The sequence below is a fragment of the Actinomyces sp. oral taxon 897 genome (genome assembly GCF_002999235.1).
Lineage (GTDB): Bacteria > Actinomycetota > Actinomycetes > Actinomycetales > Actinomycetaceae > Actinomyces.
Genome location: NZ_CP027236.1, coordinates 2478897 through 2536567, shown reverse-complemented (window position 1 = coordinate 2536567; position 57671 = coordinate 2478897). Strand labels below are relative to the sequence as shown.

Sequence of the window (57671 nt, the reverse complement as noted above, 5' to 3'; positions counted from 1 at the left end):
GCGCGGGACCAGGCGGCACCAGGCAAGGGCCCGGGGGAAGCGCCACGGGCGGCACCGCAGGAAGCGGCACAGGTGGTGCCGCAGGTGACGCCGCCCCCGCCTTTGAGCGCATTGACGCCCTGCCCGCCTCGGCCTTGTTCGACACGGTGGCCGAGTTCCGGCGCATCCCCAACCTCTTTGAGATCCTCTCCTTCGACTACTGGCACACCAACCACGGCTACGAGGTGCCCGACACCGCCCGCGAGCGCATGGAGGCCTACCTGGCCGACCCGGCCGGGGCGGCGCACGTGGCGGCGGTCGCCCGCGCCAAGCTGCGCGCCAGCGGGCAGGACCCGGCCCGCTGGGAGGCCATGGACGACGCCGCGCGCCGCGTCTACCTGGCGCCCTTCTTCGCGGGCGGGCACGACGTCATCGTCGCCCGGCGGCACTTCACCGACGCGGCCACCGACACCTCGGGCCGGGCGGGGTCGGGGACCCTGAGCGTGGCCGAGCACCGGGTGTACACGCACCTGGCCGTGGCCTCCATGCACGACCTCTACCGGGCGAACCGGTGGGTGCGCTACGTGGCGGTCTTCCAGAACTGGCTGCGGCCCGCCGGGGCGAGCTTCGACCACCTGCACAAGCAGCTGGTGGGGATTGACGAGCGCGGGGTGACCAGTGAGCTGGAGCTGCAGAAGGTGCGGGCCAACCCCAACCTGTACAACGAGATGGGGGTGGACTACGCCGCCTACCAGGGGCTGCTGGTGGCCAGCAACGAGCACGCGGTGGCCTTCGCCGGGTTCGGGCACCGCTACCCCACGCTGGAGGTCTACTCCACCTCGGCCACGCCCGAGCCCTGGCTCATGGGCCGTGAGGAGGTCGACGCCGTCTCCGACCTCATCCACGCCCTGCACGCGGCCACGGGGGCGGACGTGCCCAGCAACGAGGAGTGGCACCACCGTCCCCTGGGCGTGGACCAGCCCATGCCCTGGCACGTGACGCTCAAGTGGCGGGTCTCCACCCTGGCCGGGTTCGAGGGGGGTACCAAGATCTACCTCAACACGATCGACCCCTGGGTCCTGCGGGACCGGGTGGTGGGGCGGCTGGAGGACCTGCGGGCGGACCGGCTGGTGGCGCCCATGGCCGTGGGCGAGGAGTGCCCGACGACGCCCAACCGCCTCCGCTACAACCCGGTGCTGGGACGGTGAGGATGTGCCAGTGGCGCAAGCCCGCACCAGGGCAGGGCACCTGGCAGAAGCCACGTAGTAGAGTCCACCCGTGTCACGTACTGTCATTATCGGCGGCCACGGCAAGGTCGCCCTCCTGACCGCCCCGTTGCTCGTGGCTGCCGGCCACGACGTCGTCTCCGTCATCCGCGACCCCGCCCAGGCCGACGACGTCGCCGCCACCGGCGCCACTCCCCTGGTCCTGTCCGTGGAGGACGCCGGCGTGGGGGAGCTCGCCCGGGCCCTGGCCGGGGCCGACGCCGTCGTCTGGTCCGCCGGGGCTGGCGGCAAGGGCGGCCCGCAGCGCACCGACGCCGTGGACCGGGCGGCCGCGATCCGCTCCATGGAGGCGGCGGCCGCGGCCGGGGTGCGCCGCTACGTCATGGTCTCCTTCCTCACCGCCTACGGTGAGGTGGCCGACGACCACCCGCTGCGCGCCTACGCCATCGCCAAGATCGCCGCGGACCGTCACCTGCAGTCCACCGGCCTGGACTGGACGATCCTGGGCCCCGGCTGGCTCACACTGGATGCGCCCACCGGCGCCATTACCGTGGGACGCCTCGAGGCCGGGGCACCCACCTCCGAGGCCCCGACCTCCCGCGGCAACGTCGCCCGCGTCATCGCGGCCGTGCTCGCCGAGCCCGCCAGTATCGGCAGGGTCATCCCCTTCCGCGACGGCGACACCCCCATCGCCCAGGCGGTCGCCGACGTGCCGCTGGCCTACGCCGACCTGTCCTGAGCGCCGCCCGCCCGCGGACGAACGGGCGGCGGGTGAGGGGGACGGACAAGACCGGGTACGGCACCCCTCCCCAGCTGGCACGCGGCCGGAAGGCGGGTCAGACTACTAGGGTGAATGGAGCCGTCTGCCGTCAGTCCCGCCCTCACGTGCACACCCCTGGCGTCGACCCGAGCACGGTACCGCGGCCGGGAGCGCGCCGTCCGGCTGCCCCGCGCACCCACGCCACCCAGCGCACCCCTGGCCCCGCCTCTTCGTCCGTGAGGAGCACACCATGACCTTCACCTACACCACCACCTACACCCTGGACGCCATGGCCCTGCCGCCTGTGACCGGCAGCCAGGAGCAGCGCGCCTACTGGGTGGCCCCCACCCTGCTGGCCTGGCCGCTGTCCCTGCTGCCCAAGGGGATGAACCGTGAGAGCGTCGTGTCCGGCTCGGGTGAGCCCGTGGCCGGCACCGGCCTGTCCCTGCACCTGGTCACCGCCCCCCGGGGCGGCGCCGCAGCCGTCCACGGCCGGATCCTGGGCGCCGACTCCCTGCCCGCCCCCACCATTACGCCACTGCGCGTGGTCGGCAACCTGCCCCAGGACGTGCGGGCCGCCCACCCCCACCTGGAGGGGTACATCGCCCTGAGCGCCACCGGCGCCGACGGCACCCCCCTGCTCGACGTCGACGCTGTCAAGGCGGCCCTGACCGGCCAGGTCACCATTGTCCAGTACACGGACACCGAGGCCGAGGGCACCGGGGGGAACCTGGACGCCTTCACCGGGGTGCAGACCGCCATCGTCCTGGACCACCTCTACGCCCGGTCCGCCGCCGAGGCCGAGCTGGGCGTCGTCTTCCACCACGTCCGCGACGCCAACGTCACCACCGACGGGACCACCACCAACGGAGCCGCCACCGGCAGTACGGGTACCGGTGCCACCACTCTTGCCACCGCCAGCACGGGTATCGGTACCAGCGAGACCACCACCGACGGCACCACCGGCACCACCGACCCCGCCACCAGCGAGACCACCACCAGCGAGACCACCACCAATGGCACAGCTCCTACCAGTACCGGTGCCCGCCCCTCCTTCGCCCTGTGGGCACCCACCGCCCGGACCGTCACCCTGCTGACCTGGGAGACCGGGGACCCGCTGGGGTCCGTGCCCGAGGTGCCCGGCCCGCCCGTACGCACGCCCGCCGTGCGCGGCGAGGACGGGCGCTGGTGCGTGCCCAACGCGGAGGGGGCCATTGGCGTCGGCTGCCAGTACCTGTGGGAGGTGGAGGTCTACGTGCCCTCCACCCGGACGGTGGAGACCAACCTCGTCACCGACCCCTACTCGGTGGCGCTGACCCTGGACTCCACCCGCTCGGTCGCCGTGGACCTGGCCGACGGGCGCCTGGCGCCCCCCCAGTGGGCCACCACCCCCGCCCCGAGGCTGCGCAATGACTCGGCCCGCAGCATCTACGAGCTGCACGTGCGGGACTTCTCCGCCGCCGACCCCACCGTCCCGCCCGACCTGCGCGGCACCTACCTGGCCTTCACGGTGGAGGACTCGGCCGGGGTCCGTCACCTGGCGGACCTGGCCGAGGCCGGCATGAACACCGTCCACCTGCTGCCCACCTTCGACATCGCCACCATCCCCGAGGACCGCTCCGCCCAGCGGGCCCCCAGCATCCCCGCGGGCGCTGGCCCGGCCTCCACCGAGCAGCAGGCGGCCATCGCGGCCGTGGCGGACAACGACGCCTACAACTGGGGCTACGACCCCTACCACTGGGGGGTACCGGAGGGCTCCTACGCCACCGAGGGCCACCAGGACGGCGGGGCGCGGGTGGTGGAGTTCCGCCAGATGGTCGGCGCCCTGCACGCCCTGGGCTACCAGGTGGTGCTCGACCAGGTCTACAACCACATGGCGGCCTGCGGGCAGGACCCGTTCAGCGTCCTGGACAAGGTGGTACCCGGCTACTACCACCGCCTGGACGCCGTGGGGACCGTGACGGCCTCGGCCTGCTGCGCCAACACCGCTACCGAGAACGCCATGTGCGAGCGCCTCATGATCGACTCGGTGGTGCGCTGGGCCCGGTGGTACCGGGTGGACGGGTTCCGCTTCGACCTCATGGGTCACCACCCGCGCGCCACTATGGAGCGCCTGCGCGCCGCCCTGGACCGTCTCACCCCACAGGCCGACGGCGTGGACGGGGCCGGGCTGTACCTGTACGGGGAGGGCTGGAACTTCGGGGAGGTGGCCAACAACGCCCTGTTCACCCAGGCCACCCAGGGCCAGCTGGACGGCACCGGGATCGGCACGTTCAACGACCGCCTGCGCGACGCCGTCCACGGCGGGAGCCCCTTCGACCCCGACCACCGCACCTACCAGGGCTTCGGCACGGGCCTGCTGACCCAGTCCAACGGGCTCGACCCGCGCGGCTGGAACGATCAGGCCGCGGACCTGGGCCACCGCACCGACCTGGTGAGGCTGGGGCTGGCGGGCAACCTGAGGGACTACGTCATGACGCTCTCGGACGGCTCGGTGCGACGGGGCGCGGACCTCCTCCACAACGGCTCCCCGGCCGCCTACGCCTCCGCCCCGCAGGAGAACGTCAACTACGTGGACGCCCACGACAACGAGACCCTCTACGACCTGCTGGCCTACAAGCTGCCGCGGGGTATGACGCCGGCGGAGCGGGTGCGGATGAACACCGTGTGCCTGGCCACGGTGGCGCTGGGGCAGTCGCCGGCCTTCTGGTGCGCGGGCACCGAGCTGCTGCGCAGCAAGTCCCTGGACCGGGACTCCTTCAACTCCGGGGACTGGTTCAACGCCATCGACTTCTCGGGGCAGTCCAACGGGTTCGGCCGGGGGCTGCCGCCGGCGTCGCGCAACGAGGGCGCCTGGCCCATCCAGGGGCCGCTGCTGGCGGACGCCTGGCTGCGGCCCACGTCCGAGCAGATCGCGGCGGCCCGCGCCCAGGCCCTGGACCTGCTGCGGCTGCGCTCCTCCACGCCCTTGTTCGCCCTGGGTGACGCAGCCCTCATCCGGGACAAGCTGCGTTTCCCGGGCGCGGGATTCGGGGCGCCGCCGGGGGCCATCGCCATGCTCATTGACGACACCGTCGGGCGGGACGTGGACCCGGGGCTCGACGCCGTGCTGGTGGTCTTCAACGCCTCCGGTCACACGCTCACCTGGCCCCTGGGCGAGCTGGTGGGCCGGGGCCTCCACCTGTCCCCCGTCCAGGCAGGGGGGGCCGACGACGTCGTGCGCCGCACCGGCTTTGACCGGTCCACCGGGACGGTGAGCGTGCCAGCGCGCACGGTCTCGGTCCTGGTCCAGGACCAGTAGGGCGGGGGTCGGGGAGACATCGGGCATTACGCGCCCGGCGGCCCCGCGACTCCCCGGCCGCCACGCGACCCTCCGGCAACCGCCCCCCGGCTCCGGCCGCCACGCCGCGACCCCGCGGGCCCGGGTCGAGGCCCTAGACCGCCCTCTTGGCGCCCCTGGTGCCGAGCGCCATGACGGCGGCCACCAGGGCGCCCCCGCCGCAGATCGCGAAGATCCACCGGTAGGCGGCGAGCGCGGGCAGGGTCGCGGAGCCCACCGTGGTCACCAGGGTGGCCAGGATCGAGCCGCACAGCGCCGTCACCACCGAGATCCCCAGGGAGCGGGCCAGGGCGTTGAGGCCGTTGGCCGCCGCGTTCTGCTCGCGCGGCGCGTTCGCGTTGATCACGGCCGGCAGGGCGGCGAAGCACAGGCCGACGCCGGCACCCACCACGGTCGTGCCCGCCGTGACCCAGGCGAGCGTGGAGGTGAGCACAATGCGCATCCCCCAGCCGAGGGCGGTGACCAGCGAGCCCACGGCGAGCGTGCCGCCGGCACCAATGCGGGCGATCATCCGCGCCGCGACGGGGGCGCAGACCAGCATGGCCAGGCCGGCGGGGAGCAGGGTCAGCCCGGCGAGGGCCACCGAGCCCCCGAACCCGTAGCCCGTGGCGGCGGGGGCCTGGACGTAGGAGGACGTGCCCAGGATCGAGCCGAACATGGAGAAGCCGATGAGCACGGAGGCCAGGTCGGCCAGCAGGATCGGGCGGCGCACCAGGGTCGTGACGTCCACCAGCGGCTCATCGGTGCGCAGCTGCGCCCACCCGAACGCGGCCCCCAGCACGACCGACAGCACCAGGAGCCCCAGCGTGAACGGGCTGCTCCACCCCCACACGCCGGCCTCCGACAGCGGGACGAGCAGGGCCAGGAGCGTCAGGGAGAGCAGGACCGCGCCGCGCACGTCCAGGTGCCCGGACGCCTGGGCCGGCGCCTCCCGGACCCCGGCCAGGATGCCGAGGAAGGCCGTCAGGGCCACCACGAAGGTGATCCAGAACAGCACGTGGTAGTCCACGTACTGGCAGATGACACCGGCCATGGGCAGGCCCAGCGCCCCGCCGACGCCGAGCATGCCGCTAATGAGCGCGACACCCGAGGCCTGCCGCTCGGCCGGGACGACGGCGGCGACGAGCGAGATCCCCAGGGGCACCGTACCCGCGGCCAGTCCCTGGACGGTCCGCCCGACAATGAGCCAGCCGATGCTGCTGCTCATCGCGGTAATGAGGGAGCCGACCACCATGGTCGCCAGACTCACGAGCAGCATGCGCCGCTTGCCGTACAGGTCCCCCAGCCGGCCGAACAGCGGCACGGCGACGGCCCCGGCGAGCACGGTGGAGGTGACGAGCCACTGCGTCGTACTGGCACTGGTGCCCAGCAGGGCCGGGAGCGTGGGCAGCACGGGCACGAACAACGACTGGGCCAGCGCCGAGACCAGGGCCCCGGCGGCCACCAGCCCCACGACGCGCCCGGGGTGACGGTCCGGGGGCGCACCCGCGCTCCCGTGCGTGCCTCGTCCTGACTCCTTGAGCATCTGTCTCGACAACATGTTTACAAATGTAAAGTACTTGACGAACGTAAATCAACGTGCCAGTCTGTGGCAGTGGACACGACCGAGCGCGTCGCGCAATCCAGACGAGCCCTGACCAGTGCCGTCATCGACCTGCTGCGTACCAGCCCGGACGGGCGCATCACCATTACCGAGGTGTGTAGACGGGCCAATGTGACTAGGCCCACCTTCTACCAGCACTACGCCTCCCTGGACGACCTCGTCGGCCGGGCCGTCGCCGAACGGCTGCGGGAGCACCAGCAGGCGGCCCTCGCCCTTGACGCCGACGCCCCCGACGCCGACCTCCAGGTCTCGTTCGGCCGGTTCCTCGACCGCATCTGGGGCGACCGCAACCTCGTGCGCGCCCTGCGCAACACGGGCGCCGCCCCGGCGATCACGCACCATGCGTCCGTCGACGTGCTGGCGGAGCGGATCCTCGCCCGGCTGCCCGGACCTCATGCGGCGCAGACCCGGCTGCGCGCCCGCTTCGCCGCCGCGGGCATTACCGAGCTGCTCGCCGACTGGCTGGACTCCGAGGACCCCGCCCGGGTGCGCGACACCTACGCCCGGCTCCTGCGCGACCTCACGGCCGCGGTCGTGAGCCCGGCCGAGTAGCCCGGCAGCAGCCCGACTGGGTAGCCCGGCAGCAGCCCGACTGGGTAGCCCAGCAGTAGCCCGACCGGTACAGCACGCGAGCACCACAGCTCCCGACTGGCAGCGCATGACGACAGACCCCGCCCGGGCCGGGTCGCCTGAGGCGCGTAGGGGCCAACCCGTCCCGGCCTGCCGGTCGCAGCAGGGTCACGCGGGTTCCCGTCCCGGCCTGCGCGCCGACCCGCCTCTCGCGCCCACGGCCTGACGGACAGACCGACAGAGGATATCGACCTGTTCGTGGACTCGCTGATCGGTATAGTGCAAGTGGAGTGAGACTGATTGCGGGAGCAGGAGGTCCCCTGGTGCTCGGTCCCCTGGCCTGGGCGTCGAACAGACTGGTTGCAGGAAGCCAGGTGACCGCGGTGCCCGCAGGCCCGGGTGGCACCCGATATCGATACCCGGAAAGGGTGTCTGTGGTGTCTTCTGGCGTGGATCCAGGTGGTGGGGGCGTCTGTCGTGGCCTCTCGACACGCACCCGAATAGTTTTATCCAGTTTTCTGGATAGTCTGCCGCCTGTCCGCTAACCCGTTTCCGTGTGCGTGTCGCAATCTGAGGATCAGAACGATGGGCACTCTCTGCCGCGTTGAGACCTAGGCCTCTGACCTGCGCAGACATTGGGTGTACAAAGGTGAGAACGGGGTGGGGTCGGCTCTGATCCTCAGATTGCGACAGAATCGGACGCCCGACCCCACCAGGCCCGTGCATAGTCTCCGGAGGTCCGGGTGGACCGGTTCGTGAATTCATATCGGCCTACCTGGGCGCCGGTGCCGCTGGCCCGAGGCTCTTATTTATGACGGCACACCTTCACTGCATTTTAAATTTCGATCTGGACTGCAGACACGGGGATCTCAAGCTGCGTCGCGATCGGGGTATACAGGTCCACATCCTGTGCACGAGTCCTCAGGGAGATCAGGAGTGCATACCTCACGGGCAGGTCCCGTCTGTCCTGACGACGATTGTTTTTCCACCATCCTCCAACGGGATAGACCGCCACGTGGTCACACGTAGCAAGCTCAGCCCCCGCGCCTGTCCACTGGTCCTGATGGAGGGAGCCACAGTTCCGCGCCTCCTCGCCAAGGAGCCAGCGCCGCGAGCAATGCGGCCTCACAAAATCCGCTCCGCCCTTCTCGTTTTGTGCTTGTCGATTAATTCTTGCAAGAAACTCTTCTGAATTCTCAGTAGGCCCTTGAAGATCAAAACGCAACCCGTGAGATCGGTAGGTGTACCTTCCCTTCCAGCCGCGCCGCGTGGCAGAGGGTTCGATGAAGTAGGAGAGCGTGATACGCAGGCACACATCATTTGCCCCGAGATCTTGAAGCACCTCTCGTGGCCAGGGAAGGGCATGCAGGCGAAGCTCTCGCATCGTCCAGTCCTCATCGAAGGGGTTGAACTCGCCCTGAACTATCATGGTGACCGCATCAGAGGAAGAGTGGAGTACAGAATCTTCAGTGGGAACGCCCCAGCCGTACCGACGGAGCAGTTGCACCACTTTCCGCTTCTTTCGGCCGCAAGCATCAATTCGATCCTGCATCGCCTTGGTCCACTGAGCCTCGTGAACAAGAAGACCTCGAACTGTCTCGGGCCAGTATGAGGGGTATCGGTCCATGACGAGAGCAGCAAGACGAGCCGCCTGGGCAGTCGCAGCGCTCGTTGCATTGGCAGAGGTAAGCGCGACATCACTATTAATGCCTGTTGAGCGCAGAGACAGAAGAGGGTGACTGTCCTCGATTGGACCCTTGCCGTCAGTGAGTGCGTTACCTCCCTCCATGCAGATCTCCGGCTTTATCGGCCAGGAGCTGGTCCCAAAGAGCATGGAGGTACGGCTATGCGGGGAGAGGTCACCGCGGACAGCAAGAGGTCGGTAGCCTCGGTATGTAGGATCAGCTGGCGACCAATCCATATCAGTATAGGCGCCAACTGTCAAGGCGTTCCAAGACTGACCAGGGTCTTCGATACACGAAATGTCTGAGTTGGCTAGATAGTCATCCACGTAGTTACCGACGTTCGCAGCAGAAATGACAATGAGACGGGAGACGTCAGCATCTGGTTCTGAGATAAGACTTACTGTGTCGTCATCGACGACGATATCTGTGCCCGCAGCAAGGGCATCTATGGCGGCCGACCACAGTGTCGGCTGACCCGGATCCGCATCAGACTCAGCGCTGACCGGCATGCAGTACACACGTTGTCGTAGCATCACAGTCTCCGGCAAAGATACTGCCTGGATGGTAGTGCTTGCGTTATCTCGAGGAGTGCTCGGCTGAGAAGTCGACCGTTTTCTCCCGTCCAGAATTCGCACCGATTCCAAACGATGTCGTAGATCTACCTGTTGGGTTCCTGTCAGGAGTGCATCCAAGTGGTCGCCGTAGAGCGCAATACCAGCCATAGACGTACCATGGCCTGCACGATCGATCCCGTCAGAGAAATTTCCAAGACTGTATAGATCAGAGCTCGCCACCGAACCGGAAAGGAGCCGATGCTCGCGAAATATACCGGTGTCAAGGTGGCAGACTACAGGCGCATCCGCAAGGGCTGGGCGCACTCGGCTCGCTAGATCGAGAACGTACTCCATTTTTTCGTCGTCACTGAGATCCTCAATAGTGTCAAGCATAAACGACGGCTTGCGGATCTCGGTGAGCGGCAGATCCGTAACCAATAGCGATTCGAGCTGCTTCCACGTGGCACGGACATAGGTAATACGAGAGGTACCGATCTGCGTTTGCCTATCGAGCCTCTCCAGGCGATAGGCTTTCAAAACCTTGTCAAGAAGATCTGGCTTCCCTCTTCCGATGTCGAGCCAGAGCTCCCACCAAGTGGACTTGTCACGTTCAGGGTCACCCCCGGAGGTCCACAGATCCTTCAAAAAAACATCTCGGATTCGTGAAATATTAGCGACAAGGGCATTGTTGCACGGTTTACCTGTTTTCGCTCGCTCTTTATTGAGATAGTCTTCAAAGAGCTTGAGAAATCTTGACCGAAATTTATCAGCCACCCAGATGGTGGCGGTCTCTGGATGCTCGTCTGTCGCGGGACGGGCAGACAGAAGAAGCCACTGAGGCACCCTCAGGGCATGCCTACCTCTTGCCGTTCTTGTTAAAGAATTAAGTCGGAGGTTGAAACCAGCACCCCAACCTTCAAGGACCAGGATTACGCCATTAGCGCGTAGAGACTCATCCAAGCATGCCTGACTGCGGACGGTATCTGCGGCCGCAAAGACTGTTTTTGCTTCTCCTAAAAGACGATTGCCATGCGGGTACCGGCACACTGGTCTGACGCTTTGAGTTCCTCCTCCGTGTCTGGCAAAGCCCTTTCGATCAACACGGTTCTGTACGTAAAGATGTTCAAGGTCGTCGTGCCTCAGCATACTGCTCACCTTACCTTAGGCTCGCCAATCGACGTGCCGAAAGAGCTGTTTCAATGTCCTTGCGGGTCACAGCAGTATCTCCGCGCATGAGTGCGCTCTTGGCAGCGGACTCCGCCGCCTTGACAAGGTCGGCATGGCTAAGCCCCTCGGTGAACGATACCAGCCCACCCAGCCTTACTCCCTTCACCAGGGAACCTAGACGCTTACGAATGACCGACTGCGCCTGCTGAGCGTCCGGCAAGGAGTAGGTGAGAACCGCATCGAACCGCCTGAACAACGCTCGGTCCAAAATGGAACGATGGTTGGTGGCTGCAATGACGATAGAATCGGAACCAGCGTCTTCCAGGAACATGAGGAAGGTATTGAGAATACGCCGAGCCTCTCCGACGTCATTACCTCCCCTATCTCCGCCAAGCGCGTCGAACTCATCAAAAAGGTAGACCGCGCGCTGGGAAGCGACGGTCTCAAAGATCGTCCGCAGTTTCGATGCCGTCTCCCCCATGAATTTGCTGAGGAGTCCGTCAAGACGAACTGTGCACATAGGCAGGGAAAGCTCGGAGGAGATCACAGATGCCGTCATGGTCTTGCCGGTACCGGGAGGACCTTCGAGTAGCAGTCGGTGCATGGGAGTAAATCCGTGCTCGGCCAGCACTGCTCGTTGCCTCTGCTCCTGGATAACCTGCACGACCTGCGCGGCAAGATCGGGGGCGATGACGAGGTCGCGCAGGGACACCTGAGGATAAGAGACCTCTATGAGGTCGGTGACGTCATTCTGGGAACGAGGCAGCCTTGTCACTTTGGCGAGCTGAGTCCGTCGGCTCCCTCTCGAGGACTCGACCGCCTTTTTAATATTGGCCGCAAGATGATGGTGACCTTGGCGGGCCTCGCGTGCCGCCGCCTGGAGGGCTACGGCATAGAAAGCCTCTTCGTCACCCGAGGCGTGGGTGCGCACAAGTGCGGTAACATGCGATCCCTGGCTTGCCATGGTGACCCCTCCTTCCTATCCATACGCAATGAAGGATACCATGCGGGTCGATGACGACAAAAACCACCTTAACGAGGCAGCACTCACGTACGCGACTCGGTCACTGAGGCCAGTATACAGGAACATTTTACCGAAGGCAATCGGGAGGAGCTTCGGGAAGCCTGGTCAACTCGACCTCACGCGGATGCGATAAGTTTTCCCAAATACTGCAGCACGAATAGAACAAGGTCTGGTTGTGGGGTTGTGTCTGGGGCGGGTCGAGGCCGGTAGGGGATGGTGTCTCCCTTGTATGTACGGCCCCGGAGCTTCTCAGAGATTGTGGCGGCCAACGTTCGTGGTGTCTTCCTTGTATGTATGGCCCCGGAGGTGGTCCTGTTCTCTTGAGTGTGGCTGCCTGGATATTGCCTGTGTTCTTCTTGACCTCGCCCCGGATATGTTAAGCCAGAGATCGGGTGCGTGGGCGTGCCTGACCAGGCGCCCGGCGGGGGCCCGGGCCGGTCCTCCCGGGGCATTTCTGGGGCCCCTCTGGACGTGTGCCAACCTGCGCCTGCCCAGATAACAACTACGTCACTCTCCCCCGGTGCCCCCAAGGGTCAGGCCTGCGAGGGCGTCGATAATGGTGGTACTGTCCTGGCCGGTTCAGGACCGCGGGGCTCCAACTCGACTGTCCTGGCCCGGGGAACCGATTATAGCCCCCTGGGATCTCCTCCCGCGGCCGGGGTGTGGTCTCGTCCTCCCGGCCAGGAGCAGCACCGCCCTCGACTTCACCCTCATGAGAACACACGGCGCGCTCCGTTTGTTCCCCACGAGGACCTTCCTCCCCTCATCGGTAACAGCGACCCGGCCGACAGCCCCTGACTCCCACGGGCAGAACAGCAGCACACCAGCACCACTCCCACCAGCGGCACCAATTAGGGATGCTCTATCCTCTACAATTAGAGTTTGTTCTATTCACACTATAGCGGTGCGGGGTGCTCCCTGACCCTTGAACGGCTCGCGGAAATCGAGACTCTTAAGATGTCTTAATGCACCTAGCGGTGCGGGGTGCTCCCTGACTGTTACTTTGTTCATTATTGCACTTGTCGCCTGCTTGGTCTTAATGCACCTAGCGGTGCGGGGTGCTCCCTGACTCTGTCGATTTAGGATCGTTTGGTCCGTTCAGGGTCTTAATGCACCTAGCGGTGCGGGGTGCTCCCTGACGGGGATGACAGCCCGCACGGCGGCCATGGCCCTAGCGTCTTAATGCACCTAGCGGTGCGGGGTGCTCCCTGACCCCCGCTCCTGGGAGCCGCGTGGTTGCAACGTTTCCAGGGGCTGGATCGCCACCGGCCCTGCGGGGCCCTTCCGGAGGTGGCCGGAACGGGTCCATTTCTACCACCTTTCGTTGGTATGACGCCACTCGCCACCGACGGCCCCGGGAGCGGATCCGGCGCCGGCTTTGGACGAGACCATGCGGAAAAGTGGCGGTCAAGAGGGGTGTCCCGCACCACATCGATGGTGACCAAGACCACAAGTCTGGCTGGCCTCAACCCCGCGAGCCCCCGCACGTGCGCCCCCTCCCTCACCAGATCCCCTCCGGTACAAGCCCCCGTCGTCGAGCGCGGGCGCCGTGCCGTAGATCCCCACCCGTCCCGTACAGGACACGTACAAAGCAGAGACAGGCCACGTCGTCGGACTCCATTACAGCGCGGACAGAATAGGATCGAGTGGTTTGTCCGGAGCAGGCCGGGCAGCAGGAAAAGATACCCCGCACACATGACCCGAAAACGGCCTCCCGGGTACTACCCCGTGTCGCCCTCTCGCTCCCACAAACAAAATCGTAGCACACGACCCCCACCCACACCAGCACAACCAGGAGACACCCTGTTCCCCACAATTAGATCGCGTTCCGTTCACGCTGTACGTGATCGTGTCCCTCCTGCGGGAGCCAGCCACGGACACCCGTTCTCACGGCGAACAAGTACCGTTCTCACGGCGAACAAGTACCGTTCTCACGAGCGGGGGGCGGGGCCACGTCGGCGGGGGCGCTCAGCCCTGCCCGTAGGGGTTAAGGCGCAGACGCATACCGCGCGGGTCCAGCACGAGGCCAGCACGCCCCAGGAGCTCGCCCACGCCCGCTTCCAGGGCGGGGACCCCATTGAGGCGCTCGACGACGCGGCGCGGCATGCGTCCGGTTCGCGCCGCGGCGGCACGCTCGGCCCCGGCGAGCACCGCAACCGCCCGCTCCAGCTCGTCGGCGTCCGCCGTGAAGGAGGTCAGCGTCCGCCAGTTCTCGACGGCGTAGAGAACGGGCCTCCCGTCAATGAGGACGACGCTCGCCCCGGACCGGCGGGCGGGCCGCTCGACCTTGCCAGGCACCCCGTCCGCCAGCCCGGGCGGAAGCGCGGCCTTGGGCCAGGGCAGGAGGCCCCCGGCAAGGCAGGCCGGGTCCCTGGCATCGAGGACGACGACGTCGGCCTCCGCGCGTCGCATTGCGCGCTCCCGCTCGGGGGAGCCCGGCGCGGCCTCCGCACCCGCACGTCTTGTTCGTACGAGAGCGGTGTCACCGTCTACCTCGTCCGAGGGTGTCGATCCTGACGCATCGGGGCTCTCAGCGGGGGCGGCGAGAGCGCGCAGTCGGTCCACGACGTCCGCGGCAGCGAGCTGGGCCGGGCCGAGACCCTCGACGAAGGGCCCGCGCAGCAGCGCCCCGACGTCCTCCATGCGCCGCAGCACGGGCGCCAGCGGCGTCAGCCCGCCTGGCAGCCCTGCGGCGAGGGCGACGTCGCGGCTCAGCACGCCGTACCGGTCCAGGAGGGAGTCGACCTCCGCCAGGGCCCGCTCCTCGTCGCCGACCTCGGGCATATCGAGGCGGAACCAGGCGGTCCGGGGCGCACCGAGGGCGCCCGCCCACCCGGCGGCCGGTGCGCCCGCGCCCGGTGTGCCCGGGACCGGTGTACCCGGGGTTGTCGCAGCCCACGGGCCCATCGCGATCCCCGAGGACGACGCGGCCCGTGCCAGTCCGGTCAGGCGTCCGCGCCTCCGCCTGCTGGAGACCCGACGCTGCCGTGCGGGAGCCGCGCCGGCTTGAAGGGCCGCGCGCACCGGCGCGAAGGTCGGGGCGGTGGCCAGACCCCGCAGGACCGCCTCAGGCAAGGGGCCCCGGCCGGTGCCAGCGACTCCGGCGCCCCCGGCACTGGTACTGGCGCTCCCGCTGCCAGCGCTGGCGCCCCCAGCACCGGCGTTGACGCCCCCGGCAGCACTTACGTTGCTAGCGCCCCCAGTACCGGCAGCCCAGGCACTGGCACCCGCAGCGTCCTCGTCGGTGAGGAGCGGGCCGATCACGGGGGCCAGCGGCGAGTCCGAGGGGTAGAAGGCGATGAGGCCGATCGACACGGCCCCGGCGCGCCCCGAGCCCGCCGTCGGCGAGGAGGCGCGCCCGGCACCCAGGGCTCTGTGAACTGGAGCACCACCCGGGGCTCCGCGGGCTGCAATATCGCCTGGGGCCCCGTGAGCTGGAGCACTACCTGGGGCTCTGCGGGCCGCAGCGCCACCGGCCCGTGCGGCGTCGGCTGCCCCGCTGCCAGCGCCCGCAGCGTCAGTGGAACCAGCCCGCTCCCCAGCCTCCTCAGGCACGATCCGCCACAGGACGTCCCCGTCGGCGAGGAGCTCGTCGAGCATGCCCGGCCGGTACCCGGGAACCCGGGCGGGCAGAACGTGCCCCTCCCAGGCAGCGGCCGGCAGGGGCACACCCTCCAGCGCGGCGAGGGTCTCGGCCAGGACGTCGAGCGGATCCCGGTCCTCAATACGATCCGCCCGCGCGCCAGCCAGCCCCGCCCGCTCCAACACGAGGCGCTGAAGGGCCTCACCGGGCACCGGCCGGACGGCCCGGCGGGCGGCGTCGAGCGAACGACGGCGCACACGGCGGAAGACGGTCGTCGCCATCCAGGTAGCGCGGGCCGGGTCCGCCGGGGCCACCTGGCCTTCAGAGGCCGCTGGGGCCGCCTGGCCCTCAAAGCCCGCCAGATCCGCCGGGGCCGCAGATACACCGCCGACGCGCAGGACCGCGTCCTGCGCCCGCAGCTCCTCCAGCGCGTCCTCCACGAGTCCCGCCCCCACCCCGAAGCGCTCGGCGAGCCCCGCCGCGGTGAACGTGGTGCGCGAGCGCGCGCAGCGCAGGACGAGCTCGGCCAGCGGGCCGCGAGCGCCCTCGGCGCGCCGGACCCCCGGAGCCGCACCGGCGTCCGGGGCCACGCTGCCGTCAGCACCGGCACCGGGAGGCACGCCACCGCTTGAGGCAACGTCGGTACCCGCGCCACCGCCCGGAGCCGCACCGGCACCCGCGCCGCCGCCAGCCCAGTCCGGGATCTCGACGCCGAGGACGCGGTGGAGGCAGACGGCGTCGGCCGCGCCCGCCCACAGCTCACGGCCCGCGATCCGCAGAGGTACCGCCCGACGTGCGGCCGCGAGCGAGTCGAGAAGCTCCTGCGCCGCACGGACCGCCTGTTCACCCGCCTGTTCACCCGCCCGTCCGGCGCCCGGCTCAACGGCACCGGAGGCGACCGCAGTGCCGCCGACCGACTCCGTCTCGGCGCCAACCGGGCCAGCAGCCTCGCAGCCAGCCCCGGCGTCGGCAGCGCTAGTCAGGCCAGCAGCCTCGTCACCTACGACCCCGGCCGCATTAACCCGTCCGCCCAAGCCCATCTCGGCGGCCCCGACGTCGGCGTCGGTGGCCCCGACAGCCCCGGCCACAGTCTCGTTGCCAACCCCAGTCCCGGCCCCGGCGTCGGCAGCGCCAGCCGGGCCAGCGGCCTTACTAACAGCCCCTGTCCCGCCGGCGACCCCGCCGACGGTCATGGCCCCGGCAGCCCCGGTCCCGGCGTCGGCAGCGCTGGCCGGGTCCGGGCCGTCGCCCCCGCCGTCGGGCCACGCCAGCCGCCGGGCCACCTCCGCGGCCGTCAGCGGCCCGAGCTCGCGCAGCAGGTCGGCAACACCCTCGGCGTCGGGGCGCGCCCGCCGCCCCGGGGCGAGCCGCTGGAGCTCGGCCTCGACCCGGGCCAGGACACCGGCGTCGAGAAGCTCGGCGACCCCGGCGTCGCCCACGAGAGCGGCAATCGTGTCCGGGTCCAGGGACAGCAGGCGGGCGCGGCGCTCGGCGTGCGGCAGGTCCTCCTGGTAGAGCAGGGCGGCCGTGTACCCGAACAGGAGCGGGTGGGCGAAGGGCGAGGGCGTCCGGGTCGTCACCTCGACCACGCGCACCGTCCCCGCGGCGATCCGCTCCATGAGGGAGGCCAGGGCGGGCAGGTCGTAGACGTCCTGGAGGCACTCGCGCGCCGCCTCCAGGGCGACGGGGAAGTCGCGGAACTGTCGGGAGGCCTCCAGGAGCTGCCCGGCCTTGACGCGCTGGAGCCACAGGGGCGCGCGGTGCCCCGGCGCGGCCCCTGGCATGAGCAGGGCGCGGGCGGCGCACTCGCGGAAGCGGGCGGCGAACAGGGCGGTCTCCTCGATCCGCGAGCGCACGAGCCGGGTCAGCTCGTCGGCGTCGAAGGTGACGAGCTCGGCGCCCGGGGCGGCGGTGGTCGCGGGCAGCTGGAGGACGATCCCGTCGTCGGCGACGACGACCTGCGGCTCAATGCTGAGGCCGCGCCGCACGCGCTCGCGGACGCCCATGGCCCAGGGCTCGTGGACGCGCCGCCCGAAGGGGCTGTGGAGGATGAGGCGCAGGCTGCCGCTCTCGTCCTCGCAGCGCTCCAGCACCAGGACGGTGTCGGAGGGGACGACGCCGGTGGCCGCCCGTTGCTCGCGCAGCAGGGCAATGAGGTTGGACCGGGCGCTGGCGTCCAGGCCAGCGGCGGCCAGGCGGCTCACGAGGTCAGGCGCCGCGGAGGGCCCGGTGACGACGGCGCCAGGATTGGCGGGCTGCGCGGAAGGCCCGGCGAGCGCACTAGGTCCAGCGGGCGCCGCGGAGGGCCCGGCACCGGCGTCGGGCCGCGCGAGGGGCCCTGCGGACGCCGCGCCAGGATTGGCGGGCTGCGCGGAGGGCCCGGTGACGACGGCGCTGACGGTACCGGCCCCCACGCCCTCGGTCAGCCCTGCGGCCTCGCGCAGGAAGGCGCCCTTGGCGGCCCCGGTGGCGGCGGGGCGGCCGGGCCCCTCGCCCCTCCAGAAGGGCAGGCGGGCGCTGCGGCCGGGGGCGGGGTCGACGACGACACGGTCGGCCCCGATCTCGCGCACCCGCCAGCTGGTGGTGCCCAGCGTAATAATGTCGCCGACGGCGGTCTCGTTGACCATCTCCTCGTCGAGCTCGCCCACGCGGCGCCGCCCGCCGTCCTGGGCGCCCTCGGGCAGGACGACGGGGAAGGCGCCGCGGTCGGGGATGGTGCCGGAGGCGGTGACGGCGGCCCGCTGGGCGCCGGGCCGGGCGGTGAGCGTGCCGGAGTCGCGGTCCCATGTCAGGCGCGGGGCGAGGTCGGCCAGGTCCGCGGAGGCGAAGCCGCCGCTGAGCAGCTCCAGGACGGAGTCGAAGGCGGCCCGCGGCAGCTCGGCGTAGGGGGCGGCGCGGCGGACGGTGGCGTACCAGGCGTCGGCGTTAAGGTCCTCGATGCTCGCGGCCGCGACGGTCTGCTGGGCGAGGACGTCCAGGGCATTGGTCACCAGCACGGTGCGCTCAATGGCGCTGGCGCGCATGCCCTCGGCGGCGACGACGGCGTCGATGAGCTGGGTGCGCTCGATCGGGTAGATGGTGCCGCGGGGCCGGCCGCCGACGCGGTGGTCGGCGCGGCCCACGCGCTGCAGGCCGCTGGCGACCGAGGGCGGGGGCGCGACCTGGAGGACAATGTCGATGGAGCCCATGTCAATACCGAGCTCGAGTGAGGCGGTGGCGACCACGCAGCGCAGCTCGCCCGCCTTGAGGGCGCGCTCGACGGCGAGGCGCTGCTCCTTGGAGACCGAGCCGTGGTGGGCCCGGGCAATGACCGGGACGCCCTCGGGCAGGGCCTGGGAGCGCATGGTCTCCCCCATCTCCCAGGACTCGTGGTGGAGGACGGGCCTGGGCGACGCAGGAGACCCGGAGGCGCGTGCCATCTCCCAGGACTCGTGGTGGCGGGCTGGCTCGGCCGGCGCAGCTGACGGGGCACAGGCGGGCTCGACGGAATCGGCACGCCCGGAATCGGCGTCGACGGCCGCGGCACGGGCAGGGCCGGAGGGCGCGCCCGTGAGCGCAGTCGGCTCGACGGTGATGTCGGCGGGCGTGGGTGCGCCGCCAGCGGGCGGGCCAGCCAATGGCTCCTCCCTGCCGGCTCCGCCGCTCCTGCCAAGATCCTCCCCGGCGGCGACGCGCATGGCCCAGGCCTCGTTGAGGTGGGCGGTCAGGCGCTCGCAGGCGCCGCGGGAGTTGACGAAGACGAGGGTGGTGCGGTGGGCGAGCACCTGGTCCAGGATCGCCTCCTCAATGTGGGGCCAGATGGACGCGGTCATCTGACCGGCGGTCCCACCGTTGCCGGAAGAGGAGGTGGTCCCGCCCGGTTTGGCTGGGTCGCCAGGACCGGCTGGCTCAATCCCGCCCGAGGGGCCAACCGGGCCAACCGGACCAGCAGAACCAGCCAAATCAATAGGACCAGCTGCCCCAGCGGCCATTGCCCGTCGCAGGGCGCGGTCCGAGCGCCAGGCCTGCGCGTCGTCGCCCCGCCCAGGGCGGCCGGCGCGCCCCCAACCTCCCCGGCCGGTACGCCCCCAACCTCCCCGGCCGGTACGCCCCCAACCTCCCCGGCCGGCGCGCCCCCGATCTCCCCAGCCGCCCCGGCCGCCCCGACCGAGGGGGCCGGCCAGGGCACGGTCCATGCGGGAGCGCCGGTCGGCGGTGGCGGGCACACGGGTCATGTCCGCCACGGGCACGACCACGCTCACCTCCGGCGTCGCGGGCTCGTCGTCGGCAATGACGGTGACGGGCCGGGCACCGCCGAGGAAGCGGGCGATCTCGGCGCGGGGGGCGACGGTCGCGGACAGCCCGATGCGCTGGGCGGGGCGCTTCAGGAGGTTATCGAGGCGCTCCAGGGACAGGGCCAGGTGGGTGCCGCGCTTGGCGCCGGCGAAGGAGTGGATCTCGTCGACGATGACGGTCTCCACGGTGCGCAGCGTGGCGCGCACGGCGCTGGTGAGCATGAGGTAGAGGGACTCCGGCGTCGTAATGAGGATGTCCGGCGGGCGGGTGGCCAGGCGGCGGCGCTCGGCGGCGGGGGTGTCCCCGGAGCGCACGCCCACGCTCACCGGGACGGCCGGGCTCCCGAGCTCCGCGGCGGCCGCGGTAATGCCGGCCAGGGGGCGGCGCAGGTTGCGCTCGACGTCGACCCCCAGCGCCTTGAGCGGGGAGACGTACAGGACGCGCACGCCGCGCCGGGACGCCCGCGCGCTCCGCGAACGCGCCTTGCCGACGCTCGCGGTCCTGGTCGGGCGGCCTGTGGGGCCGTGACCGTCCCGGGGTGCGTCGCGCTCCGAGGCGGCGTCCTGGACGAGCCGGTCGATGGCGGCGAGGAAGGCGGCCAGCGTCTTGCCCGACCCGGTGGGGGCGACGACGAGCGCGTTCTCGCCGCGGCGGATCGCCGCCCAGGCGCGCTGCTGGACCGGCGTCGGGCCGCCGGGGAAGGCGGAGGCGAACCAGGTCCGGGTCGCGGGGGCGAAGTCGTTCAGTGGCACGGCCCCAAGTATGGGCGCGCGGCGTCGGGCTCGGTGACCGGCCGCTACCTGGCCCGCCACCTGGCGCAGCGGGGCTAGCACGGGACTGGCACGCCTCTTTCCTGCGCCTGAGGCCTACCCACCTGGCTCACCCGCCCCGGGAGCTGCCATTCTCGACCACCTTCCCGGTTCTCCTACCGCCCTTAGTCGTCCTCCCGGCTACCTCATCTTGGACTATTTTCCCAGCTTACTCACCATTATCAATTACTTTATCCACTCTCTCATTGACTTCGGCCTTCTTATTAGCTTTTCCATCGTCCTCAACCATACTCCCAACTCTCCCGCCATCTGCGACTACCCTGTCAGCTCCCCTGACGCCCTCGCCGTCGCGCCCCGACGCCTCCTTGCGCGGCCGCCCCCGCCCACGCAGGGGCGCCGCGCGCACGCCCCGACCGGCGTCGGTAAGCGCGCGGCGCAGAATGACCTCGATCTGGGCGTTGACCGAGCGCAGCTCGTCCGCCGCCCACTTGGCCACGGCCGCGTGGACGGCGGGGTCCAGCCTGAGCAGGACCTGCTTGCGCTCCCTTCCCGCCACGGGTCCGTCTCAGGCGTAGAGGGAGCCGGTGTTGACCACGGGCTGGGTGCGCTGGTCGGAGCACAGCACGACCAGCAGGTTGGAGACCATCTGGGCCCGGCGCTCGTCGTCCATGGTGACGACGTCGCCGTCCTCCAGGCGCCTGAGGGCCTGGTCGACCATGGTGACGGCACCCTCGACGATCTGCTCGCGGGCGGCGATGACGGCACCGGCCTGCTGGCGCTGGAGCATGGCCTGGGCGATCTCGGGGGCGTAGGCGAGCGAGGAGATGCGGACCTCGACGATCTCCAGGCCGGCCAGCGCGACCCGGGCGGCGACCTCGGTGGCCAGCTCGGCGGAGACGACGTCGGTGCCCCCGCGCAGGGAGGTCTCGCCGGGGCCGGGCTCGTCGTAGGGGTGGGTGGTGGCCACGTGACGCAGCGCGGACTCGGCCTGCGCCTTAATGAACTCCTCGTAGGCCTCGACGGCGAAGACGGCGCGGGCGGTGTCGGCCACCTGCCACACGACGATGGCGGCGATATTGACGGGGTTGCCGTCCAGGTCGTTGACCTTGAGCTCGCTGGTCTCGAAGTTGTGGACCTTGACCGAGACCTTCTTGCCGGTGGTCAGCGGCGGGACGAGCACGAGCCCGGTACGCCGCACGGTGCCGATGTACTGGCCGAAGAACTGGCGGACGCTGGTCTGGCCGGGGACGACGATGACGAGGGAGGTGACCAGCAGCAGGGTCGTGAGCACGAACCCCACGGACCCGCCGATAATCAGGGGCACCCCCACGGGCCTGCCCGCGTCGGCGGCGACGGCGCCGCTGACGAACAGGACGACCGCCCCCGCCATGAGCGCCAGCAGGAGGACGAGGGTGATGAAGGCGGCCGCGGGGCCGGCGGTGCGGGCGGGCCGCTCCGCGATGTCGACGCGGCCGGAGGGGTGCGCGAGGGCGTCGGGCGCCCGCCCCGGGGCCTCAGGGCCGGTGGGAGCGGCAGGGGTGGTGGGAGCAGTGGACATGAGAACCTCCTTGGCTAGCAAAATGATATCTATTTTTTAGCCCGGCGCAACCCCTGCGGCGGGGCCCCGGCCGCCGACCTGGAGCCCCTGGAGCGCACCAATCTGCTGTTCTTGCGGCACGTGGGGGCTATCCCACGGGGTGGGACAGCCAGTGCAGGGCGAACGGCCCTTCTCACGGCCACCAACGGGGTCCGGTGAGGATCCAGCGCCCCACAGACTCGCGAGGTCTCACCCGGCCCAGGGCCCGCCTGGGCCTCCAGCCACTGGTCCGACGCCGCGCCCAGGCCGCCACACCCGGGCCATCCTGCCCGGCCCAAGACCCCGCCTGAGGGGTTTTGGGGTGCGGGGTGTCTCGGTGCGGCCGCCACACCCGGGCTATCACGCCTGGGCCAGGGCCTGCCAGATCAGCCAGGCGGCGCCCGCGGTCGCGGCGGCGTCGGCCAGGAACCAGGTGAACAGCCAGAAGCCCGCGGGCAGTGGGGTCAGGGAGGCCAGGGTCCCGTGGTCCTGGTTCGGGTCCCCGGAGGCGGCGACGTCGCGCAGGGAGTCCCAGGCACCCAGCAGCAGGACCAGGCCGAGCCCGGCCACGGCGGCGTCGCGCCAGGTGGCGCCCCACCACCACAGGGCGAGCGCGGCCAGGCCGGAGAGGAGCACCAGGAAGCCGGTGAGCAGCGAGCGGGACATGACCAGCAGGCCGAGCAGGACCACGATAGCCACGCCGAGCACCGCACCGCCCCAGCCGGCCAGGGCGGCCGCGACCAGGCCCAGGCCCAGCAGGGCGGGGGCGGGGTAGCCGGCCCAGGAGGTCAGGGCTCGGCCCGGGCCGGTGGGCTTGCCGCTGGTCACGGCGTGTCCGCCCAGGTCACGCCCCACCACGAAGCCGTGGAAGCGCCGGCCCACGAGGATGCCGACGCCCGCGTGTCCGGCCTCGTGGACGATCGTGGTCAGGGTGCGGCCCCAGCGACGCAGGGTCGGCAGGGCCAGGACGGCGGCCAGGATCACCAGGGCGGGCCACAGGCCGTGGGGGTCGGGGGAGGCCGGGGCGAGGCGGGACACTGCCTCGTCCCACAGGTGGGACCAGTCGGGGCTGGCGGGGAGCGCTACGGGAAGCGTTGCGGCAGGCATCGTCATACGCCGAGTCTGCCAGGGGAGCCTGTGGGAGCGCTGGAACCGGGCCGCTCAGGCCGCAGATGACGTGGGCCTCCCCGGTCACCCATGGGGCGCCTGCCTCACGCCGGCACTGGCGGCAGTGGCGGGGCCAGCGCGCCCTGGTGCCCCGGTAAAGACGTGCTCCCTGGGACCGAGTCCCCGGCACTATGACGATGGCGGGGGCCTGGGGGTGCTGCTGGTAGTAGTCAGTAGTAGTCCACGGGGATGGGCTCGAGATCGGACAGGTCGAGGTCCTCATCCTCCTCGTCGGTCTCCTCCGTGGGGTGGATGGCGTCGTAGATCCTGAAATGGATGTCGAATCCTTCATCACCGGGATGGGAGTGGACAATCTTCGCTGAGCCGTCCCTCTTGCTCACGAGCACACCCATCGGCATACCGAACGGTGCCATGCGGCCAGGACCCGTCCAACGGTAGGGGAAGTCGTACCAGTCATCGTCCTCCAGGACATTGTCCCCGATCTCGGTGTTCTCCGACCGGAATCTGGTGCGGACAATACGAACTGCCTCCTCGCGCGTGATCACGACTTCCTCCGCTCAGGCTCAGGAATCGACACGACGTCGACGACGGGCTCGTCACGCTTGTCGGGACGTCTCACCGAGAAGACGATACGACCCTTCGGCGCGGCCCCGTAGGGGAGGGCGAGCGAGAAGATGGTGGCGGTATCGGCGGCGGGCATTGAGCCGGGGCAGGAGCCCGGGCGAGCGCTCCTGCCCCGGCCTCGTGTCCGCGGCGAACGTCAGCAGCATCGCGCCCCTCCTGCCAGCAATGGGGTCCATCAGCCCTCCGTGAACCGTCCCGGCTTGAGGCCGAGCACGCGCGCGTTCTCGGTGACGGTGCGGACGGTGTCCCGGTCGAACCCCCCGCGGCGGGTCGCGTCAATGCTCACGGCGATCTCGAGGCTGTCCGCCCCGCGCTGGAGGTGCACGAGGATCTCCTCGGCCAGGGCGGTGAGCTGGGCGGCGACGTCGCCGGTCGGGTCCAGCTCGGCGGCGCCCCTGAACCGGGTGCCGTCCGCGCTGGCCCGCCCCGGTCCCGGGCGGGCGGACCGGCCCCCAGGACCGGGGCGCGGGGTGCGGGGCCCCTCCGCGTCAGCGGACGCCGCCGGGTCCCGGCCGGTCTGCTCCTGGGGACGCGCCCGCTCGGCCTCCTCCCGCCTGCGCTGGGCGCGGGCCAGGGCGGGGGAGACCAGGACCGTCTGCCCGGTGACCTGCGGGGTCTCGTCCTCCAGGGGGATGCGCAGGTCCGTGAAGTCGCCGCGCTCAGGGTCGTACCCGCCGGCCAGGGCGAACCCGAGCCCGGTGGTCTCCCAGCCTATGTCGTCCATGACGCTCGACACCGCGGCGAGGAAGACCCTCTCGTCACGCAGGCGGGGCATGTAGGGGTAGCGGGTGAAGATGCTCCACAGCTCGGCGGCGGTGATCCTCCCCTCGTTCCACCTCGCCCGCAGGTTGGGGCCGTTGAGCTGGAGGGCGACGGTCGTGGCCGTGGCCGAGGTGAGGACGACGTCCTCCTTACCGAGCCTGGTCCCGGCGCGCACGGCCGCACGCGGCTCGGAGCCGTCCACGCGCGTCCCCTCAATGGTGAAGGGGCGGGAGCCGTCGGGCTGGACGGGGTAGAGGGCCCAGAGCCACGCGGCGGAGACGGCCCGCTCCGCGGCGGCACGCGCCTCGTCCGCCTTGCCGCGGGCCTGCGCCGCCTGGCTCTGGGTGAGGTCGTGCGCGCGCACGGAGTCGGGGCCGGCCATCTCCGACCACGCCAGGTAGAGGCGCAGGGCGTGGTCGGCGTCGTTCCAGCGCTCCTTGTCCGGGGCGAGCAGGACGAGGGCGTTCGTGTTCACCCTGGGGGCGGAGGCCCGCCGACCGAGGAGCTCGCTGGCGAACTCCGTGCCGGGGCCGGTCAGGGCGGTCGCCCTCCCGCCGACCGTGTGCCGCGGGTGGAGGAGGACGAGCCTGGTGCTGGGCGAGTCGGGCACGTCCCCGGTGGAGGTGGGGGCGACGTCCACGGCGCTGAACTCCGGGGCGGTCCCGGCCAGGCCCCGGAGCACCTCGACCCCGGCCTGGGCGACGTCCTCCGCCTCGAGGGCGTCGGCGCGGTCAATGACCATGCGGTTGATCGACGGTTGCCGGTCGTACCAGCTGCGGCTCCCCTCGGTGTAGACGTAGGTCGCCCGGTCGGTGAGGAGCTGGAGCGAGGAGCCGAAGTTCCCCAGCGTGTCACCCGGCATGGCCACGCCGAGGAAGAGCTGCTCCCGCTCGATCCCCTTGTGGGCGGAGTCGAGCGTGGCCGCCGAGCCGAGGAACAGCGCCCGGGCGATACGGCGGGTCAGGGCCCGCTTGCCGAAGAGCGGGCGGTCGCGGTCGATCTGCAGCGGCGTGGCCCTCTCCCCGTCGACGTCCTTCTCGATAATGGTGCGCCAGGCGTCGTCCAGGTAGCTGGCGATCTCGTCGCGGACCGCGGCGTCGTCGAGGGGCACGGAGCCGGGCATAATGAGCGGGGAGTCGTCGCCGGCCCGGACCAGGGAGTGGACGACGGCGCTCATGAGGCGCAGGACGCCGCGGGTGCGCTGGAAGCGCTCCAGGGAGGACCAGTCCCCGTAGAGCCTGTCGAAGAGCTCGGGGTGGATCGGGTAGGCGGCACGCAGGCGCCTCTCGTAGTCGATCTCGAAGGTCTCCCGGGGCAGCTCGCCGCGCTGGTGCCTGTAGTAGGTCATAAAGTGCTTGACGGTGGCGTCGCGCCTGCGGGTGGCCTCGGCGTCGAGGTCCGCGAAGAGCCGGCGGCGGACGATCTCGAAGCTCTCCCCGGAGGTGGCCGGGCTCCAGTTGTGGGCAACACGGGCGACGACGTGCTGGAGGCGCTGGAGCGCCTCGCGCCCGCCCTCCCCGCCGATCTCCAGCTCGGAGGCCCGGGTCATAGTGCCATCGCGGACGTCGGAGGCGGGGATGGACACCAGCAGGAGGGCCCCGGGCGTCCCCTGGACGGCGGCGGTGAGCTCCTGGGCGAAGGTGAACTGGGTGTCGAAGCTCCCCCCGACGAGGTCGTCACGCCGGTACAGGCCCCGCGCGTAGGCGACCCACTCGTCAATGAGGACGAGGACGGGGGCGTAACGGGCCAGGAGGGTCCGCAGGGCGCGACCCGGGTTGGTGCCGGTGCGGTCGGCCTGGGCGAGGGTCTCGTACGCCTCGGCGCCGCCGAGCTGCCAGGCGAGCTCGCCCCACAGGGTGCTGACGACCGTCCCGTCGGGCTTGGTGGAGGGCTGGCCGGGGGAGATCTCGCTGCCGACCACGGCGACCCGGTTGACGTGGTCGGGCAGCGGGTAGTCCTTAAGGAGGTCCTGCACCTCCTGTGGGAGCTCCCTCAGCGGTGTGCCGCCCGCCAGGTGCCAGGCGGCGAGCATGGAGTGGGTCTTGCCGCCCCCGAAGGTCGTCTGCAGGTTAATGACCGCCTGGGCGTTGCGGTCCCCGCCCAGGCGCCTGGCGCTCATCCGCAGGAGGGTCTTGAGGCCCTCGGTGAGGTAGGTGCGCTCGTAGAAGCGGGTCGGGGACACGTACTCCTCAGCGCCCTCGCCCTGGGCGACCTGGTGGAGGTCGGCGGCGAACTCGGCCTGCCCGAAGTCCCCGGACACGATGTCGCTGTGGGGGCGGACCACCTCGCGCCAGGGGGCGAGCCCGTCCTCCCCGAGGCCGGGCATGGCGACGGCGGCGGCGCGCGTGTCACGGCGCGCGGCCGCCTCGTAGGTGCTGCGCTGGACGTCGAGGCGCAGCTGGCGGACGCGGGCGGCGGCCTGTGGGGCGCTGACGGCCTTGAGGAGTCGTTCGGCGGTGTCCAGGGCGCGGTAGGCGTCGTCGGCGCTGAACTGGGTGGAGTGCGCCCAGGTGTTGCGGACCTCGCGCAGCTCCCCGGCCAGGTTCTGCTCGCCGCGGGAGAGGATCCCGCTGAAGAGGAAGCCGAGGCCGCCGACGCGCTCGGTAATGATCCGCAGCTGGCACTGCAGGTCACCCGCGCTGTACCGCCTGCCGGAGGGGTAGCCGTCCTTGGCCTCCAGGAGCTCCGGCCACGTCGTGTTCGCCGGGATCCGGCCCTGGAGGACCTGGGTGATCCAGGGGCCGAGCACCTTGGCCAGGATCACAATGGCCTCGCCGACGCGGGCGTGGTTGGAGGGCGCGGGCATGTCAGTACTCCTCGAGGGCGCCGAGGTCGATGGCGGTCTGGCCGCCGGGGGCTGTCGTGGTGGGGCGGGCGGCCGCCTTGATCTCCGGCCAGGAGCTGCCGAGCGCGTTGAACAGGACGCCGGACTCCGTCCTACCTCCCTGCTCCGCCAGGGAGTAGAGGCGGTAGGCCAGTGAGCGCAGCACCTCGCCGTCCAGGCCGCGCTCGCGGGCCGCCGCGAGCAGCCGCCCGGCCCCGTCGAGGCCGGTGGCCTCCAGGGCCCGGGCGAGGTGGAGGACGACCTCCCAGCAGGAGACGCGGTCGTCGGTCCGGGGGTCGTAGTCCGCGGGGAGGGACTGGGGGTCGATGAGGTGGACGCGGCCGCCGCCCGCGGTGAGGACGCCGGCGCGGCGCAGGCCGTCGATGGAGGCGTTGCGCGCCGAGGCGAGGGTCTCGGCCTCTCCGTAGGGGCCCGCGTCGAAGCCGTGGTCCTCGTACCAGGCGAGGCACCAGCGGGTGTCGGGGTCGAGGTCGTCGTCCTGGTCGGTGAGGACCTCGTCGAGGACGGCGTTGATCTGGGCGAGGGCGTCGTCGACGCTCATGTCGGTCCCGTCCGGGCTAATGACGCGCGTGTACCCGGAGAAAACCCTCATGCCGGGGCCGATGGCCGCCTGGGCGAGGTCCACGGGGGCGACGCCCCCGGAGCGCAGTGTCTCCACGGCCTCGGGGAGGGTGGAGCGCAGCTCGCGCACCAGGGCGCGCCGGTCGGTGGCCGGGGCGTCCTCGGGGCGGGGTCGCAGGACGAGGACTATGGAGGAGGCCAGGGCGTTGGTGCCCACGCTCGTCATGCGCCCGCCGCGCTCGGAGCGCATGGGCCAGGTGGCGGTAATGGTCCACCCGGAGCGGATAATGGCGCTGAGGATGGTGGCCCAGCCGGTGGAGGTGCGGCCCGCCTTCGAGGTCTCGGACTGCTTGAAGGCGTAGTAGACGGTGACGGGGTAGTCCGGGTTCGCGCCCTGGCGCGCACGGGCGAAGACGTCCTCGAAGCCGTGCTCGAAGAACTCGCGGGCGCCCTCCTTGCCGCCGTGGCGGTAGGGGTTGGCGACGAGCTCCTCCTCCTTGGGTACGAGCACCGTGGAGAGCAGGTGCGGGTGGATATTGCGCAGGGAGCGGCGGAGCCACACGTAGAAGAAGTCGGACAGGTCCGAGTAGCCAATATTGTCGTAGTAGGGAGGGTCGGTCGATATGACGGCGTTCGAGTAGCCGCGGGAGGCGGCGTCGGCCTGCTCGACCACATAGCTACCCTTCGCAGGAACTTTCTCGATGGACTGCGACACTGCGCGGACCATAATGGCCAAGCTCCCCGACGACGCGGCGAAGGGGTTCCCTTCCGCAAAATCCCACGCCATGGGCAGCGCCTGGCGCGCGAAGACGTTCCGCAGGATCTCCATCTGCGGGTTGCTCGCCCAGGTATTGAGAGAGGAAGAATAGTCAGAAAGACGGGAGACAACGAAACCCAGGTACGTCGCCACAGCGTCCGCGTAGGCGGCGGCGCCCGACCCGCCCTCCTCCAGGCGCTCCCCCTCGGGGAGCCCGGCGGCGAGCGCGTCGGCGAGCACCTGATCGCGCCCCCCCCCGCGAGATCTGAGAAGGTGGTGAGCGCTACGGCCTGCCGCGGAGTGAACAGCGAGTCGAAAGTACTGAATCCGTACATCGGCGAGGAGAACCAGCGAGGATTATCAGCAATCCTCCTATTAGGCATCCCGGAAGGAGGAGAGACCGCGGCCGCAACATCATGATCACGTGTCGGTGCGGCATAGATCCTAGATCTATGCCCCTCGCATGCCAGAGCCACAAGATGCGCCCCCATGGATCCGCTCCGGCCTTGAGCGCGAATATAATCCATAGATATGGAGCTTCTACAGGCAAGACATATCGACCCGCGACGGCCTGAGATAGTTCCGTCGTTTTCCTTGGTCGGCGCCTCCTTGGGGTCGTGCCCTATAGAGTACTCAATATGGTCGCCCACGACCGTCGGAACAATGTAGGCCTCCTTGCCCTTCTTCTTCCCCAGCCACCACTTGGAGACGAGCGGCATCTCAATACCGCAGGCTGGGTTCGGGCAGGTCACCGTCCGGGCCCAGATCCACGCGATAACGGTCGCCTCGCTGCCGTCGGGAAGCTTAGCCCTAGGGTAGAGGTGGCCAATGCGGCGGTAGGCCTCCTGGCGCATCCACTCCCCGTAGCGGCGCACGTCCTCGGCCAGGCCGTGGGCGCCCGGCCAGGGGCGGGTGCCGTCGTCGGCGCCGGGGAACACGGGCGGGCGCCCGGCGAAGCGCGGCGGGATCTCAATGAGCGCCTTGTTAATGAGGACGGCCACGGGGTTGAGGTCAGAGGCCCGGGCCTCGAGGCCGAGGCGCTGCGCCTCCAGGGGGATCGATCCGCCTCCCGCGAAGGGGTCGAGGATCGCCGGGGGCTCACCGTCCGTCGAGCGGAGGATCTCCTCCCGGGCCTCCCGCAGCAGGTGCTCATCCCCGATGCTGTCCCAGTCCACCAGGCGGGTGATGAGGGTGAACAGCCGCTGCCGCTCGGAGAGCACCCTGCTCCGGGCCGCCTCGTCCGGGTCGGCCTCGCCGCTGGCGGCCGCCGCCTCGCGGAACTCCTCGTAGCGCTCCGAGGGGTCGTCCACCAGCTGGGAGAAGAGGACCGCCCGCGCCGTGGCCGTCGGCTTCCGCGACCACCACAGGTGGAGTGTTGACGGGTGGCCCTTGCGGATCGACTTCTCGCGGGCAGACTGCGCGTTAATGGCGTCGAGGGGGAGCGCGACCTCAATGAGCTTCCTCTTCGACACGGGCGTCCTTCCGACCGGGGTGTGGGCTGGCGGGCCGGGTGTCGGCGCCGTCGTGGTCGGCAGTCTACTCACCGCTGCGTGCCCGACGCACGAGCTCCGCCGCCTGGCGCACCCTCGCTCAGCTCCCGCGGCACCCCCGGCTCGGTCCCGGCTGCGGTCCCCACATGCTCTCCACCAGGGGAGCCGCCAGGGACCATCCCTTCTACGACAAGCTCACCCAGCGCGCCCTCCGTAGGATCGAAAAACCACATTTCTGAAATGACGTTCGATTATTAAATTGTTCGATTATTCGCGCTAACGCAATAAAATTCAGGAACAAACAGTATAGTGCGAACTATGGCCGGAATTAACCAAAACGGTATTCTGGGGTGGCTTCTGCGGGGTTCCTGGTTGACGTCTGCGGAGTATCTCGTACAGGGGTGGTCTTGTGCGGGTCGACGTGACGGGCGGGGAGCGGGACGTCCTCATCAGGTGGAAGAAGCGTTCGGACACCTACAAGCTTGTGCGGACGGGGGCGGAGGCGATTGTGTACGCCGCCCGTGGCGTCGGCCTGGACATTATCGCGGAGATGGTTGAGCGGACCGAGAAGACGGTACGCGAGTGGCTCTCGGAATGGCGGAGGTACAGGCTGGGATCCGTGGTGACCGGTCACGCCGGAAACGAGAACGCCGCAAAACTCAAGAGGGCGCAGAAGGAGGAGCTGGAGGAGATTCTCAGTAAGCCGCCCTCGGAGTCGGGAGTCAAGGCCGCCTTCTGGGACGTCCCGGCCCTCAGGGACGTCGTGCAGACAGGATTCGGAGTCGAGTACAGGTCGGACTCCTCCTGACCTGCTGCTCATGCGCTTCCTGGGAATGAGCCTCTGCTGCCCCGACCCGTTCGGGGGGCGCCGCGACGAGGAGGCCGTCACCAGGCGGATGACCGGGACCCGGCACCAGGTCAACGACCTGCTCCAGGAGGGCTGGGAGGTCTACACCGTCGACGAGGTCCGCGCCCGCCACGAGGCCGAGACAAGGCGCACGTGGCCTCCCCGGGAGGAGGACAAGGCTGTACGTGGACCGTGAGAAGGCGAGCCAGTCGTTCTTCGGGGCGCTGAGCCTGACGACCAGGAGAATGAGGATCTACCCCATCGAGGGAGACCAGAACACCGAGCAGACCATCCTCATGACGGGGCCGCCTCCAACGCGAGACCGAGGAGGGAAAGAAGATCGCCGTCGTCCTGGACAACGCCAGGTTCCACCACGCCAGGGCCCTGACCGACCTCTACGCCCCCGGCCAGGCCCTGGAACGCATAACACCCATCTACCTTCCCCCCTACGCCCCCGACCACAACCCCACGGAACACGTACGGGACGCCGCCAAGAACAACATCGCCAACCTCCAACGCGACACCCCGGAGAAAACCTTCACGGCCTTCACCACCTACATCACCAACCGCACCTTCGACTACGACCTCGAGCACCTCCCAACCACACCACCACACACCGATCTTGTTTAATTCCGGCCATAAATAAGCTTTAATTCTAACTCTATTTATATCACATCGCGATTTTCGAAAAGATAAATTATTTCACATCCAAGTAATGACGTATCTGTGTACAGCATCATTTACGCACTCAAATTTACAGGCGTCAGTCTTGCGGACGTATATGGCAGGATTATGTTATAATATTTTATAGGGTTAGTCTTTCGCAGCAACTTCAAGTGCCCACGCGATGTTCGCAACCAATGCCTGCCGCTGACGTCAGAGAATGCGAGCTCAACCCCTGGATAGGCAGACATACCTCCCCACCCGACAGGAGACTCAAATTTCCAGCTACCAGGAGGAAGTACTCGAAGCACATGTCGGCTTCCTGAGATTCCAGCATGCCTTCCATCTCCATCTTTAACGACAAACGTCACAACCGCATCATAAACTGGTTCACCAGAATGGTTGTTAACTACAATAATGTCACCATTTTCAAATGGCCAGGCTGAAAGTTTACAGGCCTGTGCGCGTCGACGGTCAAACCGATCCTGACGAACTCCAGAAAATACTTGATATAGTGCGACAACTAGAGCGCCAACAGTACCGACGGAAGAAAACCAGGCCGCATAATCCTGAGAAGACACGCACACTCCAATCCATTAGACTACTTACAATAGGAACGCCGCCACAACGTTGCATTAGGGAAATTTTGATTTCTAACCAAATGCGAAGTCAGGGTAGACTCCACGAACTTCCTGAACCATCTCTCGTTCTTGTGCAGATATCAGATCTGTGGACCGACATTTTGAGCGTAAAATCTTAGTGACTACCATCAATACGATTCCACCGCTCTAGCGGGCGTGGACGGCCACGAAGTTGCGCAGGACCGCCCAGGAGGAGCTCACGTCCTGGGTCAGCGCCCAGGCCTGGAGGCGCGCCAGCTCGTCGTCGGCAAAGTAGCCGTGCCCGGTGTAGAAGCTCAGGCGGTGCCCCAGGGAGGCGCCGTCGAGCTCGGGATGGAACTGGGTGGCGTACAGGTTGGTGCGCACGCGCAGCATCTGCACCGGGCAGCTGCTGCTCGTGGCGAGGACGACGACGCCGTCCGGGACGACGCTCATCGCCTCCTTGTGCGCCACGAAGGCGCGGAAGGGGTTGGCCATCCCGGCGCACACGGGGTCGGACCGGCCCGCGTCGGTCAGGGTGATCTCCGGGGCGCTGACCGGCTCGGCGTAGCGTGCGTCAATGACCGCGCCCTGGTGGCGGCCGAGCGCGCCCACCCCGTAGCAGGCGCCCATGAAGGGGAAGTCGGCCTCCACCAGGCGGTCGAGCAGGGCGCGGACCTCAGCCTCGACGCGGTGCTGGACCGCCGACTTGGCGTGCTCGGGCGTGATCATGTTGAACGGGGAGCCGCCCACCATAATCCCGGACCAGTCCTCGAGGCGGATCTCGGGCAGGGGCTCCGCCTCGAGACGGTGGCGGACGAGCTCGCGCTCGGCCAGGCCGGTACAGGTGAGGAAGGACTCGTACTCGGCGTCGGCGGGTCCGTCGTCAGCACGGGTGGCCAGGAGCAGGAAGGGTCTCACAAGCGCGAGCCTAGAGGATCGGCCCCGCTGGCGGTGCGGACCAGGGAGTGTGGTCCAGGACATTCGACTGGCACTCCGTAGGGCGTTCAGGCGGGCACGGCCCGGTGCCGCCAGACGGGCGACGCGCCCCGCACTCAAGAACGCCCCGCGTCCGAGGAAGGCGTGCCAGCCCTGTGCGACTATCGACGCGCCCCGCACTCAAGGAGCACCCGCGGCACGGGCTACCGCACCGTCTGCCGCGCTCCGCCCACGGGACCGCACGCGGGCAGGACCGCCAGCGGGCGGCGCGCGCCACGGACTGTACCAATCCGCCGGTGGCAGCATCCACCGAGCTACTGCCCCCGCCCACGGGACCGCGCCGTCCGGGGGCGAGGTCGGCGCTGCGCCGCCCATGCTGCCCCTCAACGGGTCCGCGCCGCGGGTCTGCGTACCATTCCGCTATGGGTACCAGCAGCGCGGGGCAGGCCCCCGAGCCCGAGCGGGTGGCGCCGTCGGACGCGGCGGTGAGTCAGCGCTACGCGCGCCTCCCCCGCCAGGACACGGGCCCGGAGGTGGCCCTGCGGCGCCGCCTGTTCGCGGCGGGGCTGCGCTACTGGGTGCAGTACAAGGTCCCCGGGCTGCCGCGGCGTCGGGTTGACATCGCCTTCACGCGCTGGAGGGTCGCGGTGGAGGTCGACGGCTGCTTCTGGCACGGCTGCCCGCAGCACGGTAGCCTCCCCAACCGCAACGGCGAGTGGTGGCGCTGGAAGATCGAGCGCAACCGGGCCCGCGACGCCGACACCGACGCGCGCCTGGCCGAGCTGGGCTGGAGCGTCGTGCGTGTCTGGGAGCACGAGGATCCCGCCGACGCCGCCGCCCGGGTCCTGGCTGAGCTCAGCCGACGCCGTGAGGCCACTTCCTGAGCGACCACGCCGCCTCCCTGGTACGTCCAGGTACGGACCGCCCACCGGTTGACCGGCAGCAGGTCAGCCCTTCCCTTAGTACATCCAGGTACGGCGGTCACCGACCTGCCCGACCACCTGCGCCCGCGACCCCTCTCCCGTACGTCCAGGTACGGCCGACGGTAAGCACCAGCAGCTCAGGCAGGACCGCCCTCCCCCGTACGTCTAAGCGCAGACGCAGTCCGCTGGCGGCGCCCGGCACCACGCCGCCTCCCTATACGGCACCATTCCCAGTCTGCGCGCCCTGCCCGGTGCCAGACCCTTCGAGAAGCGCAGCGGTACCTCCCTGGCTGAGCGCGCCCCGTGCACCCGGTGCCAGACCCAACCGGTGTCGTGGTCAACGGCGGAGCGAAAGAGACGCGCCCAGCACCCGGCACCGCACGAGGTGAACGGGCTCCCTCCCGGGCGACTCTACGCAATCTGGTATCCGTGTCAGCACAGCAACGGAGGCAAGGCCGGCCACCCCAGACGACCGGTCCCGGCCGCCACCCCAGGTAATCGGCCCTGGTCGCAGCGCGACCACCCCCTTGGGAGACGACCGCACACACTGCCGTTCCCGTGAGGAACAGGTACTCGGAGGTTTATGCACAAGCCTGCGTGGCACCAGGCAACCGTTCTGTCGCAATCTGAGGATCAGGGCGGAGGGCACCCCTGGCCGTACCAGAACCCAGGCCCCTGACCTGCGTGGACATTGAGTGTACAAAGGCGGGGGCGGGGTGGGGCTGGCTCTGATCCTCAGATTGCGACACGCACAGCAGACAGGACAGCAGACGCACGGCAGACTACGCATAGCACCACATAATTGTCCATAATTGCGCCAGAAGATCTCGCACATCCTGATTATCCTCCGGCCTCACGGCCAGCAACCCCTGGACCGTACCCCGCAAGAGGCCCCATCACCCACGGTCAGCAACCTCCGGCCTGGCTGTAGGGCCAAGACCCGCAGAAGCGGTCCGCCCCCAGAACCCGCAGGCGCCAGAAGGGCATCAGGACAGGGCATCCCGTCTCGCGGCAAACAAGTACCGTTCTCACGAGCAATAAGTACCGTTCTCGCGACGAACAAGTACCGTTCTCGCGGAGGAGACGGGCTACAGGAGACGGGCGACAGGAGTCAACACTCAGGACTCGACCAGGACGGCTGCGGTCCGGCCGGGCACCCTCACCGAGCCCGTCCCCATGTCGAAGGCGGTGGCCCGCACCAGGGGGTCGGCCCCGGCCGCCTGGACCGGGTGCAGGCGGAAGCTGCGCCCCACCAGGGCCTCCGCACCGACCTCCACCATGCGCGGCGTCGGGTTGAAGACCACCAGGACCCCGTCGAACCGCGGGTCGATGTCCCCCGAGCCCGCCCCGTCGTCCACGAGCATGACAATGACCCCGGGCGGGCAGCCTGGCTGCCCTCCCATGCGGGCGGGGAAGGAGACCCGCTCCTTAATGAGGTCGGCCGACCCCAGGGTGAGCAGCGGCGTCGAGCGGCGGATCCGCAGCAGGTCCAGGGCCATCTTCCGGGCCAGGGCAATGTGCTCGGGCCCGGGCCGTAGGTCCTCGCGCACGAGCAGGCCGGACTGCACCATCCACAGGTCCCGGTTGCAGGTCGCGGGCGGCAGACCCCGGCCCCAGCCGTTGTCCCGGCCCGACCAGTCAATGGCGTTGAAGTGGTCACCGGAGTCGTAGGAGTTGCGGTCCAGGGACTTGGAGCGCAGGAGCTCGGTCCCCGCCAGCCACAGCACGGGCGACTGCCCCAGGGTCACGGCGGCCAGGCACAGGGTGCTCATGCGCGCCCGGTCGGCCAGGCTGACCCCCTCGGGCAGCTTGGCCGCCAGGACGTCGTAGAGGGTCTCGTTGTCGTGGGACTCCACGTAGTTGACGCTCTCCACGGGCTCGACGCCGTAGGCGGCCGGGACCTGGCCGTAGACGATCTCGTCACCGCGCCGCCACACCCCGTCCTCCTCGGGCAGGACGAGGTCGCGCAGGTTGCCGCCCAGGGCCAGGCGCACAATGTCCGTACGCCAGGCCAGGTCCTCCTGCTGGCGGACCACGTCCAGGGCCTCGTACCGGTTGGGCTCCAGGTACTCCCCGGTGCCCAGCCCCTGGTGCGCCCGGGGATCCAGGTCGGCCACGCCCCCGCCGCGCAGGGCGTCACGCACCCTGTCGTTGAAGGTGCCGATCCCGGTCCCGGCGAGCTGGCCCTGGGTGGCCTGGATGAACAGCGCGTTGTCCTTGACCTCCCCGAAGTTCCAGCCCTCCCCGTACAGGAAGGCGCGCTGCCGGGGACGGGACGCGGGCCCCAGGGTCGCGGCGACGGCGTCGGTCCCGGGCGGGGCGGGGCGGGGGCGTGCGCCCTGGCCGCGTGCGCCCTGACCGCGGGTGCGTGCGGCGTCGGCCCCGCCGTCACCGGCCTGCGCCTGGGCGACGGCGACGGCGTCGGCCCGGGCCAGGGCGTCGCGCACCGCCTCCATGGTGGCGCGCGAGTGGTGGCCCATGAGGTCGAAGCGGAACCCGTCCACCCCGTAGGCCACGCGCCAGGTGACGCAGGCGTCGATCATGAGCCGTCGGGCCATGGCCCGCTCGGTGGCGACGTTGTTGGAGCAGGAGGAGCCCTGGACGCGGCCGCACTCGTCAAGGCGGTGGTAGTAGCCCGGCACCACCCGGTCCAGGACGCTGCGACCCTCCTGCCCGCAGGCGGCGGTGTGGCTGAAGACCTGGTCCAGCACCACCTGCAGGCCCATGGCGTGCAGGGCCCCGACCATGGCACGGTGCTCGGCCACCCGCGCCCCGCCGTCCTGGTGCCCCTCGGTGGCGTAGGAGCCCTCGGGGGCGAGCCAGTGGTAGGGGTCGTAGCCCCAGTTGTAGGCGTCCTCGTCGGCCACGGCGGCCACCGCCTGCTGGGGCACCACCGACACGGGGCCCCAGGAGGCGGGGACCGCCGGGACCTTCTGGCGCGAGCGCTCCTCGGGGATGGTGGCGATGTCGAAGGTGGGCATGAGGTGGAGGGTGTCCATGCCCGCCTCGGCCAGGTCCCGCAGGTGGCGGGTGCCCTGGCTGTCCACGGTGAAGGCGGCGTAGGTGCCGCGCAGCCCCTCAGGCACCGTGGGGTCCGCCGCTGAGAAGTCGCGCACGTGGAGCTCGTAGATGGCCCGGGCGGCGTCACTGGTCACGCGGGGGCTCGGGGTGGTGGCCCACTGGCGGGGGGCCAGGGCGTCCAGGCGCAGGTCGACGGCGACGGCGCGCCGGGAGTCAACGGTCAGGGCGGGCGCGTAGGGGTCGGTGACCACGTTGGTCTCCACCCGCCCGGTGGCGGGTACGTAGACCCGTACCTCCCACAGGTACTGCGCCCCTGCCCCGACGGCGCCGCACCCCACCTCCCAGCGCCCGTCCGGGCGGGACTCGGCGCGGGTCCGCCGGGGCTCGCCCTCCACCAGGGGGACCGAGCCGGTGGGGTCGCCGGTCTCCCACGACAGCAGGGTGACCTCCTGGGCGGTAGGGGCCCACAGGGCCAGGGCGGGGCTGGCCGCCGGGTCCGGGGCACCGGCCCAGGTCGGACCCAGGGGGGCCAGGCCGTCACGCCGAGCGGCGGCCGGGTAGAGGTGGTCCAGCAGGGGCCAGATCTGGACCCCGGTCACCCTCGACGCCGTACGCCAGGGGGCAGGGTCCGGTACCGGGGCCGCGGCTGGGGACGCGGCCGGGGACGGGGACGCCGGAGCTGCCGGGGCCGCCTGCGAGGTAGCTGCGCTTCGCTCGGCGGTTAGGCCAGTGGCCGGGCCGGGCTGGCCGGTGGACGGGCTGGCGGTCTGGCTTGTGGCCGAGCCGGGTCGGCTGGCGCTAGAACCGGCCCGCCCGGCCTGGGGCACGACGTCCTGACGGCGCAGGCGACCAGTGCCCCCGGCAGCCTCGGGGTCGGCCTGACCGAGCTCGACAATGAGCCTGCCCCGGAGCATCCGGGCCGCCTGGTGCCGGGAGATGTCCGCCGTCAGCGCACAGTAGCCGCGCAGCTGCGGGTAGCCGACGACCACGTCCGGGGTGAGCTCGCCAGCAGGGACCAGCGGAATCCGCTGCACGACGGGGCCGTCACCCTGACCGGCACCACCCTCGGTGCCGCCCTGGGTACCGCTCTGGCTGGCGCCCCCCTGGGCGCTCTGGTCGCCGCCCCGAGCGCCCCCCTGACCGGCACCACCCTCGGCACCGCCCTGGTCGCCGTCGGACCATGCGTGCAGGACCGGGTACGTGCCGTGGGAGAGCATAGGCCGCGGAAGGGCCAGGAGCCCCGGACGGAGCCAGAACGCACGCTGGTTACCTGGCCCGGTCGGGGGTTGGGGGGACGACGGGTCTCCTGCGTGTAGGCTCATTGGCTACCTTTCTTCAGCTATCCCTGCACTCTTGCACGTCATCGGGGTCTGGAGGAAACGTTCGGCTGACGCCCGGGTCGGCCCGGCGAGGCCACGGGGCGGGGCTGGCGGGTAGGCGACCGGCCGCCATCGGCACCACTCCCGGCCCAGGACCTTTCTACCCGGTACCACGGCCCGACACCCTGCTGCCACACCCGGGCGGCCCCAGATCCCCCGGCCCTTCGCCTTGCCGCGATGGTCTCCGGGCGGCCCTCGGGGCGGCCCCGGATCCCCGCCGCCTCACTGCCTCAGCGGCTGGCTCAGGCGCAGGAGGATGACCGCCAGGGTGCGGTCGACATAGGCCGCCAGGGTGGAGTCGTCGTGGATGAGCCCCAGGCGCATGGAGCGCTCCACGTCAGCCAGGAACAGCTCGGTGGTGTCCGTGACCGACAGGACGCACTCGCGCCCCACGACGGCGAGCTCCGTCTCCAGGACCGTGCCGAGACGCCGTTTAAAGACCTCGTAGCCGTCGCCCAGGGCCGAGCGGCGCTCGGGGTCGCGCACCAGGTAGGCCATGAACTCGCTCTGGAGGAAGTAGAACTCGCGGGACACCGGGACGACCTCCATGAGCCGCCCGGCAAGGTCAACCAGGGCCTGGGGGAGGTCAGCGCCAGCCCGGGGGTCGGCGCCAGCCTGAAGGTCGGCGTCGGCCCGGGGCGTCCGGTCGACGCCGGAGCCCCCCTGGGGGCCCGCACTCACCGCGGCGTCGACGAAGGCCGTCATGGCCTCCCACTCGTTCTCCGCCAGGCGGTGAATGAAGTGGTCCATGTCGGTGAAGTTGGAGTAGAAGGCGCCGCGGGTGAACCCGGCCCGGGTACAGACGTCCCCCACGGAGACGGCGCCGATACCCTTGTCCACCACCAGCTCACGCCCGGCAGCCAGGAGCAGCTCCTGGGTGTGGGCACGCTTCTCGCTGGGAGTGGTCCCCACCAGCCGGTAGACGGCGGCACGACGCGCTGAGACCTGCGGCCCTGTGGCGAGAGACTTCATGGCATCAGCCTATCGGCCTCAGGGCCCTTTTCGCAGGACCCGGAAGAGGTGTTTGCCCTGGTCCAGGGGGTTCTGGGCGGGATGGGGCCCGAGTGCAGGACCCAGGCGCAAAGCCGACGGCGGGCCGTGGCCGGGGACTGGACGCCGAGACACTGTGGCAGATGCCTCAAGTCGATACGGGGTCCCACGGCCCACGGACGGGGCGCGTGGTCCTCCAACAAAATGATCGGGAACCCCGAGAGCTGCCGCGGCCCGCGGACGGGGCGCGTCGACTGGCTGGTACTTAAAGTGCACGGACTAGTACTTAAGTGCACGGACTAGTACTTGGTTGCGCGGAAACGACTCGCGAGCCCTCGGCCAGCGTCCGGCAGGGATCCGGGGAGGATAGGACCATGAGCCCGGACCGCCTACCCGACCCCCTGGCTGCCCTGCTGGCCTCACCACCGGATCTGCCGGTCGTCGCCGCCCTGGACCGCCTGCGCGCCGTCCTGGCCGACGCACCCGGGCCGGTGGTGGTCACCGCGCCCCCGGGAACCGGTAAGACCACGCTGGTACCGCCGCTGGTGGCCGTCAGCCTGGCCGACCGCAATCCCGCCACCGGCCGCGTTATTGTCACCCAGCCCCGGCGCCTGGCCACCCGGGCCGCCGCCCGCCGTCTGGCCGGCCTCCTGGGCCAGGAGGTGGGCCAGGACGTGGGCTACGCGGTGCGCGGTGAGCACGTCTCCCGCCCCACCACCCGTATCGAGGTGGTCACCGCCGGGCTGCTCCTGCGCCGCCTCCAGGCCGACCCCGAGCTTCCCGGGACCGCCGCCGTCGTCCTGGACGAGGTCCACGAGCGCAGCCTGGAGGCCGACCTCCTGCTCACCCTCCTGCTGGACGCCCGCGCCCTGCGCGAGGACCTCGTCCTGGTGGCCATGTCCGCGACCCTGGACCCGGTGCGCCTGCGCAGGCTGCTGGGCGGCCCGGGCTCCCCCGCCCCGCTGGTGGAGGTGCCCGGCGTCCTCCACCCGGTCACCGAGCACTGGGCCCCGCCGCCCGGGACCACCGGGCGCCTGGGGCCGCGCGGCGTGCCCCGCGAGTTCCTGGCGCACGTAGCGGCCACGACGCTCACGGCACTGCGTGAGGACCCCGGCGACGTCCTCGTCTTCGCCCCCGGCGCCCGGGAGGTGGACGACGTCGTGGCCCGCCTGCGCCGCCTGCTGTCCGCCCGCGACCCGGCCGACGGCCTGGGGGAGGTGGACGTCCTGCCGCTGCACGGTCGCCTGCCCGCCGCCGCGCAGGACGCCGCGCTCACGCCGTCGGCCCCCGGACGCCGCCGGGTGGTGGTGTCCACCAACGTGGCCGAGTCCTCCCTGACGGTGCCGGGGGTGCGGGTCGTGGTGGACTCCACGCTGTCGCGCGAACCGCGCCTGGACGTGGCCCGGGGCATGAGCGGGCTGGTCACGGTGGGGGCCTCGCGCTCCTCCGGCACCCAGCGGGCGGGCCGCGCCGGGAGGGAGGGGCCGGGGGCTGTCTACCGCTGCTGCACCCCGACCGACTGGGCCCGCGCCCCCCTGGCCCCCACCCCGGAGATCCTCACCGCCGACCTGACCCGCACGGTCCTGGAGCTCACGGTCTGGGGCGTGCCCGACGGCGAGGGCCTGTCCTGGCTGGACGCCCCACCACCCGCCGCGCTCGCGGCCGCCCGAACCGTCCTGCGCGACCTGGGGCTGACGGGGGCCGACGCCACCCTGACGCCGCTGGGGCGGGCGGTGGCCCTGCTCCCGGCCCCAGTGCGTGAGGCCCGGGCCCTGTTGATGGCCTCGCCCCGGCTGGGGGTGCGACGGGCCGCGGAGGTGACGGCCCTGCTCACCACCGGGCTGCGGGCCCGGGGCGGGGACCTGGCGGCCCTGGCCAGGGGGCTGCGCGCCAGCAGGTGGACGGGTCGGACGGGGCCGGACGCCAGCGGGCCGGGCGCTGGTGGGCCGGGTGGCGCCCGGGGCGGCAGGCCCTCAGGTGGTGGGCCAGGTGGCCGCGAGCGCAGCGGTTTTACAGGTGGTCGAGGCGGTGAGCTAGACGCCTCGGGCGGCAGGCCCCCAGGTGGTGGCGAGAGGCGCGCCCCCCAGGGCGGAGCGAGCAGGTCAGGCGCCCGGGGCGCGGAGGGCGCCTCCCAGGCCAGCGCCTGGCGGCAGGAGGCCAGGCGCCTGGAGCAGGCCGCCCGTCGCGCCCTGCGTGAGGTCCCGCTCGCCCTGACCCAGGACCCCGGGCAGGAGGCAAGCCCACCGCGTCCCAGACCGTCGGTCAGCCCGACGGCCCCAGCCAGTGGCAGCCCAGCCAGCGTCAGCTCAACCAGCACCAACCCAACCAGTGGCAACCCAACCAGCGCCAGCCCAACCAGGTCGGAGACTCCACCCACCCACTACCCAGCCGGCACCCACTCCTCAGGCGCTCAGTACCCGGATAACGCCCAGGACACAGTCAGTACGCACCCCGCTAATCTGGCGGATCCCACCAGCAGCTCCCCAGCCAGTACCAACCACCCAACCAGTAGCGGCCCAGACAGGCCGGGGACACTACCCAGCCACCCTCCAGCTGGCACCAACCCCCTGACCAGTACCAACCCCCCAGCCAGCACCGATCCCCTGACCGGCGACGACGCCATTGGCCTGGTGGTGGCCCTGGCGCACCCGGAGTGGCTGGCACGGCGTCGTGGCCCCGCCCCCTCCCCCGGCACCGAGGCCGTCTACGCGAGCGTGGGCGGCGTCGGCCTGCGTCTGCCAGCCGCCTCGGCGCTGGCCTCCTGCCAGTGGCTGGCGGTGGCGGACGTGGACCGCGCCCCGGGCCGCGCCGAGGCGCTGGTGCGCGCAGCCGTCCCGGTCGACGAGGCGCTGGCGCTGGAGGTGGCCGGGGCCTGGCTGGTTGAGGACACACGCACCCGCTGGGAGTCGGGACGGCTGCGCAGCGAGCGGCTGCGTCGCCTGGGCGCCATCACCCTGACGACCACCCCGGGCCCCAGCCCCTCCCCCCGTGAGGCCGCGGCAGCCGTCACCCGGGCGGTGGCGGAGCAGGGGCTGGGGATCCTGCCGTGGAGCGCCCGGGCGCGCCAGCTGCGCGGACGCCTGGACCTGCTGCACCGCACGCTCGGAGCCCCCTGGCCCGACGTCTCCCCGGAGGCCCTGACCACCCAGGCCGGGCGGTGGCTCGCCCCGGCCGTCACCTCCCTGGCCGCGAGCGCCAGGCGCCCGGACCTGTCGCGCCTGGACGTGACCGCGGCCCTGCGCACGCTCCTGCCCTGGCCCGAGGCCTCGCGCCTGGACGAGCTCGCGCCCGAGCGCCTTCAGGTGCCCTCCGGCTCGCAGGTGCCCCTGTCGTACGCGCAGGACGACGGCGGGGCGGGCACGCCCCTGGAGCGGCCGGTGCTGGCGGTGCGGGTCCAGGAGTGCTTCGGGTGGGACGCCACCCCGCGGGTGGTCGGGGGCCGGGTCGCGGTGCTCATCCACCTGCTCTCCCCGGCGCGCAGGCCGGTGGCGGTCACTGACGACCTGGCCTCCTTCTGGGCGCAGGGGTACGCCCAGGTGCGCGCCGAGCTGCGGGGGCGCTATCCGCGGCACGCCTGGCCGCAGGATCCCTGGACGGCGCCCGCCACCCGGGGGACCGGGCGACGTCGGGCCTCCTGAGGGAGCCTGCGCCCCCGACCGCGGGGATCTACGCGCACCATCCCCACCCGCCGGGCCGCCGCCAGACTGCGCCCCCCGGCCGCGGGGACCTATGCGGCCCGCTACGTCGGCCGCCCCTCCAGGTGGGGCTGCGCCCCCCGGCCGCGGGAACCTACGGTCCATGCCCTGCCCGGTGGCCACGGTGGCCAGGCGCCTCCCCGGCCGCGGGGACCTATGTGGGCACCGGTGCACCAACCTCGTGGAGACGGTGCCCCCGGCCGCGGGGACCTATGAGGCCGCGCGGACCCTCCTCAGTCCACAATGCCGTAGAGGCGGTCCCCGGCGTCGCCCAGCCCGGGGACAATGTAGGCGTGCTCGTTGAGGCACTCGTCCACGGCGGCGGTCACCACGGTGACATTGGCGCGCCCGCCGACCGCGGCCTCCACGGTCCTCAGGCCCTCGGGGGCGGAGATGAGGCAGACGGCGGTGACGTCGCGGGCGCCGCGCTCCAGGAGGTAGTCGATAGCAGCCACCAGGGTGTGTCCGGTGGCGAGCATGGGGTCCACCACGAAGCACTGGCGGCCGGAGAGGTCGTCGGGCAGGCGGTTGGCGTAGGTCTCCACCTCCAGGGTGTCCTCGTTGCGCCTCATCCCCAGGAAGCCGACCTCGGCGGTGGGCAGCATCCGGGTCATGCCCTCCAGCATGCCCAGACCGGCGCGGAGGATGGGCACCACAATGGGGTGGGGATGGGCGATACGGCGGCACTGCGCCACCGCCACCGGGGTGGTGATGGCGACGTCCTCGGTGCGGACCTCACGGGTGGCCTCGTATGCCAGGAGGGTGACAAGCTCGTCGACGAGCTGACGGAAGACCGCTGAGGGGGTGGCCGCGTCGCGCAGGACGGAGAGCTTGTGGTTAATGAGGGGGTGGTCGGCAACGTGAAGACGCATAAGGACAAGCCTACCCGGCCACAACCGGCCCCCACGGGCTGTTGCCCTGGTCAGGGCCTTTTAACCGGGTGCCAGCAGGTAGCGCTGGCGCCCCCTGCCTCCTTCCCGCACCGGCACCGGTCCCCGGCGCACGACGCCGTGCCGGACCGCTACGGGCGCCCTCACCGTCCCCGGGCTCGGCCGATTACGACCACCGCGGGAAGTACCACCGGGGGTGGGGACAGCCCCACCCCGGTTGTCCTGCCAGCAGGATCGAGGCGGGTGCACCGGTGGTGGAACGGTTGGCACATGAGAACCCTGAGCCTCCGACCGTCACCCCCAGCCCACTGTACACAGCCGCGCGAGACCGGGTCGTCCCGATCCCGGAGCACGAGCTCGCGCCCCCTGACGGGGGTGTCCCGGTGAGCGCGGTCTCGGCGCGGGGCCTGACCCGCGTCTACGAGGTCCCCGGGCGGCGGGACGTGTGGGTGACCGCCCTGGACGGGGTGGATCTCGACCTGCCCACAGGCAGCTTCACCGCCGTGGTGGGCGCCTCGGGGTCGGGTAAGTCGACCCTGCTGCACACCATGGCGGGGCTGGATGAGCCCACCGGCGGGCGGGTCAGTCTCCTGGGTACGGAGATCACCTCCCTGGCCCCGGCCGAGCGCGCCGCCTTCCGCTGCCGCAACGTGGGATTCGTCTTCCAGGACTACAACCTCATTGCCTCCCTGACCGCCGCCGAGAACGTCTCCATGCCCTCCCGCCTGGCCGGTCACCCCCTGGGCGGGGGCCAGGCGGTGGCCGCCCTGGAGGCCGTGGGGCTGGCCGGCCGCGCCGACCTCAGGCCCCACCAGCTCTCCGGCGGCGAGCGCCAGAGGGTGGCGATCGCCAGGGTGATGGCCACCCGGCCCAGGATCGTCTTCGCCGACGAGCCCACCGGCGCCCTGGACCTGAACGCCGGGCAGGTGGTCCTGGACTGGCTGCGTCGCCTGGCCGAGCGCGGGACGACCGTCGTCATGGTCACCCACGACGTCGAGGCCGCCGCCCGGGCCGACGCCGTGGCGGTCATGGGCGGGGGTCACCTGCTCGCCTGGTCCGACAGCCACGACGCCGCCCGTATCGCCGAGCTGGTCCACTCCACCCGCGTGCCCGCACGCCCGCCCGCTCAGGCCCCCGGCCGCTGAGAGGAAAGAGGCTGACTCCCAATGACCGCACTCATCTGGAAGGACCTGCGCCACCACGCCCGTCAGTGGCTGTGGTCGCTCCTGGTGGCCACCACCGGCGGCGTCTTCATCGGCGTCATTATCACCTCCTGGTGGAGCGCCCTGCAGTGGTCCACCGCCCAGGCCGACGCCTCGGAGTACGTCACGGCCACGCACGTCGTGGGCTCGAGCCTGCTCGGCTACGCGGGCCTGTCCGTCGCCCTCATTGTCTCCACGACCCTCGCGCTGACCGTGACCGCACAGGCCCGTTCCCACGCCCTGTGGAAGATTGTCGGCGTCCCGAGCCAGCGTGTCCGCAGCATTATCCTGACCCAGGTCGGCGCGGTCGGCCTCCTCGGCGGCCTGCTCGGCTCCCTCCTCGCCCTGCCGGCCACCGGCTGGTACCTGCTCACCTGGCGCGACCTCCACATCTACCCCACCGACATGCCCGTGGTCGTGCCCTTCTTCGCCGTGCCCCTGGCCGTCGGGGTCACCACCGCCTTCAGCCTCCTGGGTGGCCTGGGCGCGGCCCGTCGCGCCGCCTCCACCCCTGAGATGCAGGCCCTGCGCGAGGCCGCCACCCCTGTGGCCCGCACCCGTGCCTGGCAGTGGGTCGTCGCGGGCATCCTCGTGGTGGGGGCCGCGTTCGCCCTGGTGATCGCGCTGGTCGGCCCGACAGAGCTCGCTGGCCTCGTCAAGGGGGTTGAGCCTGAGGCGGCTGCCGCCTTTAAGGAGATGGGCAGCATTAAGGGGTTCACACAGGCTCTTGGCGGCAGCATTGTGCTGCTCGTCATGGTCGCTGCCCTGTGCGTCCCCAACTGGACCATCCGGCCCCTGCTGACGGGCTGGACCGCCCTGGTCCCCGGACGCAGCCCGGCCTGGTTCGCCGCGCGGGCCAACGCGCGCCACCGCTCCACCATGAGCCTGACGACGGTCGTCCCCTTCGGCATCGCCGTGGGGATGACCGGGGTCGTCTACACCGTCGTCGGGGCTTTTCGGACCGCTGGCTCCACTGAGGGCGTCAGCGGGTTCCTGGCCATTGCCGTGCCGATCTTCGCGATCTCGGGGGTGGGGGGCGTGGCCAATATCGCCATGGTCGGCTCCACGAGGCGCCAGGAGGGCGCCCTGCTGGGTGTCATCGGGGCCAGGCGCTCCACGCTCACGACCACCACGATCCTGGAGGGCAGTATCTACGCCGTCACCGGCATCCTGTTCGGACTGGCCGACACCGTCCTGAGCGCCGCCGGCACCGCCCTGCTCTCCGGGGGCGGGGTGAGCACCTTCCTTGCTGTGCTGCCGCTGGACACGCTCACGCCGGTGATCGGAGTGGTGCTCGTGCTCGCCGTGGCCACCACCTGGCTGCCCGCCCAGCTCGACCGCCGCCCCGTCATGGACCGGCTCCGCCAGCCCGTGTGAGGCCTGCGCGGGCCGTCCGGGCAGGTCGGGTCGTATCGGCCCCTCAGGGCCCGCGCTGCCGACGACCTCACGTCTGCGGCGCCTGCCGACCCCTCAGGTACTGGCCCGCAGCCAGGTCAGGACGGCTCGCACGCGCCGGTTCTCCTCCCCCGGCGGCAGGTCGAGCTTGAGGAAGATGCTTGCCACGTGCTTGGCCACTGCCCCCTCGGAGACGTAGAGCCGGGCGGCGACCTGGGGGTTGGAGGCGCCCTCGGCCATGAGGGCCAGGACCTGCCGCTCACGGGCTGTGAGCCGCTTGGTGAGGACCGACGCCGCCGCGGCCTCCTGGTCCACGGCTCCCTGAGGCGGGGGGCTCGCTGGCCGGGGGCCAAGTCGCCGCGCCCGGGTGCCACCGCCCGCACTGGCCCTCGCACCACCGCCTGCACCACCACCCGGCCCGGCTCCTGCCGCCCCTCCGGTTCCTGCCGTATCCCCGGCTCCTCTCAGGCCCCCGGACCCCCGAGGCCCCCTCGCGCCACGGCCGCCGGCCTCTGGCCCCCCGAGGCCAGCCCCCGCACCGCTGGTGCCAGCTCCCGGCTCCCCGGCGTCGGTCACCACACCGCCAGCCCCCGCACCGCTGGTGCCAGCCCCCACACCGCCAGCATCGGCCTCCACGCCCTCGGCCCCCGGACCCCCGTCATGACGCGGGCGGAGCGGGCCGAGCAGGCGGCTGACCACCTCGGGGTCCACGACCACTCCCCCCGAGCGCACGACCTCCAGGGAGCGCATGAAGTCGGCCACCCGCCCCACCCGCTCCTTGAGGAGGTAGCCCACGCCCCCGGCGTCGTCGGCCAGGAGGTCACGGACGTAGGCGCCCGCAATGTAGGCGGAGAGGACCACCACAGGCAGGCCGGGGAAGCGGGAGCGCAGGTCCAGGGCGGCACGTAGGCCGTCGTCGGTACGGGTGGGGGGCATGCGCACGTCGGTGACGACGACGTCGGGCAGCTCGCCGCTCCCACCGAGGGCGGTGACCGTCTCCACCAGCTCCGGGGCGTCACAGGCCTGGGCGACCACCTCGTGCCCGGCTGCGGTCATGAGCCCGGCCAGCCCCTCACGCAGGAGGGCGGCGTCGTCAGCGAGCACGATCCTCATGCCCGCATCCTCCCACGCCCCCGGGCCGGACGCGGGCACGCCCTCTCGTCGGTGCAGCCTCACTGCTCCTGCTCCCACGCCCCCGGGCCGGACGCGGGCACGCCACCCTGCCCTAGGCCCCGACCACCGGGGACGTACCTTAGTCACCGGCGACGTACCATCGTCATTGGGGACGTACCCTAGAAGTACGTCCCCAATGACTAAGGTACGTTGTTGATAACCAGGGTACGTCGCCGCTGCACGCCCGGGCTCACCCTGCCCACGGGGGCAGGCCGACGATGCCGCCCCGGTACCGAGGCCGGATCACTCTGCCCACGGGGGCAGGGCCGGGGCCTCCAGCACCAGGCGCGTCCCGCCCCCGGGCGGTGAGTCCACCTCCAGGCTGCCGCCGACCGTGGCCAGGCGCTGGACCATCCCGGCCAGGCCGGTGCCACCGGCGCCCGACCGGGCCTGGCCCGGGACCGCGCCGCCGACGCCGTCGTCGGCCACCACCGCCCTGACCCCGGTGGGTGAGCAGACCAGTGAGAGCCGTGCCTGCCGGGTCCCGGCGTGGGCGGCCACATTGGCCAGGGCCTGGGCGAGGGCGAAGTAGACGGCGGTCGCCACCGGTGAGGAGATGGCGGAGTCCTCCCCCTGGCAGTCCACCTCCACCTCCAGGCCGCTGGTGGCGGCGAGCTCACGGACGGCGGCGACCAGGCCCCGCTCGGTCAGGACGACGGGTCGCACGGAGCGGACGGTGGCGCGCAGGTCGGCCAGGGCGGCCTCGGCCTGCCCCTGGACGGCCTCCAGCTGGGTGCTGAGCTGCCTGACCAGCGGCGCCAGGTCACCCGCCGCGCCCCCGGCACGGACGCCGGTCGTGGGCCGCGTCCCCGGCCTCTCCCCGGCGCGGGCGCCAGCAGCCCCGTCAAGGCGGCCGGTGACAGACGCACCCCCGGCTAGTCCACCGGTCCCGGCCGGTCCACCGGACGACCAGCTGGCCCCGGTGGGCTCTGCCCCGCTGGCCCCCTCACCCCCGGCCAGGCCGGTCTCGAGCCGGGATACCGTGAGCTGGGCGGCCCCCAGGCCCATGGTCAGGGCGGTGAGGCGCTGCTGGGCGCCGTCGTGGAGGTCGCGTTCAATACGGGCCCGCTCGGCCTCGAAGGCGTCCACGAGCGTGGCCCGTCCTCGCTGGAGGCTGCCGACCTCGGCCGCGAGCGCCTCGGCCCGCTCCCGCTCCCGGTCCCGGCTCAGCACGGTGACCACACGCAGCCGCAGCACCCCGACCCCCAGGAGCACGACCAGGACCAGCACCAGGACCAGCACCCCCACCAGGGGGGTCCACCACACCTCGAGCCCGGAGGTGACGGTGGCCCTCCCTATGACCGCGGGGGACCTGCGGGAGACGACGAAGGGCATGAGCACGAGCACCACGGCTATGATCCCGCCGGCAAAGGCTGCGGCGAAGCTGACCGTGCTCAGCAGGAACCCGGCCACCGCGACCGGCAGGTCCGAGCGCCAGAAGCCGGGGGTGGTCATCCGGGCGGCCATCCAGGGGGCCAGGCGCTCACCCGCCGCCCGGCCGCTGGTGGCGGGGGCGCCCAGCCGCCGGGCCCGCCAGCGCTCCGCCTGGGCCAGGGCGGGGACGGTGAGGTGGACCAGGAACACGCCGAGGGTCATGACCATGAGCACCGGCATCCAGACCACGGCGTTGAGGAGCTCATTGAGGACGATCCTGGTACGCGACGCCGGACGCACCTGGGCCGTGCAGATCCCGGGCGGCCTGTCCGGACCGTCAGCACCCGGGTCAGTCGGCACGGCCGGGTCGCTCGGCTCCGGGGAGACCGGCCCGGTGGAGGCCGGAGACGAGGCCATTGACGCACTACCCGTGGGAGCACGAGGTGCCTCAACTGGTCTGGCGTCGACGCCGTCGCCTTCCCGGACGTTGGCGGACGTCGGAGCTGCCGAGGGCGTGCTCGGCCCAGGGGCTGCAGGAGGTGCGGTGGCTGACGAGTTCGGTGCGGACACGCCAATGACGCTAACGGCTCCACAGGGCGACGTCACTCCACCTGGCTCCACGAGTGCCCCACGGTCCTCCAGCCAGGAGGTGGGTCCCAGCACCACACCACCCGACCCCAGCTGGGGAGCCAGGACCAGTGACGACCGCGCGACGGCGGCATGTACTGGGCTCATGGTTCTCTCAGCACAGTCCCTCTCGTCCTGGGTCCCGCCCTCGGCCGGGCCCCGACCACGACACCGGTCAGGGGCCGCCTGGCCCCCTCCCGCCCCGGGCGCGCCCTACGTGGACACGCCCTACGCAGGGTCCCACGCGGACACGCCCCCGGCCGGGGAGCCCGCCAGCAGGACCGTCCCGGCACCGGCCAGCTCAGCCCCGGCACCGGGCGCCCCCACCCCGGGCACAGCTGGCGCGGCCGGTGCGGCCAGCGCAGCTGGCGGGGCCGTGAGCGTGAGCGTGCGCGCCCTGACGCGCTCCTTCCCGGTGCCGGGTCGGCACGAGCGCGTGGTGGCGCTGGCGGGCGTGGACCTGGACCTGGCACCCGGCTCCTTCACGGCGGTGGTCGGGGCCTCGGGCTGCGGCAAGTCGACCCTGCTGACCTGCGTGGCGGGCCTGGACCACCCGACCTCGGGCTCGGTCCGTCTGCTGGGCCGGGAGACGACGGCCCTGCGGCCGGGCGCCCTGGCCTCCTTCCGGGCCGCGCACGTGGGCATGGTCTTCCAGGAGGACAACCTGGTCACCTGCCTGAACGCCCGCGACAACGTGGCCCTGCCCGGCCGCTTGCGGGGCCGGCGGCTGCGCCGGGGGCAGGTGGACGCCGCCCTGGCCCGGGTGGGGCTGGCCGGTCAGGCCCGCCACATGCCCTCCCAGATGAGCGGCGGTGAGCGCCAGCGGGTCGCTATCGCCCGGGTCCTGGCGGCCCGCCCCCAGATCGTCCTGGCCGACGAGCCCACGGCCGCCCTGGACCTGGCCGCCTCCCAGGACGTCCTGGAGTGGTTCGACCAGATCGCCGCCGAGGGGGCCACGCTCCTCATGGTCACCCACGACCCCGCCGCCGCGGCCCGCGCCGACCGGGTCCTGGTCATGGCGGCGGGCCGGGTGGTCGAGGAGCTGGCGGGCGGGGACCCGACGGCGGTCTCCGCGGCGGTCCTGCGCGCCCAGGGCCGGAAGCCGGTCGACGCAGCCACCCCGGCCCTCGGGAACCCCGGACCCACCTCGGAGCCGGCCCCCGACGCAGTGGCGCCGGGCGTGGCACCCAGGGGCTCCGAGCCCGGGAACGCCCTCACCACCGAGGGGACCGGCACCACCCCCGCCCCGCGGAGGGAGACCCCCGACGCCCTCACCACCGGGAGGGCCGACTCATGACCCGCCTCCTGCTGGCCGACCTGCGCCGCCACGCCGGGACCTGGGTGTGGACCGCGGTGGTGTGCGCCGTCGTCTCCGCCTGCGCCACCGCGGTCCTGGTCATCCAGCGCGGTGCCCTGGCCGCCGCGACCGCCCTGGGGGACGCGCCCCAGGCCGCCACCATGCGCGCCTCGGCCCAGACGCTGGTGGCGTGGACGATCAGCACCACGGCCCTGGCGGGGGCGAGCGTCCTGACGTCCACCACCCGCCTGGCGGTGGAGCAGCACCGGTACGACCACGGCCTGTGGCGTGCCCTGGGGATGCGTCCCGGCATCCTGGAGGCGGTGCTCCTGGGGCAGCTGGCGGTCCTGGGGGCGCTCGCGGGGCTCCTGGGGACACCTCTGGGCCTGCTCCTCGTCCGCCCGCTGCACTCCATGCTGGTCAGTGAGCGCGTCATCCTGCCCTCGGCCACGCCGGCGGCCGCGCCCCGGGACCTGCTCATCCTGGTCGCGGTGACGGCGGGGACGGCCGTCTTGGGCGGGCTGAAGGCGGTGCACCGCTCCGCCCGCACCGAGGTCCTGGCCCTGCTGCGCGACGGCGCTGAGGAGCCACGACCCTGGTGGCGTCGGCTCCTGGGGGCCACGACGCGGCTGGTGCTCCTGGGCTCCGTGGCGGCCGGGGTCGTGGCCGCCTGGGTGGCGGGCGGCCGGGCCGAGCCGGGCTCGGAGAACGCGATCGCCGCCACGGTCGCGGGCTCCTTCGCCATCTTCACCCTCGTCGTGCTGCTGGTGCCCTGGGTGACCCCGTTCCTGGAGAACGCCTGGACGGGTGCCGTCGAGCTCGCGGTCCTGCGGCCTCTGGCGGCCACGGGCCTGGCCGACCCCACCGCCTGGTTCCTGGCCCGCCGCAGCGCCGCCCACGAGGCACGGCGCTCCAGCACCACGGTCATGCCCTTCCTGGTGGCGATCGGCCTGGTAGGGCTCCTCTACGGCTTCAAGGCGGGCGGCGCCTCGGGGGTGACGGCAAAGGGCTTGGGCTCCATGTTCGGCCCGGCCCTGCTCACCGCCTGGACCGGGGGCGTGGCGGTCATCGCCCTGGGGGCCAGCCGACGGCGTCGCGACGCCGCGCTCCTGGAGGCGGCGGGCGCGAGGGTGGCCCAGGTCCGTGCCGCCCAGGTGCTGGAGGGGGCGGTCCACGCGGTGACCGCCACGCTCCTGGGGCTGGCGGTCACGGGGCTCTCCCTGCTGCTCCTGGGGCGGAGCATGTCCCTGCCCCTGGGTGAGGTCCTGGACCGGGGGCCGTGGCTGGAGGTAGGGGTGGTCGCCCTGGCGAGCCTGGTGACGACCTGCACGGCGGTGGTCCTGGCGGGGCTCCAGGCGGGGCACGCCCTCAGCCTGGCGGCCGAGCTTCGCTCACGGGACTAGAGCCGCCTTCAGAACGAGTGTGCAAGTCCGCCTGACGTGACAGGCTAGGGGCGTGAACGTGGTCGAGAGACGCTACGGCGCAGCCATGGACCAGGCCCTGGCCCTGGCGGCACAGGCGGCCCGGCGCGGAGAGGTCCCGGTGGGGGCGGTGGTCCTGGGACCCGGCGGGAAGGTCCTCGCGCAGGGTGCCAACGCCTGCCAGGCCGAGCACGACCCCACGGCCCACGCCGAGATCCTGGCCCTGCGCGCGGCCGGGGCGGCCCTGGGGGACCCCCACCTGGAGGGATGCACGCTGGTAGTGACCCTGGAGCCGTGCACCATGTGCGCGGGCGCCATCCTGCTGGCCCGCCTGGAGCGCGTGGTCCTGGGAGCCTGGGAGCCCAGGACAGGCGCGGCCGGGAGCATACGGGACGTGCTGCGCGACCCCCGCACCAACCACCAGGTGGAGGTGGTCGCAGGCCTGCGGGCCAGGCAGTCCACTGCCCTGCTGCAGGACTTCTTCACCGCCCGGCGCCTCGACACCCCGGCCCCTACAGAGTGACCGAGGTCGCAGGTACCTGGGTTTGGGTGGTCCGGGACAGGGCGTGTACCCTGGGCCGTCGAGGTAGCGTGTCCGAGCGGCCGAAGGTGCAGATCTCGAAAGTCTGTGTGGTTCATAGCCACCCTGGGTTCGAATCCCAGCGCTACCGCCACCACGGTCCCCGGTATCCCAACGAAAAGTCGGGTACCGGGGACCGACGCACGTAGCGCGCGGTACGTACGTGGTACATACGTGGAACACCGTGGGGTCCCAGTGGGAACACGGAGACGGGCCCTGGTGGGTCGGGACAGGTGGGCCCGCGCCCGGACCAGGGGGCCGCTTACCGGCCCGGAGGAGAACGCCCTCAGCACCACCGGCCCATCCCCGCCCACGACGCCGGGGCCGCGCACCCCCAGCCACACCCCACGCAAGCCGTCGTCGACCTCAAGACACGCACTCCGGCACCACACACCCCATGACCTTAATGAGAGCCAGCGCCCGCAAACGCTATTTCGTGCAGGTGAACGCCATTTCGTGCGGGTGAACGCGCTCGAGAGCAGATGAACGCTAGTCCAGGAGGCGTCCATATGCCCTAAAGAGCGTTCACCTACCGGAGAAGACGTCTACCTAACGAAGAGCGCGTCCGCCTACCGAAGAGCGCGTTGAAGACTGCAGCCGGGTCCGCTATCCGGCTGGGAGCACGGTCGCGCTCAGGGGCGGGGCCCGCCAGCAGAGGCGGACCTTACCCGACCAGGCCGCACCCGACCAGGCCGCCGTGTGTGGAAAACTTTGTCCATGGACGCCGCAGCACCAACCCCGACCCCAGACATTCTCGGCGAGCCCTGGGTAGCCCGTCGTATCCCAGTGACCGACGCCGCCGCCGCACCCGGCGCCGACCACGCTGTCCTGGTCCACCAGCGTCAGGCGATGCCCGCACCCGGCGCGGCCCCCCGCCACACCCGTGCCGTCCTCTACCTCCACGGGCGCAACGACTACTTCTTCCAGACCCACCTGGCCCAGGCGTTCCTGGACGCGGGCTACGAGTTCTACGCCCTGGACCTGCGTGCCTGCGGCCGGTCCGCCCAGGTGGGGCTCACGGCCCCTCAGGCCGCCCCCACCCCCGCCCCGGCGGGCCAGGGCGGGCCAGGCCAGAACCCGGGCCGGAGCACCCCGGGCCAGGACGGACCAAGCCAGAGCACCCCGGGCCAGAACGGGCCAACCACCCCGAGAGACCCCGCCACCCCAAGAGACCCTGCCGGGCCGTCCACCGCCCCTGGCCCCTCCCCCCACGACGTGCTCGACCTGCGGGTCCACTACGAGGAGATCAACGAGGCCCTGCGCATTATCCGCACCGAGCACCGGCACTCCGTGGTCGTCCTCAACGCCCACTCCACCGGCGGCCTCCAGGCGGCCATCTGGGCGGGCGACCACAAGGACGAGGTACCGCCCAGCACCAGCCGTGTGGACGCCGTCGTCCTGAACTCCCCGTGGCTGGACTTCAACGCCTCCGCCTTTATGCGCTCCTACGGCTCGGCCGCCGTCGAGCTGCTGGCCAAGGTGGATCCTGGGCACAGGCTCTCCAACCCGGCGGAGTCCGCGGCGGGCGCCGACGCCGACCCGCGCCTGGCCGATCCCTACAACCGTGCCCTGCACGCCCGGTGGGGCGGGGAGTGGAACTGGGACCTGCGGCTCAAGCCCTCCCCCGGGTTCCCGGTCACGGCGGGCTTTATCGCCGGCATCCGGCGGCTCCAGCGGGACGTGCACCACGGTCTGGGGATCAGGGTGCCAGTGCTGGTGACCTGCTCGACAGCGTCCTGGCACCCGGGGGACCCTATCCAGGACGCCCTGCGCGCCGACGCGGTGCTCTCCGTGGAGCGGATTATGGCCCGCGCCCCCTTCCTGGGCCAGGACGTCACCGTCATCCAGATCGAGGGCGGCGTCCACGACCTGGTCCTGTCCCCTGAGCCCGCCCGCAGCGAGTACCTGCGCACGGTCACCACCTGGCTCGCCGAGCGCCTGCCCTGACAGCGCCTGCCCGACGCCGCCGGCACCTGCCTCTCGTCCCTACTCTCACCGGGCCCCGGCCAGGGCCTCGACCAGGGCCTGGCTGACCCTCTCCACCACCGCCAGGGTGTCCACGAAGTCCGCGTGGTCCCCGTACCAGGGGTCGGGGACGTCCAGGTCCACCGTGGCCAGCCCGACCGCAAGCGGGTCGTACGCCCGGTAGAGCTGGATCCGCTTCTGGCCGGCACGCAGGGGACCGGCCCGGCGTCGGAGCGCCTTCACCTGCCTACGGGTCATGGCCAGCACGAGGTCGGCGGAGGTGAGCTCGGCGTCGCTCATGCGGTGCGCCCGGTGGGTGCGCATTGTCCGGCCCGCGGCGTCATCGGCCCCAGGCCCGACGCCGTAGCCGGCCTCACGCAGGATCCGCAGGGCACAGGGGTCCATGGGGTTGCCGTACTCCTCGCCGGAGACCCCCGCGCTGGTGACCTCCACGCCGGGCGCCCCGACCCGGTCCGGACGCGATGGACCCACCCCGGCCCGGTCCGGGGACAGCATCCCGGCAGCCTGGAGGTGGTCACGCAGGACCGCCTCGGCCATGGGGGACCAGCAGATATTGCCGGTACAGACCATGACGACCCGGTAGGGGCCGTCGGGGTGACGAGCTGGCGGCAGGTTCATGACCCAAGGCTCTCACACCGCCCTTCCGCGGCAGGATCACGGCGATCAGGCCGACCGCGCAACGGCCCCACTAAGACCGCGGCCCCAGCGCGTGAGGCCACAGCGGGTGTGAAGCTTCTCACCAAGATGCGGCGTGACCGCGGCCCCAGCGCGTGAGGCCACAGCACGCCCCGGACGGTGGTGCCAGCTCCGTCCTCCCGCAGTCCCAGCGTGCAAGGCCACGGCAGGTACGCTCGTAATCGTCGTCGGAAGCTTCAACCACCGCCCCCAGACGCCCACACCCGGAACCCACCGCCCCAGGCACCCACGCCGGCCACCACGCCCAGGACCGACACGGGACCCACACCGCAGATCACGCCCGAGATCCGCACCGCATCGCACGCCGCAAGACCCACACCGCATCGCACCCAGCAGAGTGATCTAGACCATGGCACGCCACTCCGCTCGACGCCGGCCAGGGCGCAGCCGACCGCGGAACGGCACCACACGTAAGACCGCGGCCCCAGGCACCCGCACCGGGATCCACCACACGCGGCGCCCGGGTCCGGCACCAGTGCTGACGTCGGCGCTGACGTCGGCCGGGGTCTCCCGTAGTCTCAGCGTTATGAATCAGCCCGTGCCCTCCACAGCCCGCCGAACCCCCAGCACGCTCGACGCCGTCGCGGAGCGCTACGTCGCCGACCTGGCCGTCCTCTCCCCGGAGTTCGCCGTCGTCTGCGGCCTGCCGGGCGTGCGCGGCCGCCTGGACGACTACTCCCCCGAGGGACTGGAGGCCGGTGCGGCCCTACGGGACCGTGTCCTGCGCGAGATCGAGGCCACCGCCCCTACCGACGACGTGGACCAGGTGACCCTGGCGGCCATGCGTGAGCGCCTGGGGGTGGAGGCGGAGATGGCGGCCGCGGGCGAGGACCTGCGGTCCCTCAACGTCATCGCCTCACCCGCCCAGGGCCTGCGCGACGTCTTCGACCTGCTGCCCACGGCCACCACCGAGGACTGGGGGAACCTGGCCTCCGCCCTGGGTGACGTGCCCCGGGCCCTGTCGGGCTACCAGGACTCCCTGCTCCTGGCGGCCTCCCGCGGCCAGGTGGCCTCCCGTCGGCAGGTCGAGGCCGTCATGGGGCAGGCCCGCACCCAGGCCGGTGAGCAGTCCTCCTTCGAGACGCTGCTGGCCAACGCGCAGGTCGGCCAGGGCGAGCAGGCCACGGCGGTGCCCGAGCCCCTGGCCCGTGAGCTCTCCCGCTCCGCCGCCAGGGCCCGGGCGGCCTACGACGGCCTCGCCTCCTTCCTGGAACGCAAGATCCTGCCGCTGGCCAGTGAGGACGACGCCGTCGGACGAGAGCGCTACGAGCTGTTCAGCCGCAGCTTCCTGGGTGCGCGGGTGGACCTGGACGAGACCTACGAGTGGGGGCGGACGCGGCTGGCGGCCATTGACGCCGAGCAGCGGACGATCGCCGAGCGCCTCTACGGGCCGGGCACGAGCGTGCGTGAGGCCCTGCGGCGCCTGGACGCCGACCCCGCCCGGCGGGTCCACGGCACCGACGCCCTCCAGGCCTGGATGCAGGAGACCTCCGACGCCGCCATCGAGGCCCTCGACGGTGTCCACTTCGACATCCCCGAGCCGCTGCGGACCCTGGAGTGCCGGATCGCCCCGTCGGCCACGGGCGGCATCTACTACACGGGCCCCAGCGACGACTTCTCACGCCCGGGACGCATGTGGTGGTCGGTCCCCGCGGGCACCACGGACTTCTCCACCTGGCAGGAACGCACCACCGT

Annotated in this window: 34 protein-coding genes, 1 tRNA gene and 1 pseudogene (2 of these 36 cut by a window edge); 17 read left to right on the top strand and 19 right to left on the bottom strand. The window is 71.3% G+C overall.

From position 1 onward, the window contains the following. From C3V41_RS10010 to pulA, 3 genes are all read left to right on the top strand, one after another. Positions 1–1187: the 3' portion of a DUF4921 family protein gene (locus C3V41_RS10010; protein WP_106110127.1), read on the top strand. The gene continues 250 nt to the left of window position 1, outside the view; the window shows 1187 of its 1437 coding nt (coding positions 251–1437); its start codon lies beyond the left edge, outside the window; the stop codon is at positions 1185–1187. Between the two features lie 70 nt (positions 1188–1257). Next, entirely contained in the window at positions 1258–1944 is a 687-nt protein-coding gene (locus C3V41_RS10005; protein ID WP_106110126.1) for an SDR family oxidoreductase, read from the top strand. 271 nt (positions 1945–2215) lie between these two features. Next, positions 2216–5266: a pullulanase-type alpha-1,6-glucosidase gene (pulA, locus tag C3V41_RS09995; protein ID WP_254423569.1), complete on the top strand. Its 3051-nt coding sequence runs from the start codon at positions 2216–2218 to the stop codon at positions 5264–5266. A 133-nt stretch (positions 5267–5399) separates the two neighbouring features. Here pulA and C3V41_RS09990 read toward each other — a convergent pair whose 3' ends face one another. Beyond that, positions 5400–6845 (bottom strand): MFS transporter, encoded by a 1446-nt coding sequence (locus tag C3V41_RS09990; RefSeq protein ID WP_106110125.1) that lies wholly within the window; start codon positions 6843–6845, stop codon positions 5400–5402. A 54-nt stretch (positions 6846–6899) separates the two neighbouring features. On the opposite strand from C3V41_RS09990, the gene C3V41_RS09985 reads away from it, so the two are divergent. Then, positions 6900–7460: a TetR/AcrR family transcriptional regulator gene (locus tag C3V41_RS09985; protein ID WP_106110124.1), complete on the top strand. Its 561-nt coding sequence runs from the start codon at positions 6900–6902 to the stop codon at positions 7458–7460. 853 nt (positions 7461–8313) lie between these two features. On the opposite strand, the gene C3V41_RS09980 is transcribed toward C3V41_RS09985, so the two are convergent. The 11 genes and pseudogenes from C3V41_RS09980 to C3V41_RS13905 all read right to left on the bottom strand — a co-directional run. Next, complete coding sequence (locus C3V41_RS09980; RefSeq protein ID WP_106110799.1) at positions 8314–10863, bottom strand: S8 family peptidase; 2550 nt, start codon at positions 10861–10863, stop codon at positions 8314–8316. Between the two features lie 10 nt (positions 10864–10873). Continuing rightward, on the bottom strand, positions 10874–11848 hold the full coding sequence (locus C3V41_RS09975; protein ID WP_106110123.1) for an AAA family ATPase: 975 nt from the start codon (positions 11846–11848) through the stop codon (positions 10874–10876). 2028 nt (positions 11849–13876) lie between these two features. Continuing rightward, complete coding sequence (locus tag C3V41_RS13915) at positions 13877–20518, bottom strand: DEAD/DEAH box helicase (RefSeq protein WP_254423568.1); 6642 nt, start codon at positions 20516–20518, stop codon at positions 13877–13879. Positions 20519–20744: 226 nt separating this feature from the next. Further along, entirely contained in the window at positions 20745–21092 is a 348-nt protein-coding gene (locus C3V41_RS09960; protein ID WP_106110122.1) for a hypothetical protein, read from the bottom strand. A 9-nt stretch (positions 21093–21101) separates the two neighbouring features. Beyond that, positions 21102–22094 carry an SPFH domain-containing protein gene (locus C3V41_RS09955; RefSeq protein ID WP_106110121.1) on the bottom strand — a complete coding sequence of 331 codons (993 nt, stop codon included), beginning with the start codon at positions 22092–22094 and terminating at the stop codon, positions 21102–21104. 378 nt (positions 22095–22472) lie between these two features. Next, complete coding sequence (locus C3V41_RS09950; RefSeq protein WP_106110120.1) at positions 22473–23219, bottom strand: M50 family metallopeptidase; 747 nt, start codon at positions 23217–23219, stop codon at positions 22473–22475. A 230-nt stretch (positions 23220–23449) separates the two neighbouring features. Further along, on the bottom strand, positions 23450–23785 hold the full coding sequence (locus C3V41_RS09945) for a hypothetical protein (RefSeq protein ID WP_106110119.1): 336 nt from the start codon (positions 23783–23785) through the stop codon (positions 23450–23452). Next, entirely contained in the window at positions 23782–23940 is a 159-nt protein-coding gene (locus tag C3V41_RS13205) for a hypothetical protein (RefSeq protein WP_165271633.1), read from the bottom strand. Before C3V41_RS13205 ends, C3V41_RS09945 begins: the two co-directional genes overlap by 4 nt. 99 nt (positions 23941–24039) lie before the next feature. After that, complete coding sequence (locus C3V41_RS09940; RefSeq protein ID WP_106110118.1) at positions 24040–27432, bottom strand: DUF499 domain-containing protein; 3393 nt, start codon at positions 27430–27432, stop codon at positions 24040–24042. 1 nt (position 27433) lies between these two features. After that, on the bottom strand, positions 27434–29029 hold the full coding sequence (locus C3V41_RS13910) for a DUF1156 domain-containing protein (protein WP_254423566.1): 1596 nt from the start codon (positions 29027–29029) through the stop codon (positions 27434–27436). A 1076-nt stretch (positions 29030–30105) separates the two neighbouring features. Continuing rightward, positions 30106–30261 (bottom strand): annotated as a pseudogene (locus C3V41_RS13905) (DUF1156 domain-containing protein); the annotation flags it as partial. A gap of 427 nt (positions 30262–30688) precedes the next feature. On the opposite strand from C3V41_RS13905, the gene C3V41_RS09930 reads away from it, so the two are divergent. From C3V41_RS09930 to C3V41_RS14425, 3 genes are all read left to right on the top strand, one after another. Beyond that, complete coding sequence (locus tag C3V41_RS09930; protein ID WP_106109636.1) at positions 30689–31087, top strand: helix-turn-helix domain-containing protein; 399 nt, start codon at positions 30689–30691, stop codon at positions 31085–31087. A gap of 10 nt (positions 31088–31097) precedes the next feature. After that, on the top strand, positions 31098–31322 hold the full coding sequence (locus C3V41_RS09925) for a hypothetical protein (protein ID WP_174714761.1): 225 nt from the start codon (positions 31098–31100) through the stop codon (positions 31320–31322). A 143-nt stretch (positions 31323–31465) separates the two neighbouring features. Next, positions 31466–31756, top strand: a complete 291-nt coding sequence (locus tag C3V41_RS14425; protein ID WP_106110723.1) for a transposase — start codon at positions 31466–31468, stop codon at positions 31754–31756. Positions 31757–32577: 821 nt separating this feature from the next. On the opposite strand, the gene C3V41_RS09915 is transcribed toward C3V41_RS14425, so the two are convergent. Then, positions 32578–33309, bottom strand: coding sequence for a glutamine amidotransferase (locus C3V41_RS09915; protein WP_106110117.1), 732 nt, complete (start codon positions 33307–33309; stop codon positions 32578–32580). A 440-nt stretch (positions 33310–33749) separates the two neighbouring features. On the opposite strand from C3V41_RS09915, the gene C3V41_RS09910 reads away from it, so the two are divergent. After that, entirely contained in the window at positions 33750–34211 is a 462-nt protein-coding gene (locus C3V41_RS09910; RefSeq protein WP_106110116.1) for a very short patch repair endonuclease, read from the top strand. A 1157-nt stretch (positions 34212–35368) separates the two neighbouring features. Here C3V41_RS09910 and C3V41_RS13200 read toward each other — a convergent pair. Beyond that, complete coding sequence (locus tag C3V41_RS13200; protein ID WP_165271632.1) at positions 35369–38488, bottom strand: alpha-1,6-glucosidase domain-containing protein; 3120 nt, start codon at positions 38486–38488, stop codon at positions 35369–35371. 384 nt (positions 38489–38872) lie between these two features. Then, the gene (locus C3V41_RS09900) at positions 38873–39622 is read right to left on the bottom strand and encodes a TetR/AcrR family transcriptional regulator (RefSeq protein ID WP_106110115.1); all 750 of its coding nucleotides are present in this window, start codon (positions 39620–39622) and stop codon (positions 38873–38875) included. Positions 39623–40014: 392 nt separating this feature from the next. On the opposite strand from C3V41_RS09900, the gene C3V41_RS13900 reads away from it, so the two are divergent. Further along, positions 40015–43278, top strand: a complete 3264-nt coding sequence (locus C3V41_RS13900; RefSeq protein WP_254423565.1) for an ATP-dependent helicase C-terminal domain-containing protein — start codon at positions 40015–40017, stop codon at positions 43276–43278. 290 nt (positions 43279–43568) lie between these two features. Here the strand turns inward: C3V41_RS13900 and upp are convergent, their stop codons facing one another. Further along, positions 43569–44207 (bottom strand): uracil phosphoribosyltransferase, encoded by a 639-nt coding sequence (upp, locus tag C3V41_RS09885; RefSeq protein WP_106110114.1) that lies wholly within the window; start codon positions 44205–44207, stop codon positions 43569–43571. A 359-nt stretch (positions 44208–44566) separates the two neighbouring features. Between upp and C3V41_RS09880 the strand changes: the two genes are divergently transcribed. Then, complete coding sequence (locus tag C3V41_RS09880; protein ID WP_441299725.1) at positions 44567–45370, top strand: ABC transporter ATP-binding protein; 804 nt, start codon at positions 44567–44569, stop codon at positions 45368–45370. A 21-nt stretch (positions 45371–45391) separates the two neighbouring features. Continuing rightward, positions 45392–46804 (top strand): FtsX-like permease family protein, encoded by a 1413-nt coding sequence (locus C3V41_RS09875; RefSeq protein WP_106110113.1) that lies wholly within the window; start codon positions 45392–45394, stop codon positions 46802–46804. A gap of 93 nt (positions 46805–46897) precedes the next feature. Here the strand turns inward: C3V41_RS09875 and C3V41_RS14520 are convergent, their stop codons facing one another. Both C3V41_RS14520 and C3V41_RS13435 read right to left on the bottom strand, forming a co-directional pair. Then, positions 46898–47935 carry a response regulator transcription factor gene (locus C3V41_RS14520; RefSeq protein WP_246741962.1) on the bottom strand — a complete coding sequence of 346 codons (1038 nt, stop codon included), beginning with the start codon at positions 47933–47935 and terminating at the stop codon, positions 46898–46900. Between the two features lie 303 nt (positions 47936–48238). Next, a complete protein-coding gene (locus C3V41_RS13435; protein ID WP_254423563.1) occupies positions 48239–49786 on the bottom strand; it encodes a sensor histidine kinase in 1548 nt (515 codons plus the stop codon). 316 nt (positions 49787–50102) lie between these two features. On the opposite strand from C3V41_RS13435, the gene C3V41_RS09855 reads away from it, so the two are divergent. The 5 genes from C3V41_RS09855 (at position 50103) to C3V41_RS09835 (ending at position 55241) form a co-directional block, all read left to right on the top strand. Beyond that, a complete protein-coding gene (locus tag C3V41_RS09855) occupies positions 50103–51293 on the top strand; it encodes an ABC transporter ATP-binding protein (RefSeq protein WP_217350933.1) in 1191 nt (396 codons plus the stop codon). Then, positions 51290–52696: an FtsX-like permease family protein gene (locus C3V41_RS09850; protein ID WP_106110112.1), complete on the top strand. Its 1407-nt coding sequence runs from the start codon at positions 51290–51292 to the stop codon at positions 52694–52696. Before C3V41_RS09855 ends, C3V41_RS09850 begins: the two co-directional genes overlap by 4 nt. An 85-nt stretch (positions 52697–52781) precedes the next feature. Then, positions 52782–53237 (top strand): tRNA adenosine(34) deaminase TadA, encoded by a 456-nt coding sequence (gene tadA / locus C3V41_RS09845; protein ID WP_106110795.1) that lies wholly within the window; start codon positions 52782–52784, stop codon positions 53235–53237. A gap of 62 nt (positions 53238–53299) precedes the next feature. Beyond that, a tRNA-Ser gene (locus C3V41_RS13195) sits at positions 53300–53388 on the top strand. A 623-nt stretch (positions 53389–54011) separates the two neighbouring features. Next, positions 54012–55241 (top strand): alpha/beta hydrolase, encoded by a 1230-nt coding sequence (locus C3V41_RS09835; RefSeq protein WP_129591553.1) that lies wholly within the window; start codon positions 54012–54014, stop codon positions 55239–55241. A 45-nt stretch (positions 55242–55286) separates the two neighbouring features. On the opposite strand, the gene C3V41_RS09830 is transcribed toward C3V41_RS09835, so the two are convergent. Then, a complete protein-coding gene (locus C3V41_RS09830; RefSeq protein WP_254423562.1) occupies positions 55287–55898 on the bottom strand; it encodes a low molecular weight protein-tyrosine-phosphatase in 612 nt (203 codons plus the stop codon). A gap of 604 nt (positions 55899–56502) precedes the next feature. Between C3V41_RS09830 and C3V41_RS09825 the strand changes: the two genes are divergently transcribed. Beyond that, positions 56503–57671, top strand: the 5' portion of a protein-coding gene (locus C3V41_RS09825; protein WP_106110111.1) for a DUF885 domain-containing protein. The gene runs 565 nt beyond the window's last position; 1169 of the gene's 1734 nt are visible here — the first part of the coding sequence; its start codon is at positions 56503–56505; the stop codon falls past the right edge of the window.

Coding starts and splice junctions, on each gene's coding strand:
- C3V41_RS09875 (WP_106110113.1), top strand. CDS start 45,392: ATGACCGCACTCATCTGGAAGGACCTGCGCCACCACGCCCGTCAGTGG.
- C3V41_RS09925 (WP_174714761.1), top strand. CDS start 31,098: ATGCGCTTCCTGGGAATGAGCCTCTGCTGCCCCGACCCGTTCGGGGGG.
- C3V41_RS09855 (WP_217350933.1), top strand. CDS start 50,103: ATGGTTCTCTCAGCACAGTCCCTCTCGTCCTGGGTCCCGCCCTCGGCC.
- C3V41_RS13200 (WP_165271632.1), bottom strand. CDS start 38,488: ATGCTCTCCCACGGCACGTACCCGGTCCTGCACGCATGGTCCGACGGC.
- C3V41_RS09940 (WP_106110118.1), bottom strand. CDS start 27,432: ATGCCCGCGCCCTCCAACCACGCCCGCGTCGGCGAGGCCATTGTGATC.
- C3V41_RS09835 (WP_129591553.1), top strand. CDS start 54,012: ATGGACGCCGCAGCACCAACCCCGACCCCAGACATTCTCGGCGAGCCC.
- upp (WP_106110114.1), bottom strand. CDS start 44,207: ATGCGTCTTCACGTTGCCGACCACCCCCTCATTAACCACAAGCTCTCC.
- C3V41_RS09980 (WP_106110799.1), bottom strand. CDS start 10,863: ATGCTGAGGCACGACGACCTTGAACATCTTTACGTACAGAACCGTGTT.
- C3V41_RS09850 (WP_106110112.1), top strand. CDS start 51,290: ATGACCCGCCTCCTGCTGGCCGACCTGCGCCGCCACGCCGGGACCTGG.
- C3V41_RS14520 (WP_246741962.1), bottom strand. CDS start 47,935: ATGAGGATCGTGCTCGCTGACGACGCCGCCCTCCTGCGTGAGGGGCTG.
- tadA (WP_106110795.1), top strand. CDS start 52,782: ATGGACCAGGCCCTGGCCCTGGCGGCACAGGCGGCCCGGCGCGGAGAG.
- C3V41_RS13435 (WP_254423563.1), bottom strand. CDS start 49,786: ATGGCCTCGTCTCCGGCCTCCACCGGGCCGGTCTCCCCGGAGCCGAGC.
- C3V41_RS09990 (WP_106110125.1), bottom strand. CDS start 6,845: ATGTTGTCGAGACAGATGCTCAAGGAGTCAGGACGAGGCACGCACGGG.
- C3V41_RS09950 (WP_106110120.1), bottom strand. CDS start 23,219: ATGCCTGCCGCAACGCTTCCCGTAGCGCTCCCCGCCAGCCCCGACTGG.
- C3V41_RS09955 (WP_106110121.1), bottom strand. CDS start 22,094: ATGTCCACTGCTCCCACCACCCCTGCCGCTCCCACCGGCCCTGAGGCC.
- C3V41_RS13900 (WP_254423565.1), top strand. CDS start 40,015: ATGAGCCCGGACCGCCTACCCGACCCCCTGGCTGCCCTGCTGGCCTCA.
- C3V41_RS09900 (WP_106110115.1), bottom strand. CDS start 39,622: ATGAAGTCTCTCGCCACAGGGCCGCAGGTCTCAGCGCGTCGTGCCGCC.
- C3V41_RS13205 (WP_165271633.1), bottom strand. CDS start 23,940: ATGCCCGCCGCCGATACCGCCACCATCTTCTCGCTCGCCCTCCCCTAC.
- C3V41_RS09910 (WP_106110116.1), top strand. CDS start 33,750: ATGGGTACCAGCAGCGCGGGGCAGGCCCCCGAGCCCGAGCGGGTGGCG.
- pulA (WP_254423569.1), top strand. CDS start 2,216: ATGACCTTCACCTACACCACCACCTACACCCTGGACGCCATGGCCCTG.
- C3V41_RS09975 (WP_106110123.1), bottom strand. CDS start 11,848: ATGGCAAGCCAGGGATCGCATGTTACCGCACTTGTGCGCACCCACGCC.
- C3V41_RS09830 (WP_254423562.1), bottom strand. CDS start 55,898: ATGAACCTGCCGCCAGCTCGTCACCCCGACGGCCCCTACCGGGTCGTC.